The following is a 57,671-nucleotide window of genomic DNA, read 5'->3' on the forward strand; positions in this document are numbered from 1 at the left end:
CCGACTCGCTCATGGCCACGTCCAGCGCCATCTGGGTCTGTGACGGCCAGTCCAGCTCGGGTGAGGCCTTCAGGCGGCGATACACGCCAGCCGCCAGCCCGGCTCGATTGCGAAAACGCACCACCACCCCTTCAGGTGCATGGCGCAGGAACTGCTTAAGGCTGGCGAAATTGCGCACCGTCGGCAGAGACAATTGGGCGGAGCTGAACTCTACCTCGGTGTGGGGCGCATCGAACTCGATCCAAGGCCCCCACAGCAGCGGATCGGCACCATAAGACGGTTGTGGATGGCCGAACTGGGTGTGATCCAGGTTGATCCGGCGCCCCACCAGCCAGCAGGCCATGCCGATCACCATGCTCAGGTAGATTTCCTCGGCGACGCTGCGTATGGCCTGATCCTCGATGCGATTCTGCAGCACGATGGCAACATGACTGCCACGCGGCTCCAGGTGCGCGTGGATATCCCGCAGGAACAGATTGAAGCCGGACAGGCACTGGCGCAGCGCTCGCCCCAGATCCGGCTCGTGCACGATGCTGCGGCAGATGATGGCGAAGGCGCCGCGGGGCATGCCACCCGAGTCGAAGGCGAAGAACTCGTCGCCCAGCTCCGCGGTGAGCAGCAGCCATAACCGCGCGACCGCCTCGGCCGGCACCCGCTGCGACGGCACGTCGAGACAGGCGGGATCGATGCCGGCCGCGCGCAGCAGCTCATAGGCGCGTTGCGGTGCGTGGGCCAAGCGGTGCATGGCTGCCTTGACGAAATAGGCAGCCACCGAATCGCCCTTGCGCATGGCTCGCTCGTGAGCGCTGCCCGTATTAGAGGTTTTCATAACGCATGGTATGTCCAAATCCGTCATCCAAGGCTGCGCAATTCTGGCATAGGAGACGGCCGTCCTCACGCCCTAGACTCCCGGCCATTGTGCTATCGGACCAGGAGTTTCTCGGATGAGCACATCCGAAATATTCGTTGTCAGCGCGGTACCCACCGCCATTGGCAGTTACGGCGGCTCTCGGAAGAACACCCCGCCGACAAAACTCGCCACGCTGTTCAGTCTCACCGCCCTCGAACGGGCCATGCACATCGGTGGCGGCCAGGGCATCGCCGTCATCCTCGAACGCGTCTGGCGGGGCCGGTCGGGCAATGCGTCAGCACCCAACCCACGATAAGGGTTCTGCGCACCCGACCGGCTCCCTCGGCGCGTCTCGTCGTCGTTGCCGTGGCATTCCGCTCCCGAACATCGCCTTCTGAGGGATTGCAACATGAACACAGCCAAGTGCATGGAGCCGACCTCACGTCCCGCCGGAACCGGCTCGCGCTTCGAGCGCAACCGCCTCAAGGCCCTGGAACTGTTTGCCCAACGCGGTTTCGCCCAGGTCAGCCTGCGGGAGCTGGCCAGTCATCTCGAACTGACCGTCGGCTCGCTCTATAACCACTGCGCCTGCAAGGAGGAGCTGCTCCAGGAGTTCATCGAAGAGCATTACATGGCGCTGCTGTCGCTGTTCGACCGTCACCACCAACGCGAGTCGGCCAGTGCGCCCCTGCAGGAGGTGATACAGAAACTCATCGGCCCCGAACGCACCAGCGTTGCGACCCTGGAGCTGTTCGAACACATGCCGCTGCGGCTCTCACGCTACCCGCTGACCGAGCGGCAGCGCTACGAGGCCTTTGTACAGCTGTTGACGGCCACTACCCCCTTGTCGACCTAGGAGAAACGACCATGAGCAACTACCAAGCGCCCTTGCGCGACATCCACTTCATCCTCACTGAGGTCTTCGATGTCGGCCGGCAATGGGCTGCCCTGCCAGGGCTCGCCAACAGCCTGGACATGGATACCGCCCAAGCCATCCTGGATGAGGCCGGAAAGGTCACTGCGGGGATCGTCGCCCCGCTCAACCGCAGCGGCGACGAGGAAGGCTGCAGCTGGGACAACGGCGCGGTGAAGACCCCGACCGGCTTCCCCGAGGCCTACCGAACCTACGCTGAAGGCGGCTGGGTCGGCGTCGGCGGTTCGCCGGAGTTCGGCGGCATGGGCATGCCCAAGGTGATCGGCGTCCAGGTCGAGGAGATGGTCACGCCGCCAGCCTGTCCTTCGGCCTCTATCCGATGCTGACCGCCGGCGCCTGCCTGTCGATCCTCAACCACGCCAGCGAGGCACTCAAGGCGCAGTATCTACCGAACATGTACGAAGGCCGCTGGGCCGGCTCCATGTGCCTGACCGAGCCGCACGCCGGCACCGACCTGGGTATCATCAGAACCCGCGCCGAACCCCAGGCCGACGGCACCTACAAGGTCAGCGGCACCAAGATCTTCATCACCGGCGGCGAGCACGACCTGACCGAGAACATCATCCATCTGGTGCTGGCCAAGCTGCCGGACGCCCCGGCCGGGCCGAAAGGCATCTCGCTGTTTCTGGTGCCGAAGTTCCTGGTCAATGCCGACGGTTCGCTAGGCGAGCGCAACGCGGTGAGCTGCGGTTCGATCGAGCACAAGATGGGCATCAAGGCCTCGGCCACCTGCGTGATGAACTTCGACGGTGCCACCGGCTACCTGATCGGCGAGGTGAACAAGGGCCTGAACGCCATGTTCACCATGATGAACTACGAGCGTCTGGGCGTCGGCATCCAGGGCCTGGCCCTGGGCGAGCGCAGCTACCAGAGCGCCCTGGAGTACGCTCGAGATCGCATCCAAGGCCGCGCGTCGACCGGCCCGCTAGCAAAAGATAAAGTAGCCGACCCGATCATCGTGCACCCGGACGTGCGTCGCATGCTGCTGTGCATGAAGGCGCTGAATGAGGGCGGTCGCGCCTTCTCCAGCTACGTCGCCCTGCAGCTGGACATAGCCAAATACAGCGAGAACAAGGAAACCGCTAAGCGCGCCGAGAAACTGGTCGCGCTGCTCACGCCGGTGGCCAAGGCCTTCCTCACCGACATGGGCCTGGAGACCACCGTGCACGGCCAGCAGATCTTCGGCGGCCACGGCTATATCCGCGAATGGGGCCAGGAGCAGCTGATTCGCGACTGCCGCATCACCCAGATCTACGAAGGCACCAACGGCATTCAGGCGCTGGACCTACTGGGCCGCAAGGTTCTCGCCGATGGCGGCAACGCGCTGGACGAGTTCCTCGGGGAAATCCGTCTATACGCCGAAGAGCCCGGCGTCGAGCACCGCGATGCGCTGCTGGCTGCCGTACAACAGCTCGAGGAGTCCAGCGCCTGGGTACGTGACCAGGCCACGCAGGATCCTCGCCAAGTGGGCGCCGCCTCGGTGGAATACCTTCACCTGTTTGGCTACGTCGCCTATGCCTACGTCTGGTCGCGAATGGCCAGTGCGGCAAAGGCCAAACAGGCCTTGGACCCGGACTTCTATTCGGCGAAGCTGGCCACCGCATGCTTCTTCTTCAAACGCATTCTGCCGCGCATCGAAGGGTTGAACGCATGCATACGCGGCGGCGCTGACAGCCTCTACGAACTGGATGCCGATCAGTTCTAGCAGTCTCTCCACGGGGCCGGTTCGACCTGCCCCGTGACCAAGCTGAGCGTTCGCGCGGCACAAGCCGCGCTTTTTTGTCCTATTCCAATCCTGAAGTCGCTCCTTCGCCGAAGTCACGACAACGTTGAAATGTAGGTTGATCTCCATCGCTTGGTGGGTTACACGGCGCGCCAGGATGGAATGTCACGACACTAGACAGTTCTAGCGGCCAGCATTTCTTGGATCTTCTGAGTGGCCTCGCGGGTCCTGCCGGCGAGCTTCTTCACCTCGTCGGCCACCACGGCGAAGCCACGGCCCTGTTCGCCGGCGCGGGCGGCCTCGATGGCGGCATTGAGCGCGAGCAGGTTGGTCTGGTCGGCGATGCCCTTGATCACGCTCACCACCTGCGAAATCTGCTCGTAGGTGGCCTGCATGCCAGCCTGCTCGCGTACACGAATGGTCTCGGCGAGCCGTTCGTCAGAGATGTCACGCACGGCACCAATGATGCGGCAAAGCTTGCCATCGCAACCCAAGACGCCCTGCCCCCTTTCCCGGAACCACACCTCGCCCCTACTCTTGTGCCTCATCCGATACTCGACCGAATAAGGCGAGGAAATATCGCCGATGCGAAAGTACTCGGTCACCACCGCCACGACCCGATTTAAGTCATCCGGATTGACGATCGAGTAGTAGCCTTCCAGGTCGTTCTGGAAGTCCCGCTCCGAGTAGCCCAACAAATCGCGGAACTGCGGCGACCAATGCAGTTGGTTATTCGGGTGTGCCGGGTCTCCATCGAAGATGACCATCTCCCAACAGACCTCCGTCAGCACATTTCTGGTCACTTCCCAGGCCCGCTCCCGTTCTGCGCAGGCGGCCAGTCGCTCGTCTAAGGCATGCAGCTTGTGCCGGCCCTCTTCGACCTCACCCCGCAGTTGCCCCAGCTCGTAGTGAGCGCTCTGCAGGCACTCGCGCAATTCACCGACCGGGGCACTATGGTCATCGAGCGGGGTCGTCACTGCAGCGGCCTCGGCCTGACGACCAAGCCAGCGTTCCAGGCTAGCGAAGCTATGCAGCAGCTCAGGATAGCGACCGATCAGATCGTTCCGATATGATGTCTGGGCCGGCTGACCGCTTAACAGCAACGATATTCTTAGGCTGACTTCCTCAGCCAAACGCTTCGTTTTTCTTCCGGCAAACATAAGCCCTCCGGTCTAGACAGTCGTCAAAAAGGGCCGAGCGTCGAATGACGCCAAGGCCCTAAAAAAGGCTTCGGTCGATCGCGACGCGGCCTGCGCCGGCGGCGGTCGTAGCCTGCCCGTCATTGCCCCTGCGCGGCTATCACGCCACGACGGGAAAACAGGATGGGTCGATCACCCTCTGCGAGCAGGGCGGCTGTCAGCGAGACCCCATCCGTGGCGTCTTCGCGCTGGAATGAATGCCCGCCATCGCGGCTATGCAGCAGCAAGCCGTCGAGACCGGCGACAAGCACCTGGCGTCCCGCCGCGACTACGGAGGTCACCGAGCTCTTGCTCTGCAGCGGCACGCGCTGCCAGCTGCGCCCGTCTGCCGACCCGTGCAGCAGCGTGCCGCGCTGGCCACCGATCAGCAGCGAGCCATCGGCTAGCGCCGCACCCGACCACAGGGTGCCCTCATAGCCGGTATCCAGATAACGCCAGGTTTTTCCCCGATCATCGGAGCGCAATAGCTGACCACGCTCGGCGGTGGCGTACAGACCGCCCTTGGCGTCGGCGAACAGTCCCATCAGGTTGAGATCGGCCCGACCATAGCCCGGCGGCGCCTCCAGCGCCTGTTCGTGCCAGGTCTGCCCGCCATCGTCTGTGGTGAGCACCAGCGACCAGAGGCCGACGGCGACCCCTTGCCGGGCATTGAAGAAATGCACGGCGAATAACGGGCGGTCCTCTTCGCTGAACAACCGCTGGATCTGCCAGGAGTCGCCACCGTCACTGCTGGCCAGGATCGCCCCCCATTGACCGACCGCCCAGCCATGCTGCGCGTCGGCGAAGCTGACCCCGGTCAGTGGCGTGGAAACCGGTACCAAGCGGGCCTGACGAAAGCTCCTGCCCTGGTCGTCGGACAGCAACACCACGCCATGGTCGCCCACGGCCACCATACGTTCCCCGGCCCATGCGGCATCGAGCATGGTCGCCGCGGTGGCATGCTTGGTTATGGCAGCCCGTTCGGCCCGTAGCGGCTGCGCCTGCAGAGTGGCGAGTGGCAGCGCTGCCGAGAGTAGCGCGCCCATCAAGAAAAACGCGTATCGCATCCTGTCTCTCCTCAATGCGCCAGGGCGCCGATCATGCGCACCGGGCGCTTGCGCGGGAACACCCGCTCCAGCCAGACCGCGAAGGCCGGCAGCACCGTCATGGCCATGACCATGTTGACCATGAACATGAATGCGAGCAGCTTGCCCATGTCGGCCTGGAACTTGAGCTCGGAGAACGCCCAGGTGGCGACGCCGATGGCCAGGGTGATGGCGGTGAAGATGGTCGCCACGCCAACCTCGAGCAACGCCTGCTCGACGGCCTTGACGATCGGCTGGCCATTGGCCTGGTGCATCTGCAGACGGTTGTAGATGTAGAACGCGTAATCGACACCGATGCCCACCGCCAGCACCATCACCGGCAGCGTTGCGATGGTCAGGCCGATTTGCAGTTCCTTCATGAACCAGTAGCCAATAAAGGTGCCGATGGTCAGCGGCAGGCAGCACACCAGCACAGCGCGCAGGTCGCGGTAGACGACGAACACCAGCAGCGCGATAGCGGCGTAGACATACAGCAGCATCGGCGTTTCGCTCTTCTCCACCTCCTCGTTGATGGCCGCCAGCACGCCGGCATTGCCCGAGGCCAGGCGCACCGAGACGCCCGGCATGGGGAACTCGGCGCGAAACGCCTTGGCCTCCTCGAGCACGCGGTTGATGGTGGTGGCCTTGTGGTCCGCCAGGTACAGATGCACCGCGGTCATGCTGCAATCGGCGCGCATCAGTCCCGAGATGCGCGCGACCTCGGTGGCCAGCGAGGAGTAGTTCATGGTGTCGATGGGCACCGCGCTCATCTTCGGATTGCCTTCGTTGTAACCCTCGTTGAACTGGCGCATGCCGCTGGAGAAGGAGGCCACCGACAGCACCCCGGGGACGCCTTGCATGGTCCAGACGAAGCGATCCTGATACTGCCCCAGGGCCACGTTCTCGCAGGCACCGGTGACCTCGCCGGACGCGTCCGGCCGGACCTCGAAGACTACGCTGAGCCAGTCCAGGCCGATGTCGTAGTTGCTCGCGATGGACACCGCATCGCGGTTGAAACGGGCGTCCTCGCGCAGTTCCGGCGCACCGGCCTGCAGCGTGCCGACGACCCGGTCATGGCTCTGCCAGATCGCCGCGAGGAACACCAGCAGGGCGACGCCGAGCACCAGCAGCGCATTACGCCACTCGGCCAGGCGCGCCAGCCCATGTAGCCAGCGGGCACGACGCTCGCGGGAAACCTCCTCGGCGCGGGCGTAGCTGCCGTCCACGTTCAGCATCGACGCCACCAGCGGTAGCATCACCAGATTGGTGATGATCTTGTAGGCAACGCCGAGCGATGCGGTGATGGCCAGTTCGCGCACCATCGGGATCGGGATCAGCAGTAAGGTCACGAAGGACACGAAGGCCGTCACCAGCGCCAGGGTTCCCGGAATCAGCAGGCCGCTGAAGCTGGAGCGCGCCGCCTCCTCGACACTCTTGCCGCAGGCGATTTCCCGCACGATGTAGTTGATCTGCTGCACACCGTGGGACACGCCGATGGCGAACACCAGGAAGGGCACCAGCACGGCGAGCGGATCCAGGCCGTAGCCGAGCAGGCGCAGGCTGCCGAACTGCCAGATCAGCGAGGTCAGCGAGCAGCCGAGCGCCAGCAGGGTGAAGCGCACGGAATGGCAGTACCAGTAGACCGCTGCTGCAGTCAGCAGTAGCGCCAGCAGGCAGAATTCCAGCACCGCCGAGGCACCATCGGCGATGTCGCCGATCTGCTTGGCGAAACCGATGATCTGGATCTCGAACGCGTCGTCCTCGAACTGCGCGCGGATCTGCTGCTCCAAGACCCGGTTGTAGGCCACGTAATCCAGCTGCTTGCCGTTTTCGTCGAGCTCGTTGAGTTCGGCGGTGATCATCGCGCTGCTTTGATCGCGCGCCACTAAGGTGCCGACGAAGCCGCCCTGGGCCGTGGAGTTGGCGATCTTGTCGATGATCGCCTGGTCGAGGCGCTCGGGCGTCACGGTGCCGGGGATCAACGGATCGGCACGAAAGCCCTCCTCGGTGATCTCGTTGACGAAAGAGTTGGGCGTCCACAAAGACTGCACGCTGCTGCGCGAGACCCCAGGCAGGAAGGTCACCGCCTGGGTCACGTCGTACAGCCGCTTGAGCCCGGCAACGTTCCAGATCGAGCCGTCGCGAGCCTTGACCACTATGGTCAGGCGATTCGCCCCGATCAGGTCGTTGCGGTAGGTCTGGAAGGTCTCGACGTATTCGTGGCCAATCGGCAATTGCTTCTCGAAGCCGGCGTCCATACGCAGCTGTACGGCAAACCAGGCCATGCCCAGGGTAAAGAGCGCGAGCAACACCAGCACCAGCCGGCGCTGGCTGAACAGCCAGCCCTCCAGGCGTGGCAGCACGCCACGCCCTCCCTTGTCGAACTTGTCTACTACAGGAGTATTCACAACATGCCTCACATCGAGTGCGAAATCGCCAGGCCAACGTAATCGCGATCACGCAGCATCTGGTCGTAAGGGGTGTCGCCATCGTTGAACTTCGCGTAGTTCAAGCTGACCTGCCAGTTACCCGGGTTGCGCACGAAGTTCAGATACAGGTTCATCGCGCTGGCATCCCGGGTATAGGTCGAGTACACCGATGGCGTGCGACCATTGCCCAGCGACTGCTGGTAGTAAATGCCCGGGGTCACCGTCCAGCCCGGGATCAGGCTGCCGTCATAGGTCAGGCTGAAATCGAGATGAATCCCCGAGGAGGTCGCGTCGCCATGGGCCTTTGGCGGGAACTTCGACAGATCCTCGGTCCAGGTATTGGCCCCCGGGGCAACCAGCTCGCCGTCGTAGCTGTCATGCAAACCCGGGTACTTCACCAGCACCAGTTCGGTCAGCAGGGTACCGGTGCTGGCCCCGGTGAAGTCGAGGAAGTCTGGGGAGTTGGCGTTGGTCAGGCTGTAGATGCCCGTCAGGTGCCACTGGAATTTCTTGGTGTCCTTCCAGCATTCCCCTCCCCGTCCCGAGCAAGGCGCCGGACCGAATGCGAGGCCAGGCAAGGGGTTGAGTGGCACCGCCTCCTTGGGCCGATAGGACAGCTCGGTACCCACGGCCCAGTCGCCGACCGGCAGGTTGGCACTGATGCCATAGAGCATGCGGTCTTCCGGGTAGATCCAGGTGGGCGCGAAGGTGGCCTGGTCGTAGCGCGCCTGCGGCAGCTTGTCGTGATAGCGCATAACATAGAAACCGTAGTTGATATCGCTGTCCTGCGGCTGCCAGCGCACCGAGAGTCCCCACTGACCGCTGTCGCGGGCGTCCTCGTCATCGTAGCCGTACGCTTCCAGACCCTCGCCGATCACGTTGTAGGTCGACCAGTAGCTTCCTACCGGTGGCAGTTCGCTCTTGTTCCAGCCGAACTGGTAGTAGGCCTCGACGTTCACGCCGTAACCGAGCCCGGTGGCGACGCTGAGCATTGGCGCGGGCAGCACGGCTTCCTTGAGCTGAACTCCGGGGCTCGAGAGGGCCTGGAAGTCATAGGAATTGGTGGCGTTGACGCCGCCGATCGCGAACAGGCTCTCGCCCCAGTTGATCACTTGGTTACCCAAGCGCGCCCGTACCCGATGATCGGCTACATCGAAGCTTTTGCTCACCCACAGATCGAGCAAGCGCGCCTTGAACTTCAGTTCGTCACGCGCGTCATCGGTCAGCCCGTCGCTGCCGATATCCGAGCCCATGGATTGCCAGAACTGGGTTTCGGCACCCAGCGTCCCCGTGGTGTGGGTGGCGGCGAAATCACGTTTCCAGCTGCCGCGCGCCATGAAGGTGAAGTCCTCGGGGAACTTCAATACCAGTTCATGGACGCCCTTGAGGTAGTGGGTGAACAGGTCGCCCTTGTCGTAGTTCAGGTTACCCTGATCGCCAATCCCGGAGACGCTCGAGTCCAGACATCCACCTGGCGCGCCGTGCCCAGTCGCACCGGCGTTGATCAGATCGCACCCCTGAGACTGGGTGCGCACCCCCATGCCCCAGCCGATGGTGGAATCGAACGAACCGCGGATATTCTCCGTCTCGAAGGTGAAGCCCATGGCCAGAGGTGTTGTGCAGGCAATGACCAGACCCGATGCTTTAGAAATTATTCTTTTCATGTCGGCTCCCAAAATTCGCGATTAGCGTTCGCTGGTGGTTCGCAGGTTGTCGGAGGAGTAGAAGTCGCGCTTCATACGCGGGTTGCCTTCGCCCTCGGTCAGCCAGCGGTGATCCTTCTTGCCCACGCCGATGGAGGTCATGTCATAGAGGTAGCGCCCATCGATCAGGTTGTACTGGACCTGGGCCGCTACATCGCAACTGCCGGTCTCGTAAACCGGAATCAGCTGACCTTCGCGCACCTTCCAGATCTGCCCTTGCTTGTCGTAGTCGACCGCCAGCAGGCCGTTCCAGCTGTCTTCATCGATGTAGAAGACCCGCTTCGGCGCCTGGTGGCGCATGCCCTGACGCACCGTGGCCTCGACGACCCAGACACGATGCAGCTCGTAGCGGCGGTACTCGGGGGCGAAGTAGTCGGGCTGGGCAACATCCTCGATCTTGGCCGAGGTGTCATAGGCGCCGAAGGAGTTGTAGGGCACGATCAGCTCTTGCTTGCCGACCAGTTTCCAGTCGAAGCGATCCAACGGGCCGTAGAAGATGTTCGACTCGTCGATGGTGTACTGGTTGTCGAGGCCGATCTGCGGCGCGTCGTAGGAGTAGGCGGGCATCCGACGTACACGACGCTGGCCGGGGAAGTAATAGAAGGTGGTGGTCTCCTCGCCGGCCTTGGTGGTTAGCACACCGGCCTGTCCAGCCAGTGAGACCGGGTCGTAATAGCTGAAGTAGGTGGCGGTTTCCAGCCGGTCATGGGATGAGAACAACGAGCTGCCCTTCTCTCCCCATGGGGTATACATGTTCCAGTCCAGCGAGGTGCGCAGCCAGTCGCCCCCGGCCTTGCGCGGCGAGATGCCAGAGACCGTCTTGGCCATAACGAAGCCGACGCCGCGGTAATGCATCTTCATGTTCCACATCACCTCCGCCCCGGTGCTCGGCATGGGGAAGGGAATGCCCGGGACATGAGCGTCCTGCAGAGCCAGACCATCGCTGTCCAGGGTGGCGAAGCCAAGGTTCTTCTTGGTGTTCTCTGCGACGAAATCCGGTACGCCACAGCTGCGGCGGGTGGGATAGACATCCATGCGGAAGCCCGGCAGCTTTTTGAACAACTCCAGCTGGGCGGGCGCCAGCTTGCTCGCATACTGCGAGACATTGCTGGCATCGATGCTATAGAGCGGCTTGTCGTCCTTGAACTTCCAGTGCTGGCCACGCACTTCGCCGTAGCTCCAGTTCCCGCCCTGCGGGCCAGGTGCAGTCCATGCCGGAATCGCCCCATCGGCGCTTGCCGCTGCTTCTGCTCCCAGCGGAGTCAGCTGGGTACCTAGCAGTGCAGGATCCTTTTCCGCAGCCTGAACCGCACAGATGGCGGCGGATGCCGCCAATGCCACGATCAGATGCTTTGCGCCACTGAAGGTGGAGATACCGAGGCGCGAGCGCTCAATTACTTCATTCATTGGAATAGTCCTCATGGGGCTTGAACCGGCCACCCGAGCTTCCTGGCGGGGAGAATCGGGCTGTGCCACACTTCTGGTCAAATGACTTGATCATTTGACCAAGTCATTTGACCAAAGCAAACCGCATGCCATCATTACACCTTATTAATATTCCTTTTATTTCAATTAGTTATGAGATTTAAGCGCCCTCGGTGGCGATACCCAAATACCCAATACGCACCACCTTGGTCAGCACACTGCACCATTCTGAGTATTTACGAAACACTCGTTATGTTTATTGAGAAGGGGCTTGGCCGTTTGCCAATCTGCCCGCCTGTCGCGGGAAGGTTGAGCGCGGAAGTTGATACGGCTCGACCCGTTACTCGGCGAATGCCGATGCGGTAGCATCCGCCGGCGTCGAGTCCCATGAAGACAGTTGGGCAAGTAGCCAAAGGAGATCAGATAGCTATGGCCAGAGTGGGCGCTGAACTGCGCAGACAGGACTTCGTAGAGGCGACCGTTAAGGTGATCGCCGAACATGGCGTTGCCAACGCCACGACGCGGCGCATCGCGGCGGCCGCGGATTGCCCTCTGGCAACCCTGCACTACGTATTCCGCACCAAGGACGAGCTCTTCTATGCGGTCTACGAGTCACTGTTCGACCTGCCCTATCAGGCGCTGGAGCATGTGGCCGCCGGTTCGACCGCAGCCGATAGCGCGGCAGAGATGCTGCGCCACCTGATCACATGGCTGACCGAACATCCGGAACTGGCCAAGGCGCAGACCGAGCTGTTCTACTGGACGTTGCGTAACAATCCGGAGATGGCGAGCAAGATCTTCGCGGTGGCCTCCGAGGCCATCGAGCGAGAGCTCGATCGGGCCATTGGCAATCAACTAGATCCGGCGTTCCTGCAATCGACCAGTCGCTTGCTCATTCAACTGGCCGACGGCCTGATCATCGCCTGGGCCGCTCACAGGGACTCGGCACGGCTCAAGACCGAAACCGAGACGGCCTGCCAGGCGCTGAAGCTATTCGTGGCCAACCGCTGATCTCTGCGCTGACGCCCTTTTCGCCCGGGTTGGCAATCCCCGAGCGGCAGCGCAACACGTCTTACAAGCGCGACCGAGATATGACCTGCAGGGCCGCCTGCTCCAGCAGCCGGTTCATCTGGATGAACTCGGCAAAGCGCGGGTCCCGCGTCTGGCCATGGTAGAAGCGGTAGTAGATCTGCTGAACGATACCGGCCAGGCGGAACAGGCCGTAGCAGTAGTAGTAATCCAGGTTGGCGATGGCTGGCAGCCCAGCGCGCTCGGCGTAGTAGTCGGCGAACTGCTGGCGCGTCAGCATGCCCGGGGCATTGCTCGGCTGGCGGCGGATCGACTGCATGGGCTGTGGGTCGCCCGCCTCGATCCAGTAGGCCAGGGTATTGCCCAGGTCCATCAGCGGGTCGCCGAGGGTGGTCAGCTCCCAATCCAGCACTCCGATGATCTGCATCGGGTTGCTGGGGTCGAGAATCACGTTGTCGAAGCGGTAGTCGTTGTGGATGATGCCCGGCTTGGAGTGGTCGGCCGGCATCTTGTCCCTGAGCCAGGCCTTGACCGGCTCCCACAGCGGCGCGTCGGGGGTCAGGGCCTTCTCGTAACGGCTGATCCAACCGCCGATCTGACGCTGCACATAACCCTCAGGCTTGCCCAGATCGCCGAGGCCGCAGACCTGATAGTCGACCTTGTGCAGCTCGACCAGCTTGTCGATAAAGCTCCTGCACAGCGCGCTGGTCTGCTCGGGCGTGAAATTCAACTCGGCCGGCATGTCCGAGCGCAGGATGATGCCGTTGACCCGCTGCATCACATAAAACTCGGCGCCGATCACTGACTCGTCGGTGCAGTGCACGTAGGCCTTGGGGCAGTAGGGGAAGCCCGCGTTGAGCTGGTTGAGGATGCGGAATTCGCGGCCCATGTCGTGGGCCGACTTGGCCTTATGGCCGAACGGCGGACGGCGCAGGACGAACTCCTGCTGCGGGTATTCGATCAGGTAGGTCAGGTTCGAGGCGCCGCCGGGAAACTGACTGACCCTGACTTCGCCGCTCAGCCCGGGAATGTGGGTCTTGAGGTAGGCGTCGATGGTGGCGGCGTCGAGTTCTTCGCCCGTACGAATAACGGTGCTCTGGTCTGTCAGGGTCATGCTCGTCTCATCTGTTGCGGGTTGTTGAACTGGACCTATCGAATCGGCACGGCCTGCCGGCCGCCCCGAGACGGAGGCTCACGACTGGCTTATTGCGCTCGATAGATCAGCGCATAGAACACCGGCAGCACGACCATGGTGAGGACGGTCGCAAACAGCAGACCGCCGATGATGGTAATAGCCATGGACACGAAGAAGGCGTCGAAGACCAACGGGATCATGCCGAGCGCCGTCGTCAGCGCGGCCATCGCTACCGGGCGCAGGCGGCTCGCCCCGGCATCGATGATCGCCGGCAACAAGTCCTTGGCCTCGTCGCATTCCAGATCGATCTGCTCGATCAACACGATGGCGTTCTTGATGAGCATGCCAATCAGGCTCAGGAAGCCTAGCAAGGCCATGAAGCCGAAGGGCTGCCCGGTGAGCAGAAGACCCGCGGACACGCCGATCAGAGCCAGCGGCACACATAACCAGATAACCAGGGGCTGGCGCAGCGTGTTGAACATCATGATGGTGATCAGCACCATGACTGCGATAAACACCGGAATGGTCGCGGCAAGACCGGCCTGGGCCTTGCCGGCGTCCTCGTACTCCCCGCCCCACTCCAGGCTGTAGCCGGGTGGCAGCGGCAAGGTTTCGACCTGCGGGCGCAGCCGCGCGAACAGGTCGTTCGCATGGCCTTGCCTCGGGTCGGCGTAGACGGTGAGCGTGCGCTTGCGGTCGCGCCGATGGATCAGCTCGTCTTCGAAGGTGGTTTCGAATGATCGCACCACCTGCTGCAAGGGGATCATCCTCTGCGCCACCGGGCTCCAGATCTGCAGACTCGCCAGGCCATCGATGTCGTTACGCGAAGCTTCGTCTACGCGCACTATGATCGGCAGTAGCAGGTCCGCCTCGCGATGGACGCCCGCGGTCACGCCCTGGAAACCCTCCCGGATCGCCGCCGCCACCATGGCACGGGTGATGCCGTTGAGGTTGGCCTGCTCCTCGGCCAGGGTTGCTCGTACGAGCTTTACCCGTTGCCGCCAATCGGTGCGCACCGCCTTAGCGTCGGGATCACGCCGATAGATCTGCTGCACCTCGTCGCCAAGCCGGCGCAGCTCGCTTGGGTCGGGGCCGCTGAGCCGAGCCTGAATCTTACCGCTCACTCCCGTGCCGAGCTCGAACGGAGAGGCATAGGCCAGCGCATCCGGGAAGCGGGTGGCGAGCTCAACCTCGAATTTCGCCATGAGGTCGGCGATGAGGCGGTGATCGTCCACGCTGACCAGAAACTGCGCGTAAGCCGGGTTGGGCTGTTCCGGCTGGTAGGTGAGCAGGAAGCGTAGCGCGCCTTCGCCCAGGGTGGTCGTCACGTGCGTTACCCCGTCCTGCTCGAGCAGCAAGCGTTCGACCCGCTCGGCTTCAGCGCGTGTGACGTCTATGTGCGTACCCTGGGCCAGCCAGTAATCCACCATGAACTGGGGGCGTGTCGAGCTGGGGAAGAAGCTCTGCTCGACGAAGGTAAAGCCCCACAGGGAGACGGCGAACAGGCCGGCCACGCTTGCTGTGCTTAGGTAGCGGCGCCTGATACAAGCACGCAGCAAGTCTTTGTAACGACGGTAAAAACCGCCGCTGTAGGGATCCGCATCCACCTGATCGGTCGTCGGCGCTTTCAGGAACATGACGCATAGCAGCGGCGTCACCGTGACCGCCGTCACCCAGCTCAGCAGCAACGAGACCATCACCACCTGGAACAGCGAGCGACAGAACTCGCCGGTAGCGTCATTCGAGGTACCGATCGCGGCAAAGGCCAGGATCGCGATCAGGGTGGCACCGAGCAGCGGCCAGGCCGATTGCTTGACGACGGTGGAAGCCGCCCGTTCGGCACTCTCGCCCCTCTGCATGCGGATGAGCACGCCGTCGACCACCACGATGGCATTGTCGACCAGCATGCCCAGCGCGATGATCAACGCGCCCAGCGAGATACGCTCGAGCGCGACCCCCATCGGTTTGAGAAACAGGAAGGAACCGGCGATGGTCAACAACAGCACGAAGCCGATCAGCAGCCCGCTACGCAGGCCCATGAACAGCAGCAGTACTGCAACAACAATGGCAACCGCCTCCAACAGGCTCTCGACGAAGCCCGAGATGGCGGTGGTGACGGCCTCCGACTGCAGGGATACGATGCCGAACTCCATGCCGACCGGGCGCTGCCCATCGAGCTCCGCCATGCGCGCTTGCAGCGCCTCGCCCATGGTCACCACGTTGCCGCCGGAGACGGTGGAAATACCGAGGCCGATACCGGCCCGACCGTCGAAGTGGATTTCGGCGGCGGTTGGCTCCACATAGCCGCGCCGAACACTGGCGAGGTCACGTAGATGGAACTGCCGACCGTCACCGCCATGAATGAGCAACGCCTCGAAATCCCCGACCGAACTGAGCCCACCCGAGGGCGCCAGGGTGACGAAGGCCGAGCCCACCCGCGCTCGACCGGCATCCGTCGCCACACCTTTCTGGCGCAGTTCCTCGACAATGGCGGCGGGTGCAAGACCCAGCTGCGACAAGCGATCACTGTTGAACTCGACGAAAATGGCCTCGCGACGCTCGCCGAAGGTGGTGATCTTGCCGACGTCCTGCACCAGCAGCAGCTCGCGGCGCAGCCCATCCACGTAGTCCTTGAGCTCGGCATAGCCGTAACCGTCGCCGGTCACCACTAGGAACACGCTGTAGACGTCGCCGTAGTCGTCGAGCACGATCGACGGCCCGGCACCCGGTGGCAAATCGCGCTGCACATCGTCGATCTTGCGCCGCAGCTCGTCCCAAACCTGCGGCAGGCTCTCGCGGTCGTAGTTGTCCTTGACGGTCACGGTCAGCGTCGAAAGCCCACGCTCGGACTTCGAGCGCACGCGCTCCAGCTGTCCGAGCTGCTGCGCGGCTTTCTCCAGTCGGTCGCTTACCTCCTGCTCCACCTCCAGGGCCGAAGCCCCAGCATAGGGCGTGACGACCAAAGCCTCCTTGATGGTGAATTCCGGATCCTCCAGGCGGCTCATGCTGCCATAGGTCAATAGCCCGGCGACGAGCATCGTCCCGGTGAGTACCAGGGTGACTACGCGTTTGCTGATGGCGACAGCGGCGATATCCATCGCTCAATGCTCCATGGCGTGCACGGGGAAACCGTCGCTGAGCGTGTGCACCCCCGAGACCGCGATGCGCTCGCCAACCGCCAGCCCGGAAGTCACCAAGACCCGGCTGCCGTTGAGCTCTCCCAGCGTCACGGGACGTTGCTGCACCGTGCCGCTCTGCGCATCGAAGAGCCAGACGAAGGGTGCGTTGTCGGGCGCGGCGACGACGGCATCGGCGGGAATGTGCAAACCTGCCGCCGCGCTCTCCACCGGCAGGTTATAGGCAACGTGCCCAGTCATACCGGGGCTGACGCTGCTGCCGGCCGGCGGCTCGAAGCCGACAGTGACGCGGAACGTCCGAGTCACCGGGTCGGCCATGCTGGCGAAAGCGCTGATCTTTGCTGCAATCGGTTGATCGGGCAGCGAACTCAGCACCACGCGGATCTGCGAGTTGATCTCCCCGATGTCCGCGGCCGAGTTGACACGCTGCGAGCGAATCCAGAGCGCTTCGGGAACCTGGACACGCATCTCCATGGCATCGTCACTTTGCAGGATCAACACCGGCTGCTTGGCCTGCACGTTGGCGAACTCTTCCACCAGCTTGCGCGCGACCCGCCCGACGAAGGGCGCACGCAGTACCGCGTCCTCGATGGCCTTAGTGGCCTGGCGCAGGTTCGCTTCGGCCACCGCCAGGTTGCGCCGGGCACGATCCAGCTCCTGCGCCGCCACGGCTCGCGCCCTGAAGGCCGACTCGTAGCGGTTGAACTCCACCTGCGCAGCGTTGCGTTCCGCTCGCGCCCGATCCCGCTCCGCCTCGTAGTCTCTGGGGTCGAGGCGCGCCAGCACCGTACCGGCCTCGACTCTCTGCCCCTCGGTGACCGGAATATCGATGATCCGACCGGAGACCTCGAAGGCCATGTCCGATTGCTTGACCGCCGAGACGCTACCGGGAAAGCGCAACGTTCGCCCGATTTCGGTTGCACCAACCGTGATCAGCTTTACTGGTCGAGAGACAGGCTTGAGCGTTTCCTGCCCCTGCTCGCCACAACCGGAAAGCGCCAAGGCGAAGGCCAAACAGAGCGAAGCCGTCTGGATGAGTCGATAACTTTGTTTCAAATGTGTCTCCTACAACTCCACAGCCCAAGTTCAATTCAGCGAGTACGCCTCGCCAATCCTTCCCGTGGCCATGCCGGCTCAGAGACTGCCCACCAAGTGACCGCCATCGACCGCCAGGATGCTGCCGGTCATGAACGCGCCGGCGTCGCTGGCCAGCAGCAGGAACGGCCCCTCCAGCTCCTCCAGCTCTCCCAGCCGGCGCATGGGCACCATGGCGCGGATATAGCCATCGCCCTTGTCGCCCGCGAAGAAGGCCTCGTTCATCTCGGTGCTGAAGTAGCCCGGAGCGATGGCGTTTACCCGAATGCCGAAGCGCGCCAGCTCCAGCGCCAGCGATTTAGTCAGTTGCACCACGCCAGCCTTGGCCGCGCTGTAGTGGCTGTAGCCGGTGCCGACCCGCAGGCCGAGAATCGAGGCGACGTTGACGATGCTGCCGCCGCGCCCGGCCTTGACCAGGCGCTGTGCGGCAACCTGGGCCACGCGCCAGACGCCATCGAGATTGGTCGACAGCATGGCGCGCCAGTTTTCCTCACTGATCTCCAGCGGACGCTGGCCATTGCCGATGCCGGCGTTGTTGAGCACCACCTCGACCACACCGAAGTGCACCTCGGCGGCTGTGAAGGCTGCCTCCACGCTGGTCCGGTCGGTAACGTCGAGAACCACCGACAACGCCTGGCCTCCCTCCCATTCGATATCGGCAGTGAGCTGCGTTAGCCGTTCGATGCGTCGAGCCGCCAGCACCACCCGGGCGCCGGCACGAGCCGCCACCCGCGCCAAGTGCGCGCCAATGCCGCTAGAGGCACCGGTAACCAGCACAACGCGATTGGCGAGGGAGAAGTTCTGGGCGTAATCGTGATTCATCGGTAAACCTCGGACAGCAGCAAACGCACCTCGCCCCAGCAGCGCAGCGTATCGGCTGGCTGGCCAGGCTCGGCGGGTTGACGTAATAGGGAGCAGGCAAGCCCAGCCACGAAGAGCCGGATGCCGCTCATAGCGAGTGGATCTCTTAGCGCACCAGCTCAGCAATCGGCCCTCTGAGCTGAGAGTCGTTCGATTCGCTTGTGGCCCGCGGCCACCAGGCGCTCCAGCAGTGGTGCCGGGCGGAACCACATCTCGCCGTACTCGCCAAGCGCACTGCGATAGTGCTGGATGCCGCTCAGGATCTTGTCCAGCCCCAGGTGCTCGGCGTAGTGCATGGGTCCCCCGAGGTGGGCAGGAAATCCGTAGCCGTTGATCCAGACCAGGTCGATATCGCTGGCGCGCAGGGCGATCCCTTCGTCCAGCAACTGGATGCCCTCGTTGATCAGCATGAACAGACAACGGTCATGAATCTCCTGCTCATCAATACGGCGTCGCGGCACCTGCAACTCATCAGCCAAGTGCGCAGACAGTGCCACCACCTCCTCATCCTCCTGCCGGCTGCGTCCTTGGTAGAGGTAGAAGCCACGCCCGGATTTCTGCCCGTGCCGGCCCATGGCGTACAGCTCGTCACCGAGGCGACAGTAGCTCTCGTCATGAGCAGAAGCGGCACGATTGGAGCTGCGAATCAGGAAGTTCACATCGAGGCCGGCCAGATCTAACATGCTGAATACACCCATGTTCAGATCCAAGCCGGTGAGCACCGCGTCCACCTCGGCCGGGGTCGCTCCCTCCAGCACCAGGCGGTGGGCTTCGCGCGCGTAGGGTTCGAGCATGCGATTGCCGATAAAGCCGAAGCAGACGCCGGAGATCACCGGCAGCTTGCCGATACGTCTGGCAACGGCCACGGTGGTGGCTAGTACGTCCGGAGCCGTAGCCCGGGCGCGCACCACTTCCAGAACGCGCATGACGTTAGCCGGACTGAAGAAATGCAGGCCTATCACGTCTTGTGGACGAGAAACGACTGAAGCGATCGCATCGACATCCAGTGACGAGGTGCTGCTGGCCAGGATCGCACCCGGCTTGCACACCTCATCCAGCCGGCGGAATACCTGCTGCTTGACCTTCATGTTCTCGAACACCGCCTCGATCACCAGATCGGCATTGGCCAGGTCGGCATAGTCGAGGGTGCCGAAAAGCAGCTCCATGCGCTGCTGCACCTGTCCAGCAGTCCGCTTGCCGCATTTGAGACTGGTCTCATAGTTCTGGCGGATCTGCGCCAGCCCGCGGTCCAGCGCCGCCCCGTCGAGCTCGAGCAGGGCCACCGGGATGCCGGCGTTGGCGAAATTCATGGCGATGCCGCCGCCCATGGCGCCAGCGCCTATGATCGCCACCCTGTCGATGCGGCGCAGCGCAGTGTCCTCGCCAATACCCGGAATCCGGGCGGCCTCACGCTCAGCGAAGAATACGTGGCGCAGCGCCTTGGACTGACGGGAAGCCTCGGCCCTCTTGAACAGCGCCAGTTCTTGGACAAGCCCTTCCTCCAACGGCAGCAGGTAGGCGGCTTCCATGGCGGAGAGCACTAGGCGCGGTGCCAGACGACTCTTCCAGCGCGGCTCGTGCACGGCGCGGTAGCGGGCGAGAAAATCATCCGGCAGCCCTTCTGCCGGTTCCGGCCAGGCCTCGGGCGGGCGCGCCGGGGCGCCGCAGCCTATCAGCTCGTAGGCATAGGCCTTGGCCTCGTCCAGCAACTGCTCGGCGCTGGGCGCAATGCGATCGAGGATGCCAAGCAGGCGGGCGGTATGTGCAGTGACCTGTTCGCCCGAAAGGATCAGGTTCAGCGCCGATTCGATACCGATTAGCCGCGGCAGGCGCTGGGTACCGCCGGCACCAGGTAGCAAGCCCAGATTGATCTCCGCCAAGCCCAGCCGCGTTCCCGGCTCGCCTATCCGATACCCGCAGGCGAGGGCCAGTTCCAGCCCACCCCCAAGGGCCAGCTTGCCAATAGCGGCTACCATCGGCTTATGGATTCCGGCCAGGCGTACCAGGATGCTGGGCAGATCGGGCCCGGCGAAAAAGGCTTCGGTGCCGAACTCATGGATATCGGCACCGGCACTGAACAGGCCGTGCTCACCGTAGAGGACTAGGGCCTGGACGTGCGGATCGGACGCGGCGCGTTCACAAGCTTCGGAAATGGCTGCTCGCATCGACTGGTCCAGTGCGTTGACCGGTGCACGGGCAAGCCCGATCAGGGCCAAGCCGTCGTCAAGTCGGTAGTGAATCAGGTCGCTCATTCGAGATCCTTGGATAGCGCGCCCGGCTGTCCCGCCTGGCAGGTTGCATGTCAAAAAACAATCGATCACGGGCTCACGGCACGGGCGTCGAACAGGCCGGACACCGTGGCGGCACTTGCGTCGTCAAAAAACGTCGGAACACGTCGCCGAAGCTGGCAATCGGATACACCGGCTGGGGCTTGGCGGTGCTCATCCTGGCCGGGAACTCACAGGAGTAGATGGCCCCCGCCAGCAGGGCCACGCTTAGGCAGGCAACGAAGACTCGACGCATGGCGAACCTCCGTCGTTCGGCCGCAGCCAAACGCAGCGTCTTTATCGTTAGATGGCCAAATTTTGATCAGAGCCCAGGATTGTCGCTTTGCAGATCGCGCCATAAAATATTCAAATCATGTCACTGCCGCGCAGCCGTCCAAGGGTCTTGCTGAAGGATCACGACAATGCGGGTTCAGCGGTCCTGTGGTTCAACCAATCAATCGTGCGGACATCCGCGATGACGTCTTTCGTCCATGGCATCGCCCTGCTGGGCTTCGAAGACTTCGCTCTCGCCCAAGGGCTGAATCCACGCGCTACCCTGGTCGAGATCGGCCTACCTGGCGACGCCCAGGATGGGGTGATCTCCGGCGTGCAATTCAATGCCCTGCTGGAGCTGTGCGCGCAGCGCTCGGCCAACCCCTTGTTTGGTCTGCAGTTTGGCCTGCACCAGGGCGCGCAGGCATTGGGCAACCTGCTGTACGCGATCCAGAATGCCGGCTCGGTGGGCGAAGCGCTGCAAGCCCTAATGCATTACTTCCATGTCCACAGCAATGGCGCGCAGCTCCAGCTCGAGCGTCACGGCGGCTACGCGAGGCTCCTGTACGAGGTGACTGATGGGGAGGCCCAGTCGGTCCGTCAGACCGTGGAGCTAGCCATGGGGATAAGCGCCCATTTGATGCAAGGTCTGCTGCATCAAGCCTGGAAACCGCTCGGACTACTGCTCAGGCATTCGCCCAGCGCAGAGCCCGGTGCATACCGCCGCCAACTGGGAATCACGCCCCGCTTCGACAGCCCGGTTAATGCCTGGGTATTCGATGAGGCGCTGCTAAACAGCCCACTCAGCGCCGCGGACGAGAGGCTCTGCCAACTGGCACGATTTCATCTCGATGAACTGGCGCGGATCACTTTGCAGGAGCTGCCCGTCTATGTGCAGAAACTGCTGCGTATTTGGCTTCCCCATGGCCAGGTGACCATTGAGCAGGTTGCCGGACACATGAAGCTCAGCCCCCGTTCCCTACAGCGTTATCTCCGGGCGGGAAACACCAGCTTTCAGGCCTTGCTGGACGACACACGACAGGCGCTGGCCGCGCGCTACCTACGCGACTCCTCCCTCAACCTGACGCAGCTTGCCGGACTTCTGGGCTATGCGGATCTCAGCACGTTCTCCCGAGCCTTCAGGCGCTGGAACGGCATCAGCCCGCAGCAGTGGAAACGCCACCGGCAGTGCACAACAGCCGCCCCATCCGTTTGTATGACGCCAGGCCGCCTCGACGAGTAGCAGATCATGTCCTTCAACCCTTTCGTCCGCGTGCTCAGCTTAGTCGGCTTCGCCGAGTTCGCCGTCCAGCAAAGACTCAACCCGGCGGACATGCTGCGTCGCGCCGCGCTGCCGCAAAAGAGCCTGCTTCGGCATGACGGCATTATTGCCTTCCGCCGCTACTGCGCACTGCTGGATATCTGCCAGCGCCAGTCGGGCAATGCGTTATTCGGCTTGCAGCTCGGGCTCTTCCAGGGCATCAATGCGTTCGGCGAACTGCTCTATCTGATTCGCAATGCGCGGACGGTCGGCGACGCGCTTGCCGAGCTTCGGGCCAATTACTCCCTGTACAACGGTGCGGCCGACATAGGTTTCGACATCGACGGCGACACCGCCACCCTCAGCTACCGGGTGAACGAACTCGACCTACCCGGCCTGCCCCTGGCCGAGGAACTGGCTTGCGGTGTCGGTGTGCAGTTGCTGCGTGCCCTGCTGGGCGATGGTTGGCGGCCCGGGGCCATCCTGCTACGGCACCCTGCTCTGCAGGACGAGGCAGGCTATCGGCAAGCGCTCGGCTTTCTGCCCACCTTTTCGGCGCATTGCAGTGGTCTTCAGTTTGCGATCTCTGCACTCTCGTCGCCGCTGAGCGCCGCCGACACCAGGCTACACCAACTGACCGTCGAGCACATGAATAAGATGGAGCGCCTGTCGGCCGACGACCTGCCCAGCTACGTCAGGCAACTGCTCCGCCATCTGCTACCCGGCGGCCGCGCCACCGCCGAGAAGGTCGCCGACTGCATGGCTCTCAGTACCAGCACCCTGCAGCGTCGCCTGTCTCGGGAAGGCACGTCCTTCCAGCAACTGCTCGATGAAACACGCCAAGACATGGCCTGCCGCTACATGGAAGACCCGTTCATCAGCATGACGCAGATGTCAGGGCTGCTGGGATACTCGAACCAGAGTGGATTCTGTCGAGCATTCAACCGCTGGTTCCAAGTCACTCCCCTTGAATGGCAAAAGCGCCACTGCCCCAACCGGCAGCCACGCTTGCTGCGCGCCTCCCGCTTGAATGCCTTGCATAGACGAACCGAACGCGACGATCCATAGGCGCCAGGTTCCGAGGTGATGCTTCCCCGCGCGCCTGCAGCTTTGCATTGCCATGCAGCTAATGCTGCTCGTTCTGGCGGCTATTTTTGAGACTTGGCACATTCGACGCGCCATGGAGCCGATATGACTCCAAAGAGGGACGCTCCGCGGCTCGACGACGAACCAGATACGCTGTCCATTTCAGATCACTCGGCAGAATGCCCATTTCAGCAGACATCTGCCGCTCATCCCGTCTGGCGCGATGTCTGCTACTGGCCGGTTAGCGACGGCCTGGCCTCGACCGTCGCGCTGCATTGCATTGTCAAACTTCAGTCTGTTCCGCCATTTCCAAGGCGTCATCGACCTCAATCCCCAGATATCGTACGGTGCTCTCCAGCTTCGTATGGCCGAGCAGCAGTTGAACCGCCCGCAGGTTTTTCGTCCTGCGATAGATCAGTGATGCCTTCGTACGTCTCATTGTGCGAGTGCCATACATGGCTGGATCAAGGCCAATGGCTTTCACCCAGCCTTTGACGATACGGGCGTATTGACGAGTGGATAGATGGTCTGAGGTATGCAGCCGGCTAGGGAAAAGGCAGTCCTCGCTGCGGAGCTGGCTTGATGTATCCAGGCCGCAAGAGCAGACCATGTTTGCTCAGTTATCTCGAACTGCACCGGCCGCTGCGTTTTCTGCTGCATAACCATGGCCCGTGATGACACTTGCTCGCCATGTGCAACGTCGCACACACGGAGCTTGGTTAAGTCGCAGGCCCGAAGCTTGCTGTCGATGGCCAGATCGAAGAGAGCGAGATCCCGGGTTCTTTCTGCAATTTGAAGCCTTACTCGGATGGCCCAGATATCTCTGAGTCGGAGCGGAGTTTTCTGTCCGACCAATTTTCCTTTGTGCAGGGTTGTCGGCAGCAGGTAGCGATGATGTTCATGGCAAGTCCTCCACGTTTGGGAAGACCAGGATGGCTAGCCAGAGCAGTGGTCGCTAACCGACAGAAAACTGCCCCACCGCGAAGCGGATCTGCCGAGGTTAAGCTTGCCATACTGGGCCCACTGCTTGAGGAGCAAATCTATGACTACATCTGGAAGCTGGCGTGTTGTATGCCAAGACCCCGGGGATTGCAGCGGCGACGTCATCGTTGAGCTCCCATCCGAGCTACTTGAGCAGCTCGGATGGAGTCTGGGTGATGAACTGTCAGTTGAGGCGGGAGAGGACAACATCTGCTTGAAACTTAAGCAGCGAGCTGAGGACGCTTAGTCATAGACCCAGACAATGTCTGAATGCGGTTGACTGCGGCGTTTGAAGAGCGGTGCTACCGGCCAAGAGCTGCCGATGGCCTAGACGCGTCGTACGTTCCAAAGCAAAACACGCCATCCCGTACCCATGAAGTCGAGCGACGGCAGCTATGCAAAGATGTGGCCCTTCATGATTACTGGCGGGAATTGAGCATAGATCGGCTGCAGACAGTGCGGATCTACGTTCAGGTAGTGGATAGCGGTAGCTTCACGCAAGCCGCCGAGGTTCTGCAATTACATCGCCCGACTATCACCAAGGCCGTACAGCAGCTTGAGCGGGAGTTGGGAGTGCGGTTGCTGCACCGGACTACGCGCAAGGTTAGCGTGACCACAGAGGGCGGCGAATTCTATCAACGCTGCACACGGCTCCTGGAAGAGGTGAATGACACATTCAGTTCGTTTACCAGCCATGCTGTTGTCCCCACAGGCCGGTTGCGCCTGGACCTGCCCGTCACACTGGCAAAGTCCGTAATCATTCCGGCCTTGCCTGATTTCCAGAAACGCTACCCGCTGATCGAACTGATCCTGGGCGCGACGGATCAGCCCGTGAACTTGTTCGACGACGGCATCGACTGCGTTGTCAGACTGGGTGAGCTTAAGGACTCCGGCCTGGTAGCGAGGCGGATCGGTGCGATACCGATGGTGACCTGCGCTTCTCCGCAGTACCTGGAGCGGTATGGCATGCCTATAAATCTGGAAGACCTTGATCAGTACCGGGCGGTCAACTTCTTCACCGGGCGCGAGCGCAAGGTGGTGGACTGGGCCTTTCGTGTCGAGAACACCATCGTCACGCTGAAGCTGCGCAGCGGCATCATGACCAACGAATCCGAGGCGCTGCTGGCATGCGGACTGGCAGGGCTCGGCTTGCTGCAGGGCGTAAGGCCGGCCCTGCAGCCCTATCTCGATAAAGGCCTGTTAATTCAGGTACTGGCGGTCACCGACGGCAAAGGCGCCCGCATGGCCTTCGACCCCGTCGGCGGTGCGTACGCCGGCCAGATCTTCAAGGTGCTGGGCATGCAGGGCATCTTCTTCCAGTACGGTGCGCTGGATGCCCAGGATATCCCCGTGCCCGTCATGGATGTGCTCGGTAAGCATCTGACGCTGCGGGGTTATGAACTCTTCGAGATCACCGGCAACCCGGAAAAGCTGGAGCAGGCCAAGTCCTTCGTCAACGCTGGACTGGCCAGCGGCAAGCTGCACCCGGTGATCGACCGAACCTTTGCGTTCGAGGAGATCGCCGAAGCGCATCGCCACATGGAAGCCAATGCCCGGGTCGGCAAGATTCTCGTGACGCTGTAAAGCCATTTGAAGCAGCCCAAAAAATCGACGGGATGGGCTGCTTCGCGAATGATGACTTTGGGTCGACTCTGTTGAAAACAGCCGGTGCTCCGCATCTCGATGAGACCGGAAGCAGGTGCTCGCTAATGCCCGCACCTGGCCGGTTAGCGACGGCCTGGCGCTAGCCATCGCTAGATCAAGGCCAATGGCATCCACCCATGCTTTGACGATACGGGCGTACAGATGGCCGCTTCTGGCCCAGGCTGTGTAAAAACGCGTTGCCGGTTCGACGTCTGCGCTCCTACGTAAAATCTGACAGGGCTTGGTTATCCCGGCAGACCTGAATCTTTCGTAGCGACACGCTTTTGGACACGATTCGCTGGACACTTCCCAGGCAAAAACGTTTTTACACAGCCTCGGCCGAAAGCAGTCGCTGGGTTCCACTTAGCGGGCCACGGGCACCCAGGCAGGCAAGTAGCCTGACTGAGGCGGAGATTACACGGGAATGATCAGGGAGGCGTCGTTGCGCACGTTTCCTACTTCGTGGCTAACGGGTACCAAACGAATTCATCTGCTGGTAAGGCCTGCTCGTCCAGTAAGTTACTGGCGTACTCCAGGGCTATGTCAGACAACCACTCTCGGGCGACCTCCTTCGCGAAAACGATTGGACGGCGATCGTGAACATCGACCAGGCCACCTTCCGCATCCGCAGTCACAATCCGAAATTGGTCCGTATCTTTAGGCTCCTCATCTGGCGCTGAAAACTGCCCTACCGCCGCCATGAAAAGCGGTTCATTCGTAGCACGCCGAATGTAGTAAGGCTGTTTGCGCTTTGCGCCAGGAGCTTCGCGCCATTCATACCAGCCGTCCACAGCAACGATCGCCCGGTTCGGCCATATAGCCCGGTAGTACGCGCTAGTCGCTACCTTCTCGCGTGCTGCATTGATTATGTTGCGAACCCTGCGTGATGCCCAGGAAGGCTCCCATCCCCGACGTTCTGCTTTCCAAATCAACCCGTTTTCACTCGGCCTGATTAAATCAACGCGTGTGGTTGGAGCAACATTGAAACGATGGATCTCCTCTCCCCCGTTGCGACCAATCAGCATGGCCTGCTGCAAATCAAGAGATGCCAGGTACTTTTCCGCCGCTCGGTGTTGGGCAAGCCTTCCACACATACGTTTTTTCCTCTTGTCGCCAGGTGATTGACCAGATCAACGAGCTAGCTGACACTGTATGTTCGTACAGTATAGCTATCTTATGCCGTGACTTCCTCTCCTTCCGACCAGCCTCGCTATGCCGAGCTTCACTGCCTAAGCAATTTCAGCTTTCAGCGTGGTGCGTCCAGCTCTGACGAGCTATTCAAACGTGCAGCAGAGCTAGGGTATGAGGCGCTTGCGGTGACCGATGAGGCATCGTTGGCCGGCATCGTCCGCGCCTGGCAATCGTCGAAGAAAACAGGCGTACGCCTGATTGTCGGCACCGAAATTCGGCTGGCGGATGGCCCGACTTTGGTTTTGCTTGCGAAAAACCTGGCCGGGTATCAGCACATATGTCAGTTGATCACTAAGGCAAGAAGGCGTGTCAAAAAAGGAACATATGAGCTTCGCAAGGATGATCTAAACAGCGAGATTCCCGGCGTGGTAGTGCTGTGGATTCCTGGAAGGTCGTCATTTGACTCCGAGGCTCAGTGGGTAGCGGAGACCTTCCTATCCCAAGCGTGGATAGCGGTCGAGCTTCATCATGAATCCGACGATCATCTAAAGCATCAACGCCTTGTTGAATTGGCTGCGAAGTTTGGCATCCCTCTATTAGCAAGCGGCGACGTACACATGCACGTACGCGGGCGCAGGGCACTTCAGGACACGATTACTGCCATCAAGCATAAGTGCACACTGGCTGATGCGGGCTTCAGACTTTTCCAGAATGGAGAGCGCCATTTAAGGACGATTAAGGCACTCATACGTATCTATCCTCGCGAGCTTTTGGACGAGTCAGTGAGAGTCGCGTCCCTCTGCCAGTTCAAACTCGAGGAGCTCAGATATGAGTACCCACGTGAAGTGGTGCCTCCTGGCAAAAACCCATCAGGCTGGCTCCGTGAATTGACTTACGAAGGAGTGAAATGGCGTTGGCCTGAAGGTGCCTCGGACAAGGCCATTTCGCAGATTGAAGCCGAACTCGGCCTCATCGAAGAGCTCCAGTACGAAAGCTACTTTCTCACCGTTCACGACATCGTCCAGTTTGCACATCGTCAAAGCATTCTCTGCCAAGGCCGTGGCTCGGCGGCTAACTCAGCCGTCTGCTTTGCGCTTGGAATTACTGAACTGGATCCTTCGCGGATGAGCATGCTGTTCGAGCGTTTCATCTCAAAAGAGAGGAACGAGCCCCCGGACATCGATGTTGATTTCGAGCACGAGCGCCGTGAGGAGGTCATTCAGTACATCTTCACTCGCTACGGACGGGAGCGTGCAGCGCTGACTTGCGTAGCCTCAACATATCATTTTGCTGGCGCCATCCGGGATGTATCCAAAGCCGTTGGGCTTCCGCCTGCCCAAGTTGATGCTCTTGCTAAATGCTGTGGTGCCTGGAGCGACCGCATGCCGCCGCCGGAGAGGCTTCGAGAAGCGGGCTTCGATCCAGACAATCAGGCCATCCGGATGGTGCTCATCCTGACTGACCTCCTTGTTGGGTTTCCTCGTCATCTGTCTCAGCACCCTGGGGGGTTCGTTATTTCGGAGCATCCGTTGTCCACACTGGTACCGGTAGAAAATGCTGCCATGGCGGATCGCACGGTAATCCAGTGGGACAAGGATGATATCGATGCTTTGGGCTTGATGAAGGTAGATGTACTGGCTCTCGGTATGCTCAGCGCGATCCGACGATGCCTAGATTTGCTACGCCGCCATGAGCGAAGAGATCTAACGCTGGCTACGATCCCCCCAGAGGATCCCGATACCTACGCCATGATCAGTCGTGCCGATACTCTTGGTGTATTCCAAATCGAATCACGTGCGCAGATGGCTATGCTGCCACGCCTGAAGCCGAAGACGTTCTACGATTTAGTGATAGAGGTCGCGATCGTGCGGCCAGGCCCAATTGTCGGCGACATGGTTCACCCCTATCTCAGGCGCCGCAATGGCGAAGAGAAAGTGTTTTATCCATCAGATGAGCTGCGTGATGTCTTCGAGCGCACACTTGGCGTGCCACTGTTTCAGGAGCAAGTCATGCGACTAGCCATCGTGGCTGCTGGCTACTCCCCCGGTGAGGCAGATCAGCTACGGCGCTCTATGGCGGCCTGGAAACGCCATGGAGGTCTGGAGCCTCACCAAGTGCGCCTGCGACAAGGCATGCTTGAAAGGGGCTACTCCGAAGAATTTGCCGAGCGGATCTTCGAGCAGATCAAAGGCTTTGGAAGCTACGGTTTCCCTGAGTCACATGCCGCGAGCTTCGCGCTGCTGACCTATGCCAGTTGCTGGCTCAAATGTCATGAGCCGGCGGCATACGCATGTGCGCTCATCAATAGTTGGCCGATGGGTTTTTACAGCCCAGATCAGGTATTGCAAGACGCCCGACGCCACAAGATTGAAGTACGTGCAGTCGACGTCATGAAGAGTGATTGGGATTGCTCGTTAGAAGCATCGGATGGGCCTCAACCTGCCATACGATTGGGCTTTCGTATGATTCGTGGCCTAGCGGAAAACGTCGGAAGGCGGATCGAGGTTGTTCGAGCTGAAAAGGCGTTCAGTAACATTGCGGATTTGTGCAAACGCGCTGAGCTAGATCGTAAAGCACAAGATCTGTTGGCCGATGCTAATGCACTGGCCCACCTTGCAGGAGATAGGCATTCAGCACGATGGGAAGTCGCCGGCGTGCAGAAATCACTGCCCCTCTTTGATGAGATCGCTGTCGCAGACGGGGAAGTCGAGCTCCCTACCCCAACAATTGTCGAGAACATGAAGGCCGACTATGCGCTTACTGGCACCACGCTCGGTGCACACCCTATGTCTCTGCTACGTCCAGAACTCATGGCGATTTGCGCAAAAAGCTCGCGCGACTTTGCAGACCTACGCCATGGACAACACATTAATGTAATTGGAATCGTAACCGGCAGGCAGCGTCCCTCAACGGCTGCAGGAGTCACCTTCGTCACTCTCGAAGACGAGCATGGAATGATCAACGTGATCGTCTGGCGCGACCTCGCAGATCGGCAACGTTCAGCGCTTATGTATTCCCGACTCCTGCAGGTTAAGGGAACGTTTGAGGAAAAAGCTGGCGTACGGCACTTGATCGCGGGGCATCTCCAAGATGTAAGCGAGATGCTAGATGGGCTTGATGTCAGAAGCCGGGATTTCCACTAGGGATTAACAGAACAAACGCGCCCAGGCATTCTTTCCGCTAGTGGTGCATCTTGCTCCTGAACTGAGTCAGCGCGGTGAGCTGACGCCAGATCTGTTTGCACCCAAACCGCGCAGTGGTGCAGAGCGACTGATGGCGGTTATTGACGAGATCAACCGGAGAGAAGGAAGAGACACTGTGAGTATTGGTCGGCTGCCTGCGACACCGGTTTGGGCGATGCGTCGGGGATGCTGAGCCAGCGGTACACCACACGCTGGGATGAAATTATTGGTGTGCGAGGATAGGCTTGGATGAACTGTCAGCTTGCGGCCCAAGAGCGGCCAGTCAATGAGGCGGTAGCCCGTGACCTAGATCAATCATGAGTCAAGGCGGCTAAGGCAATTGAATAGCCAGCTCGAGTAGCACCATAGCGAACGATCGAAGCATTGATAAATCGTCGGAGTTCGGCAGGATAATCTAAACGCCGTCAGGACTGCTTGTAGTACCGGTGGCCGATAGTGGTAGAGGCGTAACCGCCGTTTGCTACTCGACTAAGGCCTCGGCCTGAATAGGCTCTCTGCCGAATCGAATATCCATTCTGCTGACGGGTCGCTACTGGGGTACCCCGGCGAGCAGTGGCAATCTGGGTGGGGGCAGTCCATCACGCCTGCGGCACACTGCGGATGCCGTGGAAGGGCGATCGCAACTCGCCGTTCAATTTCCGGTCTGTAGTTGACGAGAACCTGAAAGTCCATGGCACCACCGGACTCTACGTTTGCGACATGTCCGTGCTCCTGTTATCACTGCCGCGAACCCTGTGCGAGCCCCAGCCGGTCTGGCGCTACGGCTCTCACAACATCGGAGTTAGACGCTACTGCGAAGGTCGGTAGGGTAGCGAGCGCCCTGGTTTGCGTGTCTACGGTCAAGAAGATGACAATGGATACCTTTGCCTCTGACGTGTGCACAAGGCGACGCCAAACGCCTCCTTTCAGAAGGGTGAGCGGAACCGACGTGGAGGTTGAGCGGCATGGATGCCGCGAGAGACGCGATGGGCCAAGACGGCCCTTCGCGGCGTGCCCCTGGAGCGGCGATGGAGCGAACAAACCTGGAGCGAAGCGCAGAGTCGGATGTAGGGGCAAGACCTGTTGATTCCTTTTGGGGCGACTGCCAAAAGGAACCGGCCCAGCAGGGCGGAACCATTGCTGCAATCAGCACGTAAAACGGCTGCGGCACGAACAAAAACTAAGCAAGGATTTAAAGGAAAGTTTTTCAACGCAGGATGGGATTAGAATGCGGGAACACTTAACACAAGGTAGGCATTCATGGACGAACAAGCTCACGTAGAAAACATCTCGCCACGCGCTAGCAAGGTGCTTTGGCTAGTATTTACACCTGTACTTGGCGCCCTAGCCTATTCTTTCTTTTATTTGACAGGCGCGGTTCATAGCGAAACTTTTCTCCATCACTACGGCGTAACTAAGGCCTATTCCCCCAAAGCCCAACTGATCACATGTTCACCGCTTATGGCGCCCTGCTTCAAACAGGGTTGAATTGGATAAATGTTGTCAAAAATCCCACAATTATTCTTTCCACATTTGCGTTGTCGGTTCTATTCGTTGCTGAGATAGCGCTGCTCAACTGGCTCCCTAAAACAAGACTTGCTAAGAAAGCAAGCTCCTTCGTAGAGGCGAAACGGCTGCTCAAGACTCCTGCCTTAATAATACTTATATCTGGATCAATCGTAATCGGGCTTTTTGCTCTTCCCTTTGCAGCAAATATACTGCTTCTAGCGCCAGCCCTGGCAGGATTAAATTCTGCAGAACTAACATATAAAAGAACGGATCGCTTATATGAGCAGGGCTGCGCCAGCGAAAAAAAATTGAGCGAAAGCTGCGTAGCTGTGTACAACAATGCTGAGAAGATTGCGGAGGGTTTTTTGATTACCTCATCCCAAACGCATATAGCATTGTACTTGGATGGCAAAACGACGATATTGCCAACTAAGGACTATCGCATCGAAACAGTCCGATCAAGCGAACTCGCTGCGAAACCGTGAGACGGGTCAAGATCGCAAGTCATTCGAGAAACAGCCGAAAAGGGGCCTAGCGAAGTACTAGCCTGGACGTCTCGGGATACGTAACTCGCGCTTATCAGCCCGTCACATCACACAACCCACCCGGCACCCCCATCACCCAATCCCTCACCGCCAATACAGTCGGATCATCCCGCCGCCCCTCCGGATATACGAGATGAAACGGCTTCCCCTCCATCACCGGACCAAACGGCTGCACCAGCCGCCCTTCCCTCAGTTCATCCTCAATCAGCTGACGGCTCATCAAGGCCACGCCTTGCGCGCCGATGGCGGCTGAGATGGCGTGGGTCTCGTCGGAGAAGACCAAGCCGGCGCTGACGTCCAGCCCCGGCACGTTGGCCAGTTTCTGCCAGGCAGCCCAATGAATCGGGGCGGATAAGGCGCGCTGGGCTTGGAAGTGGATCAACGAGTGTTTGGGCAGCTCGGCCACATCATGCAAGCCAAGCAGCGGGCTGCAGGCCGGGACGAAGGTGTTATCGAACAGCTTCTCCGCCACCAGCCCCGGCCAGCGACCGTCGCCGTAGCGGATGGCGACATCCGCCGTGACGCCATCCAGCGCGACTGGCTCGTGGGAAGTGTGGAAGCGCAGATCAATATCGGGATGCGAATCGCGCAGCATGCACACCCAAGGCACCAGCCAGCGCACCGCTATTGCCGGTGTGGTGCTGAGGGTGATCGCCTGACGGCATGGCCCCGTACTGAGGCGTTCGACCGTTGTGCTGATGGTGTCGAACGCCGTTTCCAGCACCTGTTGCAGCTCACGCCCTGGGTCGGTCAGCTCCAGCTTTCGGGGCTTGCGCAGAAACAGCGCAACGCCGAGCGATTCTTCCAGCGAGCGAATCTGGTGACTGATCGCCGTAGCGGTGACAGACAACTCCTCGGCGGCCTGCTTGGCGCTCTCGTGGCGGGCGGCGGCTTCGAAGGCGCGCAGGGCGGAAAGCGAGGGTAACCGGCGATACGCCATAACTGAGTTTTCCTCATCTGTACCTGGAAATATTGATCGTTTGCCGCCCATAGAGCCTAGACCTAGCCTGGGTCTACCGCGAATGACAGATGAATTCAGTCACAGAGGAGACTCACCATGACGCACCTTCTGCACCTCGACGCCAGCGCCCGCCCCGGCCTTGCCGGCAAGGACGCACACGGCTCCCACAGCCGCAATCTCACCCAGCGTTTCGTCAGCAAGTGGCTGGCCCGCCGCGCACAGGACAGCATCACCTATCGGGATATCGGCCAGAACCCGCCCTCTTTCCTCGACCATGACTGGATCGCTTCGGCGTTTACGCCGCCAGAACGGCAGGAACCCTGGATGAAGGACGCGCTGGCCGAAAGCGACCAATTGGTCGACGAGTTGATCGCAGCCGATGTGCTGGTCATCGGCACGCCGCTGTACAACTTCGGCATGCCCGCGGCGCTCAAGGCATGGATCGATCAGGTGGTGCGCCTGGGCCGCACGGTTGGCATCGATGAAAGCCGACTTCCCGACGATCCCTACCTGCCCATGCTGGAAGATCGGCCACGGCACGCGGTCATCCTCACCGCCAGGGGCGGCATTGGCTTTGGCCCTGGCGGGGAGATGGCTCACATGAACCATCTGGAGCCGAACCTGGTGACGGCGCTCACTTTCATCGGCATCACTCGCATTCATCAGATCGCAATCGAGGGTCAGGAAACGGGTGGCGATGTGTTGGCGGCCTCGGTGGCTGAGGCGCTACGTCAGGTTGATGCCTTGGTGGCAGAGCTTCAGGCAGCGTTTGAGGCGAGTACTCCGTCTTTTGTCACCCACACCTTTAGTGCTGCTCGGGCTCAAGCTTCGTGAACAGGCGCTAATTGGCCGACGCTTTGAACAGATAAACTGCGGCCCGATTCAGTAAACAGGGAGATTCTCATGGGAACGGACAACCTTAAAGACGCGGCCTACCCGCTCGATCAGGGCTGGAACTTGGACAACGGTTGGAAGGCGGACAGCACCGGCAGCCGCGACTCAAGCTGGATGCCTGATCGTGGCTGGGGCCGTCAGGCCGAGTTGCGGAAGACCAAGCCAGGTAATGGCGGCGCCTCTTTTGCGGCCTGGGAGCAGGAAGTCGAAATCACCCCTGAGCTGTCGGATTGGCCACCTCCCGACATGCTCCGGCTCCCCGAGCCCCAGCCGCCCGGCTTCTACATCGTGCCGCGTAGCATGTCCGGCGAGCAGGTGCTCGCCGGGTTGTTCGCCGATGCGCCACACAATCATCTAGTCAGCCGCATCAAGGCGCTGAACCCCACCTTCGCGAAGGGCTTCAAGGCTGGTGAAATGGTCGTTTTGGGCAACCTGATCAATCCGACCGCTTGCTCACGCGAAGAGGCAGAGCTGATGGCGGCCGCCGCAAAGGTTCGCACTGCTTTAGAACCGTTGAGCGAGGGCGAAGCCAATTTCATGGCCGAGCATCAGGCCGAGATCGCAATGATGGTCGGTGGCGCCAGCGCGTCGCTGGGGCTTGGCACCGACATGCTCGGGAACGGTTTGAAGCAGATTGACGGCACGCTGCGCGATATCGAATACCTGCATCAGCGCGAGTTCGCCACGCATGGCCACCTGCGCAGTACGCAGTTCTTCACCTCACGCCAGCAGTTGTATCGCCAACTCGATAACCAACTAAAGGCAACCTTCCTCGGCAAACAGCTGGGCCTGGGCAGCTATACAACGCTGCGCCAGGATCTCGGCATCTCCACCCGCAGCCTCGTGCACCACTGGAGCAAAGGCGGCGCACCGGGCCAGGTCTCCGGATACGCCACCCATATGGATCAGGTTGCTAAGGCAGCTAAGTACCTGAGAAATGGAAGCTATATCGGAATCGCCCTGGGCGGTGCCGCCTCTGCATTGAAAGTCCAAGAGGTTTGTCAGGCAGGCGAAACTCAGGCATGTCAGAAGATTCGATTTACCGAGACGGGAAGTTTTGCTGGGGCGTTAGGTGGTGGAGCGCTAGCCGTAGCTCTAGCTAGCCCTGCCGCAGGCTCGATTTGTATCGCTCTGGGAGTAGCAACAGGCGGATTAGGCGGCGTTGTCTGCGGTCTGGTTGTGGTTGGCGGAGCTTCGGTTGCTGGTGGTGCTGGCGGTGGGTGGGCTGGCGAACTGGCGGGTGAGAAAATTTATGAGAGGAGCCAACCTTGAACTTCGGCACGTGGTTTGAAACCTGGTCCCTAGACCTTCAAATTACCTTTCTATTGGCCCCCTTTGTGATTGGCTTCTCAGGCATGCTCATGATTCTTGTCATGGCATACCGAAATCTCGATCTGATTCTCCACACATTCCCCAACAGCCAGTATGTGCTAAGACAGAAAATTCTTTGGGGTAAGAAAGGTCTTTACTCCCGTTTTATTCTAACCAGCAGTTTGGCAGCTGTAGCATTGTTCCCCAAAGGTCACATAAAACGCGGGGACCTTTTGGAGAGCGAAGTTCGAAGCCTGCCCCATTTCATTAAACACCGCATGGTCATTGCTTGGTGGCTATGCTTCGCCGGTATGGCTTGGCTGCTTCTGGCAGTCGGCCTGCTCAAGCTAACGGGAGATTGAATGCGGCACGCCAGGACCGCCAGTGTACTCAATTGGTCGTTCCGCAACTGGGCTTACCAAAGCTGCGCTTATTCTCGCTTGTTAATTTACTAATGCTATACAAGGACGTTCTCATGACATCAGAAAATGAAGTATCAATCATTAAATATGTAGGATTGTTTGCCTTACTTTACGCAATACTAATGGCCTTCTTTAATTATATTGCGCACGGCCTCGACATTGACCTCGGCTCCGGTGCAAACATAGCGATGCTAATGGGAGCATCCGTGATTACGTCCAATCAATTTGTAACAATCAATAAGAGAGCGCCAGAAAAGACAGAAAAAAACAAGATGATATTAGGTTGCCTATTATCGTCTTTAGCCATATCAATTGTTGGCACTCTAATATTAATCTCAGTTGCGCTAGGCACTCAAGGGCTTGCTGAAATAACGAGCATTCTTCCCAGGCTCTCTAGCCTGACGTGGCTAATCATCATGACAGCAGTAACTTTGTTCCATTATTTAATGCTAAACCTATCATTTGGATGGCATGCGAATAGATACGCCACGAAGATCCAATTAAAAGCGTAGCTTAATAGTCGCCGTGATGGCCTATGCACGTCCCCACGCTACGAGCGTTTGGAAGTCGGTCTACTCAGCTCATAACAGTTGAACCCATCAATGCTACCGGGCTGGCGGCTGTGGGGTTGGGTTAGCAGGGCTTGGCCGTGCCTGGCGGTTGACCTGCTAAAACTCATTGGGAACTGAACACCTGTAAGCGAGGTAGCCGGAAAAACGCGTGGAAAGGCGTTGCCGTTTTCCACCTACGTCCTGATTGGAGCGGAGCAGTAAGTAATCGGTCGGGCGCGTTGAAAACGATTAGATCGGCCATCGTCGGCGGCGCCCTAAGGCGCCGCCGCGAGCCTTACGCCGAAAGCTTCTGGCTGAAGATATCTTCCGGCTTACCGATATCCATCCTGTCCGCGTTCATCACTTTGTCCCAGGCTTTGACGAAGTCGTGGACGAACTTCTCGTTGCCGTCGACCATGCCGTACACCTCGGCTTGCGCACGTAGCTCCGATTGCGAGCCGAAGATCAGGTCCACTCGAGTGGCGGTCCAAGTTGGCTGACGGGTGTTGCGGTCGAGTCCCTGGAAGCGGTTCTTGTGCTCGGTCGCGGTCCACTCGTTCTTCATGTCCAGCAGGTTGACGAAGAAGTCGTTCGACAGCGTGCCCACACGGTTGGTGAAGACGCCCTCTTTGCCGCCATCCGCGTTGGTGCCCAGCACCCGCATGCCACCGACCAGCACGGTCATCTCCGGCGCGCTGAGGCGTAGCAGGTGGGCCTTGTCTACAAGCGCTTCCTCGGGCGCCATGAAGTGGGCCTCGTAGTAATGATTACGGAAGCCGTCCGCGACCGGGCGCAGCGCTTCGAATGACTGCGCATCGGTCCACTCCTCCAGAGCGTCCATGCGCCCTGGGGTGAAGGGCACCTTGACGCTGACCCCTCCGTCCTGCGCCGCTTTCTCGATCGCCGCGCAGCCGGCCAGCACGATCAGGTCGGCCATGGAGACCTTCTTGCCGCCGCTGGCCGAGCCGTTGAACTCGGCCTGGATCTCGGTGAGCTTATCGAGCACACGAGCCAAGAGTGCCGGGTTGTTCTCCTGCCAGTCCTTTTGCGGTGCGAAGCGAATGCGCGCGCCGTTGGCGCCGCCGCGCTTGTCCGAGCCGCGATAGGTCGATGCCGAAGCCCAGGCGACCGACACCAAGTCAGAGACCGAGAAGCCCATGCCCAGCAGTTTCTGCTTGAGCGAGGCGATGTCCGCGTCGTCGATCTTCGGGTGATCGCATTCGGGGATCGGGTCCTGCCAGATCAGCGTTTCCTTCGGCACCAGCGGCCCGAGGTAACGGGCAATCGGGCCCATATCGCGGTGGGTCAGCTTGAACCAGGCGCGGGCGAAGGCATCGGCGAATTCGTCCGGGTTTTCGAGAAAATGACGCGAGATCGGTTCGTAGATCGGATCGAAGCGCAGTGCCAGGTCCGAGGTGAGCATGGTCGGCTTGCGCTTCTTGTTGGGGTCGAACGGGTCGGGAATGATCTCCCCGACGTCTTTGGCTTCCCACTGATGCGCTCCGGCAGGGCTCTTGGTCAGTTCCCACTCGAAGTTGAAGAGGTTTTCGAAAAAGTAGTTGGACCATTTCGTCGGGGTCTGGCTCCAGATGACTTCGAGGCCGGACGTGATCGCATCGGCACCTACACCGGTCTGGAACTTGCTGCGCCAACCCAGGCCCTGGTCTTCGATAACTGCGCCTTCCGGCTCCGGCCCCATCAATGAGGGATCGCCCGCGCCATGGGTCTTGCCAAAGGTATGACCGCCGGCGATCAGCGCCACGGTTTCATAATCGTTCATCGCCATGCGGGCAAAGGTCTCGCGGATGTCGATGGCCGAGGCTTTCGGGTCCGGGTTGGCGTTCGGGCCTTCCGGGTTTACGTAGATCAGGCCCATCTGCACGGCGCCGAGCCCTGGGTGCAACTGGCGCTCGCCGCTGTAGCGCTCGTCGCCCAGCCAGGTGCCCTCGGGGCCCCAATACAGCTCTTCCGGCTCCCAGGTATCGGCGCGGCCGCCGCCGAAGCCGAACGTCTTGAAACCCATGGATTCGAGCGCAACGTTTCCGGTAAGGACGAACAGATCGGCCCACGACAGTTTGCGTCCGTACTTCTGTTTGATCGGCCACAGCAGACGCCGCGCCTTATCCAGCGCGGCATTGTCCGGCCAGCTGTTCAGTGGTGCGAAGCGTTGCTGGCCACCACCGGCGCCGCCGCGACCGTCAGTGATGCGGTAAGTACCGGCGCTGTGCCAGGCCATGCGAATGAACAGGCCGCCGTAGTGACCGAAATCCGCTGGCCACCAATCCTGCGAATCCGTCATCACGGCGTGCAGGTCGGCGATCACCGCGTCGAGATCTAGCGAGTTGAATTCGGCTGCATAATCGAAATCGCCGCCGTATGGATTGGAGCGCGGCGAGTGCTGGTTGAGTGAGGTGAGGCTCAATGCTTCCGGCCACCAGTCACGATTGCCCGGGCGTTTGCGGGGTGCACCGGCGCCATGACCGAACGGGCATCCACCGCCAGTATTTTCTCCAGACTCAGCGCTCATGTTCTGTTCCTCTCGTGGTTGTGGTTATCGCGGTCAGGCGCCGCTTTAGAACCGTAGCACTCAGTTCATGGCAGAACAAAAACGCGCAATCCGCCTATCGAAACGGCGCGAGCCCCCAGGATGAGCCTCAAACACAGCATTCATGCGGTCTGGATCGCTTCGCGCATGCCTGAAGAAGGCAAATAAACGGGGGATCAAATTTCGCTATTGCCTCGATAGGCATTACCTAAACCTGAGTCACAACCAACAGCAAGTCACTGTGCCAGCGCGGCTGCGTTGGGCGCCTCTTCAGGAATCGTTGCCGCTTCACATCGTCTCGCTCTGCCCGATGCAGATCTGATAAGGAAGCAGAAACCAAGCGAATTCAATTGCCGCAACGGCTGCAACGTGCCGTTACTATTCGCCTGCTCTGTCTCTTTCCAGCGATGAGCACGCCCTTCCCGCTCCCCAAGCCTATCGCCCAGTACAATGCCCGCTTTGCGCATTGATCCGGAGTCTCATCGCCTATGTTCACGCTTGCCCATCTGGACACCCCGCCGCCGGAATCGATGAAAAGCCAGGTGCTGCAGATGGTCGTGGACTACCTCGGCGACATCAGCCCGGTATCGCTCACGCCTACCAACCCGCTGTATCAGCTGTATCAGTACGTGGTGGGGTTCGAGGTGCATCGTTATCTGGACAGCATGGATGGCGCGCAGGCGGGCAAACCTGAACTGGTCATGGCGCTGGACGTCGATGACCCGTCGCTCCTGCTCGGATTTGCCCTGTACCTACCCTATATGGACGACCCTGAAGCCTGTGCGTTGGTTTATCTGGCAGTGCAAACCGACCATCGCCGTCAGGGCATCGGTCGGGCCATGGTCAACGCGATGGTGGCGCGTTATCCCCATGCGGAAGTGGCGTGCGTGGCGGGCAAGGTTCCCTACTTCGAAGCGCTGGGCTTTCAGCCTCTGGCGGCTCGCGGTCCGCAAGTGGTGATGAATACCCGGAGCCAGGCGTCGAACGGAGTGGTCGCAGTGCAGGATTTGCAGCCGATTTTCCAGTCCCAGGAAGTCCGTCAGATTCACAGCTATCTCGTGAAACAGCACGGTGGGCAAGCCATGAGCGACGCGGAGAAAGAACGCGATCATCTGCTCGATAAACTGGCCCAACAAGCCCTTCACCTCACTCAGAGCTACTCGGCAGCCAATCGCTTGCATTAATCGTTTGAAGAAGCACGCCCCATGGAACAGGTGCCGCCGCCTTCCAGCTGCGTAGCTACCGATGCGTCGGCGAGCGAGTGAAAGCCGGGCTTTGAACTTCGTAGATCAAACTTTCACACAAGCAAATATCGCGTTCCCGGTCGTCTTGTTCCAGGGAATGATCCTTTCGTAATCATGTTCAAGCACGTGCACTTCGAAGTACGGCCGTAACAGCTCGATCAATTCGCCAAAACTCACCGCCACCATGCGGTGTTCGTCGTGCCATACCTGGCGTGCGCCTGCGGTCGTTTTCTCGATGCGGAGTTTTAGAGACTGCTGCTCACCGTTGCCGGAATAGCTCCAACCAGAGCTAAAGCTGAACAGGCCGTCCGCATGTTTGGCGGTGTGCGAGACGAACGAATCATTGTCGATTCTTTCCTTGTCAACGGCGTTGAAGCAAAAGAGCCCACCCGCCGCCAGTGCGCCATGCACGCTGGCGATACAGGCCTTCAACCGCTCAAGTCCTGCGCTGTAGTGAATGGAATACAAGAAACAGGTGATCAGATCGACCGGCTGATCAACCTTGAAGCCGCACATATCCTGAAGGGAAAACCGGGCTTCGGGGCAGCGGGTGGCCGCTCTATCTAGCATGGGCTGGTTGATGTCGAGCCCGCAGCTTTCAAAACCGGCATCGATGAAATGTCGCACATGCGGCCCGGTGCCACAGGCGAGATCCAGATGCCTGATCCCAGCGTTACCAAATAGCTGCTGCAGCCTTTGAATACAGTGGCTTTGCGCTGTGTAGTCGATATCGGCACACATGAGGTCGTAGTATCCCGACAGGTCGGTATAGAGAGCATTGCCGGGCATGATGACCTGATGTTTTGGGCGTGGAGCGTTGGCGGGCGCGCATCATAATCTCAACCCCGCTACGAGGGAATTGCCATGGTGGCGGCTATCGGATGTCGGGGCATACCGGGGGAAAATGTCCCCCAGTGCCTGATATAACGGAGCAGCTTTAATGGAGATAGAGAGAAAAAGGTGGCGGATCACTTCGCCGTACAGCACCTGAAGCTTTGCCACCCATCCTCATCCCTGGCGATCAATCATTCATCCGGAATCTCTACCTCGACCAGCTTCGCCAGTAGCGTCAGCGACTCCTGCCAGCCGAGGTAGCAGGAATCGGCTGGGATCGCGTCCGGGACGCCGTCCTGGGTGATGTTCAGCTCGGTGCCGCAGGAAAAGGGGGTGAGCGTCACCGTCACCTCCATGGTGCCCGGTAAGCCCGGATCATCGAATGTGTCTTCGTAGCGGATTCGCTGGTTTTCCAGCAGCTCGAGGTATTGGCCACCGAAGCTGTGGATCTCACCCGTAGAGAAATTGGTAAAGGACATCCTGTAGCGGCCACCCACACGCGCATCGATCTCGTGCACCTTGCCGGTAAAGCCATTCGGCGGCAGCCATTTGGCCTTAGCGTCTGGATCCAGGAACGCGCGGTAGAGGCGATCGGGCGTAGTTCGCAAGACGCGGTGAAGGCGGATCGTGCTGGGCATACTTTTCTCCTTTGGTTGCGGGTTTGCCTTGATGGCTCTGATAGTCGAACGAAGGAGAACGAATTCGACGCCACGCTTACTTTTTTACGCGCACCCGTTTTGTGAGCAGCCCATCCTGAGCACCAAGCGATATGCCCGCATCGCCTGGCGCCCTTCGATGCTCTACACAGGCACCGGATACGACCGCGCCGAGGGTTCGTCACCGATAACGATGAGGTCCGTCAGGTATTTCCCTAACCAACATCGATCAACTGCGGTCAAGCCGTCTCGCTCGAGCCGGCGAGTGTGTGCAAGCACAAATATTCCATACTGGCGGCCCAGGCTTGCATGCGATCCGCTTCGAGCTGCACCAGCATGGCGTAGCGACGTCCGCCCCATACCGAAAGATGAAGTGCTTCCAGGGTCGCAGCAGTCGGGCGCACCGGCAGATCAGTCGCCACGTCGATAACTCTTTGCCAGGCGCCCAACAGGTCCTCATAGGCCCGACGCTGGTGTTTGGGCTCGGCCACCAGTGTTTCCAGTTCGAGCATATCCGGGTGGAACCACGGCAGCTGCGGCTCGACCCCGGCAAGCGTGCGTACCAGTCGCCGAATGCGTTCAGGCCAGGCCAGCGCCGTTGGCTTTACCGCTTGCGCGTCGATGGCTTCCAGCATTTGCTCAACGCAATAGCGCACGTAGCCCGAGTGCAGCGCGTGTTTGCTGGGGAAGTAGTCGTACAGGGTGCCGATGGCCACGCCGGCTTCCAGGGCGACCGCACGGGTCGTCAATCGAGACCAGCCGTCGCGCTGCCATATCCGAACATAACTATCGAAAATCGCTTGAACAGTGACCTTGGCGCGCTGCTGGGTAGGCCGTTTGAGCGGCTTGGCGCTCGGCAATCGTGTGCTCATGAAATCCGAACCCGGCGATGAAACGAAAGGATTACAGTCAATGCCATCCATTTACGAACCCCAAGGTGCCATCGATGAGCGTCATTCGCCAGTTGCAGAACAACAAGAAGAACATGGAGCAGACCCGCATTCAGAACCGGTCGATCCCGGAGCTGAAACCCGGCGAAGCCCTGCTGCGGATCAGCCGATTGGCACTGACCACGAACAATGTCACCTACGCAGCATTCGGCGAGACCCCTCACCTGCGCTATTGGGACTTCTACCCGACCGGTGATACCGAGTGGTTCCACATGCCAGCGTGGGGGTTCGCCGAAGTCGTGGAGAGCACAGTCGATGGTCTGGCGAAAGGCGAACGCTTCTATGGCTTCTGGCCGATCGCCAGCCATGTCGTCATGCAACCGGTGCGAGTTACCGAGCGTGGCTTTTACGATGGTGCGGAACATCGGCTCGCGCTGACATCGGCTTACAACCAATACCAGCGCATCAGCAGCGACGACGCCTATCGCGCCGGGAGCGAAAACTACCAGATGCTGTTGCGCCCGTTGTTCATCACCTCGTTCATGCTGGCCGATTTCCTCGACGACACCGCCTTCTTCGGTGCCCGGCAGATCCTGATGTCCAGCGCCTCAAGCAAGACGGCATACGGCACGGCGTTCTGCCTGCAGGACAATCCGGCCGTGCAATTGATCGGCCTGACTTCGTCCGGCAATACCGAGTTCGTGCAAAGCCTGGGCTGTTATCGCCAAGCGCTCGGCTACGACCAGCTCGGCTCGCTCGACCCGAGCGTACCCACCCTGTACGTGGACTTCTCCGGCAGCACCAGCCTTCGACGTCAGGTCCATGCGCATTTCAAGGATGCGCTGGTCTATGACTGCTATGCCGGTTCGGCGCAGAACCAGGACTATGCCGAGCCCGACCAAGCGTTGTCCGGCCCGCAGCCACAACCCTATTTCGCCCCCTACCAGATCAAGAAACGCAACACCGACTGGGGCCCCGCCGAGGTAACCCGTCGCTTCAACGAGGCGCAACTGGCCTTTATCGCTCGGGTAAGCGATACGCAGCAGCCTTGGATGCAGGTGAACGAGCACGCCGGACTTGAAGCGGCACAGTCGCTGGCCGAATCATTGATCAAAGGTGATATCAACCCGCTGGAGGGCCACGCGGTGGTGCTCGACTGAAAACGTATCGGCGCCGCTCAGGTAACACCAGCCAAACGCGCCTGGCCGTTGCGGCTGGCGTATATCGAGCAAGTCGCTAGTCTGACTATCTGACTCACTCTGGAAGACGATGATGACTGGCGATGAGATCACAGATTGCTACCGAGGCTACATCGCCTGCTTGAACAACCGGAACTGGCCGGAGCTGAAGCGCTTCGTTCATGACGAGGTGCACTACAACGGCAAACTCGTCGGGCTGGATGGCTATCGTCAGATGCTCGAACGAGACGTTCGAGCGATTCCCGATTTGCAGTTCAATATCGGGCTGCTCATCGCCGAACCGCCCCATGTCGCGGCGCAGCTGCGGTTCGACTGCACACCCATCGGGGACTTGTTCGGCTATGCGGTGAACGGTAAGCGAGTGGCCTTCACCGAAAACGTGTTCTACGAGTACGGCGAGGGAAAGATCCGGAACGTCTGGTCAGTGATCGACAAGGCCGCGGTTGGCGATCAGCTCTGAGCGCGCGATGGCCGGCAAAAAACCAAACTCATCGCCTGATCGGAGCCTGGCGCCTCGATCCAACTAACGGCAGGGCTGTCCCGTATACTCGCGCGTTTTCCGCGCGAGTCCTCCCTTGTGAGCAACAAACGATACGCCTGCATCGGCTTGAGCAACCCGAAATCGCCTTCGAATGTAGGCGCAATCATGCGTGCGGCTGGGTGCTACGGCGCTGCTTCGGTGTTTTACACCGGCACCCGCTACGACCGCGCCAAGGATTTCATCACCGATACCAAGAAGGTCCATCAGGGCATTCCGCTGATCAATATCGATGACCTGCGCAAGATCTTGCCGCTCGGTTGCGTGCCCGTCGCTGTAGAGCTGGTTGAAGGTGCCCGTGCGTTGCCCCAATACACTCACCCGGATCGCGCCCTGTACATCTTCGGCGCAGAGGACGGCTCGCTGAGCAAGGAGATCCGCGATTGGTGCGAGGATGTGGTCTACATCCCCACCAATGGTTGCATGAACCTGGCAGCCACCGTGAACGTGGTGCTCTATGACCGTCTGGCCAAGGGCAATAACACCCGCTCCGGCCCGCTGTTCTGAACATGGCTGCCATCACCGCGATGGCTACTCGCTACAACCAACCATTCAATGGTTTCAAACAGGCCTATAGACATGGCACTCGACCCTTTAACCATGTTGACGCTCACCGTCGCCCTCGCGCTGGCTGCTGCGCTGTATCTGGCTTTTGAGTGGCAAACCGTTCGCGAGCCCTCGTTGCTGCTTTGGAGCGCGGGCTTTGCCTTGATCAGTGTGGGCTCGTCGCTGGCCTTGCTTCGCGTAAGCGGCCTGCTGCTGATCGGCATCTGGTTTGCCAACGGCCTGCTGGTAACGGCGCACTGGTTTTTTCTGCTAGGTGTCACACGCTTCACGGAAACGCGCTTGTCTCGCGCCTGGTACTTGATCTTCGCCGCCTGGTTCGCGCTGCTGCTACTGCCGGGCGAGCAGCCCTGGTCGAAGGTCATTCTCCTGCTCAATTCATTTTTGGTTGCGCTGTTGGCGCTCAAGGCCAGTTTGCTGTTGCGCCCGCATGCCAAATCTCTGGGAGCTGGAGCGGCGCAGCTGCGCTATGTGCTGCTGGGGCACAGCCTGTTCTACTTCGCCAAGATGATACCGGCGCTCGTTCCGGGCACGCTGATCGACCTGGCCGCCTTTCGGGGCAGGATCATTCAGATTTCGCTGGTCGAAGGGGTTATGGCGACCATGCTGATTGCGCTATCGATGACCGGTACCGTCCGCTACCGCCGCGAAAAACGGATAGAGCGGCTGGCCGCGCGGGACCCGCTGACCGCCATGTATAACCGGCGCGCCCTGGAGGCTCGAGCGCCACGTCTGCTAAACGAGGCTTCCCCTACGCGCCCGGGCGCTCTGCTGCTGATAGATATCGATAATTTCAAGCTGGTCAACGATCTGCACGGGCATACGGCAGGCGACCGATTGCTCGTCGCCTTGGGCGAGATGATTCGTCTGGTACTGCCAGGAGGCGCGGTAGCAGCCCGGCTGGGCGGCGATGAATTCGTGATTTTGTTGAGCGACGCCTCCAATGAACGAATCTTGAATCTAGGCGACGTGCTGCGCAGGCAGTTCCATGACACAGCAGCCCAGAATTTCAACACGCCCGAGCCGGTCACCCTGAGCATCGGCGTTAGTGTTTTCGATCAGCCTCCTGCCAGCCTGGCGGCGCTGATCGAGCAAGGCGACGTCGCGCTCTACGAATCCAAGCGTGGCGGGCGAAACAGTATCCGCCTAGTTGATCGAACCCTGACAAGCCAAGCCGCGCCAGGATCCTAATCTGCAATAACAGCTCGGCGGCGCACGACTGAACATGCTGTCGTTGGTGCGAAGTAGCGAAGTAGCTTGGGAGCAACGCGTGGAAAAGGCTTCGCCATTTTCCATCCTACAAGCGCTGCGGACCGGCCATCGCGCAGATCACTCAGGAAATATCAATCTGATACCGGAACCCCTCGGCCGCAGCGCGGGACATGCGGTATTCCAGCGGGCATCGGTCATAGCCCAAGGCCGTGCGCTCGATCATCACCATCGGTGCGCCCTCCTTGATCGACAGGACTTTCGCCATGGTGCTATCGGCTGCCCCAACGGTGAGGGTTTCCTTGGCCGAGGCGATGCACTGGCCGCACTGTTTTTCGTAGAACGGATAGAGCAGCTCGCCAAAGCTTTCGGACTCGATCTCCAGTAACGCGCCGAAGCGTGTGGCGGGCAGCCAGATCTCCTCGTGAAACAGCGTGCGGCCTTCGACCATGCGCAGGCGTTCCATGCGGACGATCTGCTCGCCGTCGTTCAGCTCCAGCGCCGTGGCGACCGTCTGCGATGGCTTTTGCAGCGCCTTGGAGAGAATGCGGCTGGTGGGGATTTCACGTCCGCCGCTGGCGTTCACCTGGCGAAAGAAACGCGCCAGCGAGGCATCGAAGTTGGGCCGGCGAACGAAGGTACCGCGGCCTTGGCTACGCAACAGCAACCCTTCATTGACCAGCGTGTCCACCGCCTTGCGCACCGTACCGATGGCCACGCCATACAGTCGGGTCAGTTCCGCTTCGGTGGGAATGGGCGCGCCGGGCGTCCACTCGCCAGCGGCGATCTTGGCCAGCATTTCTTCTCGTAGACGCTGATAGAGCGGTAGGCGCTCATCGTATCCGAGGGTCGGGGCGTTCATGTTTGATCAGTCCATTTCCGAGACGGGAGCCACTTTAGCACTGACACGTCGATTGACAGATATCTACCGCTGAATATATGGTCATCTATTCATATATATGACTACATGTCAGTAACAAATGTGACCGCGAGCTTTGGTTCGCCCGTGATCTGGCGGCGAATACGCCAGGCCGTTCGCCACTACAACAATCGACCAGGGTTATCCGCTTATGACTGGCTTTTATCCGCCCGCTCTCACTGGCGTAGACACGCATGCCCATATCTTCCGTCAGGATCTGCCGATGGCGCCCGGCCGTCGATACAGCCCGCATTACGATGCGCTGGTTGAGCAATACCTCGAGCATCTTGATCGCAACGGCCTGTCGCATGGTGTGCTGATTCAGCCGAGCTTTCTGGGGACCGACAACCACTTCATGCTCGAAGCGCTACGCCGCTATCCGCAGCGCCTGCGTGCCGTCGCGGTGGTCGATGCCGACATCAGCGAGACTCAACTGGACGAACTGGCCGAAGCCGGTGTGGTGGGCATCCGTCTGAACCTCATCGGTAAGACACTGAACGACTACAGCGGCCCCGCCTGGACAGCCCTGTTCGAGCGGCTCGCGCCGCGCGGCTGGCAGGTCGAGATTCAGCGCAGCATTGATGATGTGGCGTTGATCGTGCCGGCCATTCTGGCCTGCGGCGTCGACGTGGTGATCGACCATTTCGGGCTGCCGACTGGCGGCATCGACGCTGACAAGCCCAACCACAAGGCGTTTCTCGCGTTGCTGAGAGACAAGCGCGTATGGCTGAAGCTGTCCGCCGCCTACCGCAGCCAGTCCGATCTCGCCCAGGCAGCCACAGTGCTGGCTCAGGTGCGTGAAGCGAGCGACGGCATCGAGCGTTTCCTCTGGGGCAGCGACTGGCCCAACACCCAGTTCGAAGACCAGACCGATTATGACCGGCAGGTCGCTTTCATCGAGGCGCTGCTGCCGGACGCGGGCGAGCGCGCCCAAGTACTGATGAATAATCCGGCGGAGCTGTTCGGCTTCAACCTTTCCCGCTAAACGCTTCATAACAACAACAGGACACTTACATCATGATGAGCATGCTCGTCGTCGCGGCCATCGTTGTCGCCGTCGCACTTGGCTACAAGACCAAGATCAACATCGGTCTGTTCGCAATCGCCTTCGCTTACCTGATCGGCTGTTTCGGTATGGGCCTCAGCCCGTCCGAGGTCATCAGCATGTGGCCGTTGAAGATCTTCTTCATCATCTTCTCGGTCTGCCTGTTCTACAGTTTCGCCACGGTCAACGGCACCTTGGAGAAACTGGCCGAGCACCTGATCTATCACTGTCGCTCGGTGCCGCAACTGTTGCCGTTCGCGGTCTTCTTCACTGCGACGGTCATCTCCGCAATGGGCGCGGGTTACTACACGGTGCTGGCGTTCATGGCACCGATCACTCTGCTGCTCTGTGAGCGCACTGGCATGAGCCTGATTGCCGGTGGCATGGCAGTGAACTACGGCGCCTTGAGCGGCGCCAACTTCGTGTCCAGCCAGAGCGGCATCATTTTCCGTGGCTTGATGGTCAACGCAGGCATCCCGGAGAACGACGCCTTCATCAACGCGGCGGGGATTTTCGTCAGCACGCTGGTAATTCCGCTGCTGGTGATTTCCGTACTGGTATTCCTGACCGGGCATGGCAAAGCGATGAAGGCATCCGCCTATATAGCAACCGAGCCGACGCCGCTGAACCGCGAGCAGAAGATTACGCTGTGGCTGACGTTGGCGATGATGGCAATCGTGCTGGCGGCACCAATCGCGCACATCGCCTTGCCGGACAACGCGACGGTCAGCTTCATCAATTCGAAGATGGACATCGGCCTGATCGCCAGCATCTTCTCGGTCATCGCACTGCTGTTGAAGCTGGGAGACGAACGCAAAGCCATGGCCTCGGTGCCCTGGGCCACGTTGATCATGATCTGCGGCGTGGGCATGCTCATTTCCGTCGCCATCAAGGCGGGCACCATCGACGCCCTGGCGTCGTGGATGGGCAACAGCATCCCGCCGATCATGGTCCCGATCGTCTTTGGCGTGGTGGCGGCGTTCATGTCGCTGTTTTCCAGCACATTGGGGGTCGTCACGCCGGCGCTGTTCCCGATGGTGCCGCCAATTGCCTCGGCGCTAGGGCTTGATCCGATGCTCCTGTTCATCGCCATCGTTGTCGGTTCCCAGGCCACCTCGATCTCGCCGTTCTCATCAGGCGGCAGCTTGATCCTCGGCTCGTGCACCACGGAGCAAAGCCGTACCTCGCTCTTTCCGCAGTTGCTGTTCCGCGCCGCGCCCCTGGGCTTTGTCGCGGCACTGATCTTCAACGCGCTGCTGACGTTCGTTTATTGAACTATCGCTATAGCCCGAGGCCGTGGCACCGGGCTATAGCAATCAGCGCATGCGGCATGCAACACGGCCTTAATTTCTGTCACCCCCTCGGCAGCGGCATTGGCATTACCTACCCCACGATGTCACCTGGCAGTCGCAGCGTCAGCGGTTGTCAGGCGTCTCGGCACCACAGCCGAATCTGGTCAGGAGAAAATTGTATGAAGAACTGGTTTGCCGATATCAGCATGACCAAGAAGCTGGCGACCGGATTCGGCTCGGTGCTTTTGCTTACCGCCGGGTTGGCCGTCTCCGGCTGGCTCAGCCTGGGTAGCGTCACACACCGCAGCGCCTTGATGGAGCAGATCGCTTCGCTAAACGAATCGCTGGCCGATCTGCGAGTTGCGCGCCTGCAGTACATGCTCGACAACGGAGATGCGAAATCGGCCGAGGCCGTGAACGGGGCCCTGGACCGGTTTGAGACTCGTCTCAACGAGATTTCGCCGAACTTCTCCAACCCCAAAAATCTGATGCTTCTGCGAAAGCAAGGCGAGCAGATCCAGCTCTACCGCGCCTCGTTGAAAGCGATGCGTGACGCCTACACCGCCGGCGGCGCTGCCCGAGCGGACATGGGCAAGCATGCAACGCTCGCCAGCGCGCCAATCGACGCCATGGGCAAGGCGGTGGAGCAATTGCCGGGCCATGCAGACAATCGCTACGCAGGCCTGAAGGCGATCTCCGACCTGCGCATGAATTGGCAATTGGTGCGCTACCAGATGCGTGGTTACAACACCACGCCTACGGCCGAAGTCGCTGCCAAGGTTGAACAGCAAATTGGGAAGGCTCGGCAATCCGCCGCGCGCTTGAAGGCGGTGCTTGGGGACGACTTCTCCGCTCAGGTGGCCGTCACCGAGCAGGCACTCGACGGGTATCTCGTAGCGCTCAAAGCAGTCGCCGCCCAAACCGAAGCGATTGCAGCGGCACGCCAGGAAATGGCAAGCGAGACGGATGAGATCAACCGTCTCGGCATGGCCCTGACCCAGGCCCAGAACGCTAGCCGCGATCACGAGACCGCTCAGGCTGGAATCACCCAGATCTCGGTTACCGTGCTGGCATTGCTCATCGGCCTGCTGGCTGCCTGGTTGATCACACGTCAGATCACTCAGCCGCTGGCGGATACGCTTGCGGTCGTCAGGAATATCGCTGCCGGTGATTTGACCGACCAACGCCACATCGCGCGCAAGGATGAAATCGGTGCGTTGCAGCAAGGCGTGATGGGCATGGCGGCGACCCTACGCGAGCTCATCAGCGGTATTCGTGACAGCGTTACGCAAATGGCCGGTGCCGCAGAGCAATTGTCGGCCATTACCGAGCAGACCAGCGTCGGCATGAACGGTCAGAAAATCGAGACCGATCAGGTCGCAACGGCGATGCACGAGATGTCCGCCACGGTGCAGGAAGTGGCGCGCAATGCCGAGGATGCTTCGCGAGCCGCCAGCGACGCGGATCGGGAAGCGCGTGCGGGCGACGCGGTAGTGTCCGAGGCGGTAACCCAGATCGAACGGCTATCCCACGAGATGCTTCGCTCTACCGCAGCCATGACCAAGCTGGAGTCTGAAAGCAACCGAATCGGCAGCGTCATGGACGTGATCAAAGCGGTCGCCGAGCAGACCAATCTGCTGGCCCTCAATGCGGCTATCGAAGCCGCACGTGCCGGTGAAGCGGGACGCGGTTTCGCAGTGGTCGCTGACGAGGTACGCGGCCTGGCTCAGCGGACCCAGAAATCGACCGAGGAAATCGAACAATTGGTTGCCGGTCTGCAGCAAGGTACGCAACAGGTTGCGGTCGCGATGCAGAACAGCCACAACCTGACCGAAAGCAGCGTCGAGCTCACACGCAAGGCCGGGTTGGCGCTCAACGATATCACCGCGAAGGTCTCGAACATCCAGGCGATGAATCAGCAAATCGCTGCCGCTGCCGAAGAGCAAGGCGCCGTGGCCGAGGAGATCAGCCGCAGCGTGGTTAACGTGCGCGACATCTCCGAGCAGACCGCAACGGCCAGCGATGAGACCGCCGCATCGAGTATCGAACTGGCTCGCCTTGGCAATGAGCTGCAGGCGATGGTCAGCCGCTTCCGCGTGTAGCACGACGCATGTCGCTCACCAGGCACCGCCATGGTGAGCGACCGTCGAGCGCTTGCGCTAAGACGCCGGAAACTCCTGGCTGTTGGACGCATGGATGGGGCGCTCGCTCGACCTGACTGGCAAACACCTCGCCGCTCAATCGCCAGTTCACCTCAGAACCCGAACATCAACACCCGATGCGCGGCCACGCCGGCCATCGCGCCGTCCCCCACCGCCAAAGGCACCGAGCCGGCCGCTCGCGCCGCATCGCCGCAGGCGAATACACCAAGGATCGAAGTGGCTTTGGTGGGATCGGTCTTGATGAAGGGACCGAGCGGGCCTTCCTCCGTTTCGCACCCCAGTTGCCTTACCAATGCCGAGACGCGCATACGTGGCGCGACGAAGAGGCCGGCGAACGGCAGCTGGCGACCATCTGCCAACGCCACGTTCAGCGGTTCGCCGTTCAATAGCCGAGTGACCTTGGTGCGCTCCAGCGCTGTCCCGCGCGCGTCGAGCTGGGCCAGCTCCTCGGCTGACGGCTCGAAGACATTGTTCAACAGCAGTGTTGTAGGCCCCCAATCCGGCAGCATCAGCGCCTGGTGCATCGATAGTGGAGATGTCGCCAGCACTCCGATGCGACCCTGTTCAAGTTCATAACCGTGGCAATACGGACAATGAAATACCTGCGTGCCCCACCGCTCGGCCAGGCCCGGAATGGCCGGCAGCTCGTCGACGACTCCGTTAGCCAAGATCAATAGGCGCGACCTGTGCTGCTTTCCGTTCCGGTCGGTGACGCTGAAGCCTTGGTCGTCACGCTCGGCCTGGGCTACCTCAGCATGGAGCCAGTCGACAGTGTCGTAGTTCATCAACTGGGCGCGACCTTCAGCGGCGATCTCGTCTGGCGGTACACCGTCCTGCGTCAGGAATCCATGCGAGGCCGCGGCAAAGCGGTTGCGTCGCAGACCTGCATCGATCACCAGAACCCGCCGACGAGCCCGCGCCAAGGGTAGTCCCGCTGATAATCCGGCGTAGCTTCCGCCAATAATGATCACGTCGTAGAACATGAGCCAATCCTTCCTGCTAATTTATGTATCTTTTGAAGTTACACTAATAAGCAAGTTCCATGAAAGAGCTTTAATGATCTGAAAAGATTGAGACGCTCAGTGCGAGCGATGAATGGCGGCTTTAGATGGGCACGTGCCGTACAGCGTATTAAATTCGCTGGACATGTCAGCCAGCGTCAGCGAGCCCAGTCGCTGCAACAGCAGGGCTTCGGCTTGTTGCAGGGCGTCTTCGAGCGCGGCGTTGACCACTCGCTCGACCAGGCAATCCGGATTGTCGCGGTCCGCGCCGATAGCAAAGATTCGCGGGCCGCCGACCGCGTGGAAGATGTCCAGCAAGGTGACCTGTTGTAGATCGACCGAAAGGCTCCAGCCGCCGTTGTAGCCTTTGTCGGCGCGGACGTAACCGGCTTTTCTCAGTCCCGTCATGGTGCGACGCACTACTGCCGCGTTGGTCCCGAGCATCTGTGCGATCTGCTCCGAAGTGACCGGGCGTTCGGCGCGCGCCATGTGCAGCAGGACGTGGAGCATGCGGGAAAGGCGGCTATCGGTTCTCATGCGGGCTTTTCGATCGGTGACCAGGTTCGGCTCGCACCATACATCGCAACCTATACAAAGGCCACGCGGCGAGACCGTTCAGGCGCTGGGCAGATAAGGTTCGATATTGGCCAGCGCCCGCTCGACGTACTCCACCTTCTCCCCTACCGGCGCGACGTAATGCAGCGCCTCGGCTGCGGCCTCTCGCCCAACCAGGCGGGCCAGCGTCCAGGCTGCAAGATAGATGGAGGCCAGGCAGCCGCCGGCGGTGGCGAGATTACCGCGAGCGAAGAACGGCTGTTCCAGCACGTCGATGCCGGCTTCCTGCACCCAGGGTTTGGTGGTGAGATCGGTGCAGCCTGGGATGCCCTTCAGCAGCCCCAATTTGGCTAGCAGCAAAGTGCCGGAGCACTGCGCGCCGATCAGCTGGCGCGCAGGATCGAGCCGCGCCAGCGTCCGCATTACGGCAGCATCCTCAGCAATTTCGCGAGTTTTAATGCCGCTACCAACGAGCACGGCATCGAACGAGTCGATCTCTTCCAGCGCGGCCTGGCGGTATAGCCGCACGCCGTTCATCGAGGTAACCGTTTCACTCGGTGACACCAGGGAGACGCGCCAGTCCGGCTGCTTGATGCGATTCAAGATGCCCAGCGCGATAAGCGAATCCAGTTCATTGAAGCCGTCAAAGGTAAGAATGGCGATGTGCATGGCTGGGCTCGGCACTGTGGGGACGGCTCATTCTCCGAGCGGGTTGGCACCTGGGATAGATACAGTGGGCTGCGGCTGTAGCGGTACAGGCTGATCGAACCGCTTAAGCCGCGCTTAAAAACCGAAAAGACTTATAGCCCCGGCTTCATCATTACCAGCACAAACCCAACAACAATCCCCGCCAGCGCAATTAACCAGCCAATCCGATGCGCACGGTTCTTTTCCGCCTGCCGGACGGGGTCAACGGGCTTTTTCTTTCTCACAATCCACCTGCCTTTCGATTAAAACAAACGCATGCACAGCGCCTGGCACTGGCTGAGCCGGCAGCATCCTCCTTCACCGAAGCAAAAAGGGAAAGACCTTGATCGCCAGCAGCTACGTCGAACAACGATTGGGTGCACTGAAAGAAACGCTTTGTACCTAGCACCGGGCAGTGGCCAGGCACGCTGACGAAACTGTACGCTTCAATCCCCTTTCGGCTGTCGCCCGTGATGAACACCAACCAATCATTTCTGCTTCGCTATCCGTCTGCCAGCCTTTTGCTCATTCAATTGCTGGGTATCGTGCTGTACCCGTTTCTGGAAGACCTGTCCCATGCGCGGGCCATCATCGGCACATTTGGCATCGTTGTATTGGTGGCGGCCCTGCGCATGGTGCGTCGTAGCCCACTGACTCAGTGGGTCGCCCTTACGCTGGCCGCATGCATTCTGGCGCTGACGATCATCGGCGAGGTTCGCGGCGGCCCCGTGCTGAGCCTGTCGCTGGCAGCGCTCGAATCCGCCTTCTATTTCTATGCCGCAGCCAGCCTGATCGCTTACATGATGGAAGATCAGCGCGCCACCACCGATGAGCTGTTTGCGGTCGGTGCCACTTTTACGCTGCTTGCCTGGGCATTCGCCTACAGTTTCATGGTCTGCCAGTTGTTATTTCCGGGCAGTTTTACCGCATTGCTCGATTCCGAAGCGCCGCGCAGCTGGCTCGAACTGCTCTTCTTGAGTTTCACCATCCTTTCCGGTGTGGGCATCGGCGACATTCTGCCGATCACGCCGATGGCGCGTGCGTTGGTGATGCTCGAGCAATTCGCCGGGGTGATGTATATCGCCCTGGTCGTTTCGCGCCTGATCGGACTGACGATCCGGCGCTAACGCCTCGGCGGGAAATCGCTTTCGCGATACGCCACTATTGGCCTTCCGACTTGACGCGCGTCTTGAGCAGCGACAGCAGTACACCACCAGCCAGCACACCGAGCGTCACGCTGAGCGACAACAATGCCGGCACCTTGACGAAGCCATGCAGGAAAATCTTGCCGCCGATGAAGATCAGCACGATTGCGAGCGCGTACTTCAGATACACGAAACGGTGCATCAGAGCCGCGAGCGCGAAATAGAGCGAGCGCAACCCGAGAATGGCGAAGATGTTCGAGGTGTAGACGATGAACGGATCCTGGGTGATGGCGAACACGGCCGGTACGCTGTCCACGGCGAACACCAGATCCGCCAGTTCGATCAGCACGAGCGCCAGCAGCAGCGGCGTGGCGTAGAGCAGCGTCTTGCCGCTGGCGGCGTCGTGCTGGCGCACCAGGAAGCGCCCCTCGTGGAGGTCGTCGGTAACGCGGATATGCCGGCGCAGGAACGCCAGCAGGCGGTTCTGCGAAAGATCTGGGTGCTCTTCGTGGTCCTTGCTCAGCAGCATCTTGACGCCGGTGAACAGCAGGAACGCACCGAACACGTAGAGAATCCAGTCGAACTGCTGCACCAGGGCCGTGCCCAGACCGATCATGATTGCGCGCAACATGATCACCCCGAGGATGCCCCAGAACAGGACGCGGTGCTGGTACTTGCGGGGGATGCCAAAGAAACCGAGGATCATCGCCATGACGAACACGTTGTCCATCGACAGCGATTGCTCGACCAGAAAGCCGGTGTAGAACTCCAGCGCCTTGGTCGCGCCGAGCTGCCACCAGACCCAGCCACCGAACGCCATGCCGACGCTGAAATAGCCGCTGTACAGCAGCAGGCTTTCACGCATTTCGATTTCGTGCTGGTCGCGGTGCAGCACGCCGAGGTCGAAAACCAGCAGCGCAAAAACGATGATCAGGAATGCCAGCCAGAACCAGTAAGGTGTACCGAGGAACGGAGTCGCCAAAAACGCGTGCAGAGCTGTCATGAGCCCTCCCTGTATGTCTGCCTAAGTCAAGAATCAACTTAGTGACTCCGACATCACGGTGAGGATTGTTCACCGCCAGAGGGGCCCGGCGCCACGTGCGAGAAAGGTTAGTTGAAAAGAATATCCGCTGTCATTAGCGATGCCTGGTGACGCGTTCAGGTCAGCGGGCCTCTTGCCGTCCTTGCCCAACGACGACACATCGGTGCGTTGAGCTTATTAATGGCCTCGCTGACCTTCCTCAGCCGACGCCATAAACCATAGCTATGGCCAGCGGCGCCGCTAAAGATACGCCTGAATCCCCCGCCAGCCGCACTAGACCGTATGTCGGCGGCTGAGCCCAATATTGAGAACCAGTACCGCGGGCGAGAATCAGCGCACTTGCCTGATGGCAATATGCCGCTAAACTCCGCCGCGCCCAAGGATGGCTAAAAGATCTCCACAGAGAGCGCCAACGACCATCCACGGCAAGCCAGCACTTTCTGCAAGTACCTTCAAGGATGTTCCATGATCAAGTTGAAATACCTAGCCGCTGCGCTGATGGGGCTGGCGCTGACCGGCTGCGTCTCCTTTACCCCTTCAGGACCTATCGGTCCGCCTTCGCAAATTGTCGAACACTCGATACCCGCCGGCGCAATGCTCAAGGATGTGGAGATTTCCGACACGCGCCTGAATGAGACCCAGCGCAGGAACATCAGCAACACACTGACGGCGCAAATCGCCCAGCACGTCGACCGCGGCGAGTACTTCGAGCGAGTCATCAGCTTTCCAGCCAAGCTGGACGAGAAGGATGTTCAGCTGCAATTCAACTTCAGCTCGCTAAAGGGCAAGCGCACGCCGCATCCCGGTTATTTTCCCGGCGCGCTGCTGACCCTGACCGTGTGGATCTGGGTAAACGGCCCCATCTACGTAGACAAATACGACCTCGCCGCCGAGCTGCAGGTTACCGATGCCGCCGGCAAGCAACTGGCGATTTCACGCAAAACGCTGGTGTTGAATCAGAACACAGGTCTTTGGGACTACGACTACTTCAACACATCTCTCGGTTCGCGCCAGCTCACGCAGCTCGTCGAACAGCTCCTGCAAGACAGTACCCAGCAACTCGCAAACTGACACGGAAGCCAAAAATGAAAAAGCTGATAGCCCTCCTGGCCGTAGCCGCGTCCCTGAGTCTTCAGGGCTGCATGACTTACTCCCACCACTCGCTGCCGGAGGTCGAGCAATGGCCGCTGGCCGAATCTGCGCAGGACAAACCAACCGCTTACCTGAAGGTGCAGACCGAATATTCGGTGAACGGTACGCCGACGGCCAGCAGTCCCGACATTGCCAGGATTGAAGGGCTGCTCAGGCAGGCATTCATGGACAGTGGACGCTTTGCCCGGGTCAGCACGGAGCAGGAAGAATCGGACCTCTATGTGACGGTGACGCTGCAAAATCAGGAAACGGGCAGTATGGGCTTGGCGTTCGTTACTGGTGCCACCTTCTTCCTGGTGCCCGGTACCTTCGATAACACCCTGACCATGAACATGATGTTCCGCGACGGGGAAGGTAAGAAGTTGGGACGGGTGCAGAAGCAAGAGAAAC

Annotated in this window: 47 protein-coding genes and 3 pseudogenes (2 of these 50 only partly in view); 27 read left to right on the forward strand and 23 right to left on the reverse strand. The window is 60.3% G+C overall.

Annotation, left to right across the window (positions count from 1 at the left end; all coding sequences use genetic code 11):
• On the reverse strand, window positions 1–790 hold the 5' portion of the coding sequence (locus tag NAV33_RS12960) for an AraC family transcriptional regulator (RefSeq protein WP_255980639.1). It extends 227 nt beyond the left edge of the window; 790 of the gene's 1,017 nt are visible here — the first part of the coding sequence; it begins with the start codon at window positions 788–790; its stop codon lies off the left edge, out of view.
• Window positions 791–944: 154 nt separating this feature from the next.
• On the opposite strand from NAV33_RS12960, the gene NAV33_RS12965 reads away from it, so the two are divergent.
• The 3 genes and pseudogenes from NAV33_RS12965 to NAV33_RS12975 all read left to right on the forward strand — a co-directional run bounded on the left by NAV33_RS12965 (window position 945) and on the right by NAV33_RS12975 (window position 3,489).
• The gene (locus NAV33_RS12965; protein ID WP_255980641.1) at window positions 945–1,166 is read left to right on the forward strand and encodes a hypothetical protein; all 222 of its coding nucleotides are present in this window, start codon (window positions 945–947) and stop codon (window positions 1,164–1,166) included.
• Window positions 1,167–1,259: 93 nt separating this feature from the next.
• Complete coding sequence (locus tag NAV33_RS12970) at window positions 1,260–1,706, forward strand: TetR/AcrR family transcriptional regulator (protein WP_255980643.1); 447 nt, start codon at window positions 1,260–1,262, stop codon at window positions 1,704–1,706.
• 11 nt (window positions 1,707–1,717) lie between these two features.
• Window positions 1,718–3,489, forward strand: a pseudogene (locus NAV33_RS12975) (acyl-CoA dehydrogenase C-terminal domain-containing protein).
• A gap of 191 nt (window positions 3,490–3,680) precedes the next feature.
• Here NAV33_RS12975 and NAV33_RS21430 read toward each other — a convergent pair.
• From NAV33_RS21430 to NAV33_RS13005, 5 genes are all read right to left on the reverse strand, one after another.
• On the reverse strand, window positions 3,681–4,667 hold the full coding sequence (locus tag NAV33_RS21430) for a methyl-accepting chemotaxis protein (protein WP_272887343.1): 987 nt from the start codon (window positions 4,665–4,667) through the stop codon (window positions 3,681–3,683).
• A gap of 119 nt (window positions 4,668–4,786) precedes the next feature.
• Window positions 4,787–5,752, reverse strand: a complete 966-nt coding sequence (locus tag NAV33_RS12990; protein WP_255980645.1) for a WD40/YVTN/BNR-like repeat-containing protein — start codon at window positions 5,750–5,752, stop codon at window positions 4,787–4,789.
• A gap of 11 nt (window positions 5,753–5,763) precedes the next feature.
• Complete coding sequence (locus NAV33_RS12995) at window positions 5,764–8,178, reverse strand: efflux RND transporter permease subunit (protein ID WP_255980647.1); 2,415 nt, start codon at window positions 8,176–8,178, stop codon at window positions 5,764–5,766.
• Window positions 8,179–8,186: 8 nt separating this feature from the next.
• On the reverse strand, window positions 8,187–9,863 hold the full coding sequence (locus tag NAV33_RS13000) for a DUF1302 domain-containing protein (RefSeq protein WP_336605379.1): 1,677 nt from the start codon (window positions 9,861–9,863) through the stop codon (window positions 8,187–8,189).
• A 21-nt stretch (window positions 9,864–9,884) separates the two neighbouring features.
• Window positions 9,885–11,309 carry a DUF1329 domain-containing protein gene (locus NAV33_RS13005; RefSeq protein WP_255980649.1) on the reverse strand — a complete coding sequence of 475 codons (1,425 nt, stop codon included), beginning with the start codon at window positions 11,307–11,309 and terminating at the stop codon, window positions 9,885–9,887.
• Window positions 11,310–11,756: 447 nt separating this feature from the next.
• Here NAV33_RS13005 and NAV33_RS13010 point away from each other — a divergent pair, with 447 nt between their 5' ends.
• On the forward strand, window positions 11,757–12,338 hold the full coding sequence (locus NAV33_RS13010; protein WP_255980651.1) for a TetR/AcrR family transcriptional regulator: 582 nt from the start codon (window positions 11,757–11,759) through the stop codon (window positions 12,336–12,338).
• Window positions 12,339–12,399: 61 nt separating this feature from the next.
• On the opposite strand, the gene NAV33_RS13015 is transcribed toward NAV33_RS13010, so the two are convergent.
• The 5 genes from NAV33_RS13015 to NAV33_RS13035 form a co-directional block, all read right to left on the reverse strand.
• Window positions 12,400–13,470 carry a phosphotransferase family protein gene (locus tag NAV33_RS13015; RefSeq protein ID WP_255980653.1) on the reverse strand — a complete coding sequence of 357 codons (1,071 nt, stop codon included), beginning with the start codon at window positions 13,468–13,470 and terminating at the stop codon, window positions 12,400–12,402.
• Window positions 13,471–13,559: 89 nt separating this feature from the next.
• On the reverse strand, window positions 13,560–16,589 hold the full coding sequence (locus tag NAV33_RS13020) for an efflux RND transporter permease subunit (protein ID WP_255980655.1): 3,030 nt from the start codon (window positions 16,587–16,589) through the stop codon (window positions 13,560–13,562).
• Between the two features lie 3 nt (window positions 16,590–16,592).
• The gene (locus tag NAV33_RS13025) at window positions 16,593–17,684 is read right to left on the reverse strand and encodes an efflux RND transporter periplasmic adaptor subunit (RefSeq protein ID WP_255980657.1); all 1,092 of its coding nucleotides are present in this window, start codon (window positions 17,682–17,684) and stop codon (window positions 16,593–16,595) included.
• A 78-nt stretch (window positions 17,685–17,762) separates the two neighbouring features.
• On the reverse strand, window positions 17,763–18,545 hold the full coding sequence (locus tag NAV33_RS13030; protein ID WP_255980659.1) for an SDR family NAD(P)-dependent oxidoreductase: 783 nt from the start codon (window positions 18,543–18,545) through the stop codon (window positions 17,763–17,765).
• A gap of 158 nt (window positions 18,546–18,703) precedes the next feature.
• The gene (locus NAV33_RS13035; RefSeq protein WP_255980661.1) at window positions 18,704–20,836 is read right to left on the reverse strand and encodes a 3-hydroxyacyl-CoA dehydrogenase NAD-binding domain-containing protein; all 2,133 of its coding nucleotides are present in this window, start codon (window positions 20,834–20,836) and stop codon (window positions 18,704–18,706) included.
• Window positions 20,837–21,326: 490 nt separating this feature from the next.
• Here NAV33_RS13035 and qhpR point away from each other — a divergent pair, with 490 nt between their 5' ends.
• Both qhpR and NAV33_RS13045 read left to right on the forward strand, forming a co-directional pair.
• On the forward strand, window positions 21,327–22,367 hold the full coding sequence (gene qhpR / locus NAV33_RS13040; protein WP_255980663.1) for an AraC-like transcriptional regulator QhpR: 1,041 nt from the start codon (window positions 21,327–21,329) through the stop codon (window positions 22,365–22,367).
• 6 nt (window positions 22,368–22,373) lie between these two features.
• On the forward strand, window positions 22,374–23,453 hold the full coding sequence (locus tag NAV33_RS13045) for an AraC family transcriptional regulator (protein ID WP_255980665.1): 1,080 nt from the start codon (window positions 22,374–22,376) through the stop codon (window positions 23,451–23,453).
• A 301-nt stretch (window positions 23,454–23,754) separates the two neighbouring features.
• Here NAV33_RS13045 and NAV33_RS13050 read toward each other — a convergent pair.
• Window positions 23,755–24,373: pseudogene (locus NAV33_RS13050) on the reverse strand (tyrosine-type recombinase/integrase).
• A 140-nt stretch (window positions 24,374–24,513) separates the two neighbouring features.
• On the opposite strand from NAV33_RS13050, the gene NAV33_RS13055 reads away from it, so the two are divergent.
• Both NAV33_RS13055 and NAV33_RS13060 read left to right on the forward strand, forming a co-directional pair.
• A complete protein-coding gene (locus NAV33_RS13055) occupies window positions 24,514–24,699 on the forward strand; it encodes an AbrB/MazE/SpoVT family DNA-binding domain-containing protein (protein WP_255980667.1) in 186 nt (61 codons plus the stop codon).
• A 209-nt stretch (window positions 24,700–24,908) separates the two neighbouring features.
• On the forward strand, window positions 24,909–26,036 hold the full coding sequence (locus tag NAV33_RS13060; RefSeq protein ID WP_255980669.1) for a LysR substrate-binding domain-containing protein: 1,128 nt from the start codon (window positions 24,909–24,911) through the stop codon (window positions 26,034–26,036).
• Between the two features lie 515 nt (window positions 26,037–26,551).
• Here the strand turns inward: NAV33_RS13060 and NAV33_RS13065 are convergent.
• A complete protein-coding gene (locus NAV33_RS13065) occupies window positions 26,552–27,190 on the reverse strand; it encodes an SOS response-associated peptidase family protein (protein WP_255980671.1) in 639 nt (212 codons plus the stop codon).
• Window positions 27,191–27,277: 87 nt separating this feature from the next.
• Between NAV33_RS13065 and NAV33_RS13070 the strand changes: the two genes are divergently transcribed.
• The 4 genes and pseudogenes from NAV33_RS13070 to NAV33_RS13080 all read left to right on the forward strand — a co-directional run bounded on the left by NAV33_RS13070 (window position 27,278) and on the right by NAV33_RS13080 (window position 32,403).
• On the forward strand, window positions 27,278–30,370 hold the full coding sequence (locus NAV33_RS13070) for an error-prone DNA polymerase (RefSeq protein ID WP_255980673.1): 3,093 nt from the start codon (window positions 27,278–27,280) through the stop codon (window positions 30,368–30,370).
• Between the two features lie 130 nt (window positions 30,371–30,500).
• A pseudogene (locus tag NAV33_RS13075) lies at window positions 30,501–30,652 on the forward strand (DUF4113 domain-containing protein).
• A gap of 342 nt (window positions 30,653–30,994) precedes the next feature.
• Window positions 30,995–31,237: a GMC oxidoreductase gene (locus NAV33_RS21525; RefSeq protein ID WP_423836667.1), complete on the forward strand. Its 243-nt coding sequence runs from the start codon at window positions 30,995–30,997 to the stop codon at window positions 31,235–31,237.
• 620 nt (window positions 31,238–31,857) lie between these two features.
• Window positions 31,858–32,403 carry a hypothetical protein gene (locus NAV33_RS13080; protein WP_255980675.1) on the forward strand — a complete coding sequence of 182 codons (546 nt, stop codon included), beginning with the start codon at window positions 31,858–31,860 and terminating at the stop codon, window positions 32,401–32,403.
• A gap of 94 nt (window positions 32,404–32,497) precedes the next feature.
• Here NAV33_RS13080 and NAV33_RS13085 read toward each other — a convergent pair whose 3' ends face one another.
• Window positions 32,498–33,403 carry a LysR substrate-binding domain-containing protein gene (locus NAV33_RS13085; RefSeq protein WP_255980677.1) on the reverse strand — a complete coding sequence of 302 codons (906 nt, stop codon included), beginning with the start codon at window positions 33,401–33,403 and terminating at the stop codon, window positions 32,498–32,500.
• 117 nt (window positions 33,404–33,520) lie between these two features.
• On the opposite strand from NAV33_RS13085, the gene NAV33_RS13090 reads away from it, so the two are divergent.
• The 4 genes from NAV33_RS13090 to NAV33_RS13105 all read left to right on the forward strand — a co-directional run bounded on the left by NAV33_RS13090 (window position 33,521) and on the right by NAV33_RS13105 (window position 36,563).
• Complete coding sequence (locus NAV33_RS13090) at window positions 33,521–34,258, forward strand: FMN-dependent NADH-azoreductase (protein ID WP_255980679.1); 738 nt, start codon at window positions 33,521–33,523, stop codon at window positions 34,256–34,258.
• 69 nt (window positions 34,259–34,327) lie between these two features.
• Window positions 34,328–35,590, forward strand: coding sequence for a hypothetical protein (locus NAV33_RS13095; protein WP_255980681.1), 1,263 nt, complete (start codon window positions 34,328–34,330; stop codon window positions 35,588–35,590).
• Entirely contained in the window at window positions 35,587–35,991 is a 405-nt protein-coding gene (locus NAV33_RS13100; RefSeq protein WP_255980683.1) for a hypothetical protein, read from the forward strand. The genes NAV33_RS13095 and NAV33_RS13100 overlap by 4 nt, the downstream gene beginning before the upstream one ends.
• 113 nt (window positions 35,992–36,104) lie before the next feature.
• The gene (locus tag NAV33_RS13105; RefSeq protein ID WP_255980685.1) at window positions 36,105–36,563 is read left to right on the forward strand and encodes an ABZJ_00895 family protein; all 459 of its coding nucleotides are present in this window, start codon (window positions 36,105–36,107) and stop codon (window positions 36,561–36,563) included.
• 334 nt (window positions 36,564–36,897) lie between these two features.
• Here the strand turns inward: NAV33_RS13105 and katG are convergent, their stop codons facing one another.
• The gene (gene katG / locus NAV33_RS13110) at window positions 36,898–39,129 is read right to left on the reverse strand and encodes a catalase/peroxidase HPI (RefSeq protein WP_255980687.1); all 2,232 of its coding nucleotides are present in this window, start codon (window positions 39,127–39,129) and stop codon (window positions 36,898–36,900) included.
• Window positions 39,130–39,635: 506 nt separating this feature from the next.
• Between katG and NAV33_RS13115 the strand changes: the two genes are divergently transcribed.
• A complete protein-coding gene (locus tag NAV33_RS13115) occupies window positions 39,636–40,331 on the forward strand; it encodes a GNAT family N-acetyltransferase (protein ID WP_255980689.1) in 696 nt (231 codons plus the stop codon).
• A 105-nt stretch (window positions 40,332–40,436) separates the two neighbouring features.
• On the opposite strand, the gene NAV33_RS13120 is transcribed toward NAV33_RS13115, so the two are convergent.
• The 3 genes from NAV33_RS13120 to NAV33_RS13130 all read right to left on the reverse strand — a co-directional run bounded on the left by NAV33_RS13120 (window position 40,437) and on the right by NAV33_RS13130 (window position 42,753).
• Complete coding sequence (locus NAV33_RS13120; protein ID WP_255980691.1) at window positions 40,437–41,180, reverse strand: class I SAM-dependent DNA methyltransferase; 744 nt, start codon at window positions 41,178–41,180, stop codon at window positions 40,437–40,439.
• A 236-nt stretch (window positions 41,181–41,416) separates the two neighbouring features.
• On the reverse strand, window positions 41,417–41,863 hold the full coding sequence (locus tag NAV33_RS13125) for an SRPBCC family protein (RefSeq protein WP_255980693.1): 447 nt from the start codon (window positions 41,861–41,863) through the stop codon (window positions 41,417–41,419).
• Window positions 41,864–42,120: 257 nt separating this feature from the next.
• Window positions 42,121–42,753 carry a TetR/AcrR family transcriptional regulator gene (locus NAV33_RS13130; RefSeq protein ID WP_255980695.1) on the reverse strand — a complete coding sequence of 211 codons (633 nt, stop codon included), beginning with the start codon at window positions 42,751–42,753 and terminating at the stop codon, window positions 42,121–42,123.
• A 74-nt stretch (window positions 42,754–42,827) separates the two neighbouring features.
• On the opposite strand from NAV33_RS13130, the gene NAV33_RS13135 reads away from it, so the two are divergent.
• From NAV33_RS13135 to NAV33_RS13150, 4 genes are all read left to right on the forward strand, one after another.
• Window positions 42,828–43,931 carry a DUF2855 family protein gene (locus NAV33_RS13135; RefSeq protein ID WP_255980697.1) on the forward strand — a complete coding sequence of 368 codons (1,104 nt, stop codon included), beginning with the start codon at window positions 42,828–42,830 and terminating at the stop codon, window positions 43,929–43,931.
• Window positions 43,932–44,043: 112 nt separating this feature from the next.
• Entirely contained in the window at window positions 44,044–44,430 is a 387-nt protein-coding gene (locus NAV33_RS13140) for an ester cyclase (RefSeq protein ID WP_255980699.1), read from the forward strand.
• A gap of 117 nt (window positions 44,431–44,547) precedes the next feature.
• Window positions 44,548–45,015: an RNA methyltransferase gene (locus NAV33_RS13145; RefSeq protein ID WP_255980701.1), complete on the forward strand. Its 468-nt coding sequence runs from the start codon at window positions 44,548–44,550 to the stop codon at window positions 45,013–45,015.
• A gap of 72 nt (window positions 45,016–45,087) precedes the next feature.
• On the forward strand, window positions 45,088–46,263 hold the full coding sequence (locus NAV33_RS13150; RefSeq protein WP_255980703.1) for a GGDEF domain-containing protein: 1,176 nt from the start codon (window positions 45,088–45,090) through the stop codon (window positions 46,261–46,263).
• Window positions 46,264–46,405: 142 nt separating this feature from the next.
• Here NAV33_RS13150 and NAV33_RS13155 read toward each other — a convergent pair whose 3' ends face one another.
• On the reverse strand, window positions 46,406–47,143 hold the full coding sequence (locus NAV33_RS13155) for a GntR family transcriptional regulator (RefSeq protein ID WP_255980705.1): 738 nt from the start codon (window positions 47,141–47,143) through the stop codon (window positions 46,406–46,408).
• Window positions 47,144–47,351: 208 nt separating this feature from the next.
• Between NAV33_RS13155 and NAV33_RS13160 the strand changes: the two genes are divergently transcribed.
• The 3 genes from NAV33_RS13160 to NAV33_RS13170 all read left to right on the forward strand — a co-directional run bounded on the left by NAV33_RS13160 (window position 47,352) and on the right by NAV33_RS13170 (window position 51,639).
• Entirely contained in the window at window positions 47,352–48,185 is an 834-nt protein-coding gene (locus NAV33_RS13160) for an amidohydrolase family protein (protein ID WP_255980707.1), read from the forward strand.
• A gap of 32 nt (window positions 48,186–48,217) precedes the next feature.
• Window positions 48,218–49,519: an SLC13 family permease gene (locus NAV33_RS13165; protein WP_255980709.1), complete on the forward strand. Its 1,302-nt coding sequence runs from the start codon at window positions 48,218–48,220 to the stop codon at window positions 49,517–49,519.
• 197 nt (window positions 49,520–49,716) lie between these two features.
• The gene (locus NAV33_RS13170) at window positions 49,717–51,639 is read left to right on the forward strand and encodes a methyl-accepting chemotaxis protein (protein WP_255980710.1); all 1,923 of its coding nucleotides are present in this window, start codon (window positions 49,717–49,719) and stop codon (window positions 51,637–51,639) included.
• A 152-nt stretch (window positions 51,640–51,791) separates the two neighbouring features.
• On the opposite strand, the gene NAV33_RS13175 is transcribed toward NAV33_RS13170, so the two are convergent.
• The 3 genes from NAV33_RS13175 to NAV33_RS13185 all read right to left on the reverse strand — a co-directional run bounded on the left by NAV33_RS13175 (window position 51,792) and on the right by NAV33_RS13185 (window position 53,924).
• Complete coding sequence (locus tag NAV33_RS13175) at window positions 51,792–52,682, reverse strand: NAD(P)/FAD-dependent oxidoreductase (protein ID WP_255980712.1); 891 nt, start codon at window positions 52,680–52,682, stop codon at window positions 51,792–51,794.
• Between the two features lie 96 nt (window positions 52,683–52,778).
• A complete protein-coding gene (locus NAV33_RS13180) occupies window positions 52,779–53,237 on the reverse strand; it encodes an Rrf2 family transcriptional regulator (protein WP_255980714.1) in 459 nt (152 codons plus the stop codon).
• A 78-nt stretch (window positions 53,238–53,315) separates the two neighbouring features.
• The gene (locus NAV33_RS13185) at window positions 53,316–53,924 is read right to left on the reverse strand and encodes a DJ-1/PfpI family protein (RefSeq protein WP_255980716.1); all 609 of its coding nucleotides are present in this window, start codon (window positions 53,922–53,924) and stop codon (window positions 53,316–53,318) included.
• Between the two features lie 491 nt (window positions 53,925–54,415).
• Here NAV33_RS13185 and NAV33_RS13190 point away from each other — a divergent pair, with 491 nt between their 5' ends.
• Complete coding sequence (locus NAV33_RS13190) at window positions 54,416–55,069, forward strand: ion channel (protein ID WP_255980718.1); 654 nt, start codon at window positions 54,416–54,418, stop codon at window positions 55,067–55,069.
• A 34-nt stretch (window positions 55,070–55,103) separates the two neighbouring features.
• Here NAV33_RS13190 and NAV33_RS13195 read toward each other — a convergent pair whose 3' ends face one another.
• Complete coding sequence (locus NAV33_RS13195; protein WP_255980720.1) at window positions 55,104–56,090, reverse strand: TerC family protein; 987 nt, start codon at window positions 56,088–56,090, stop codon at window positions 55,104–55,106.
• Window positions 56,091–56,594: 504 nt separating this feature from the next.
• On the opposite strand from NAV33_RS13195, the gene NAV33_RS13200 reads away from it, so the two are divergent.
• Together NAV33_RS13200 and NAV33_RS13205 are read left to right on the forward strand one after the other, a co-directional pair.
• Window positions 56,595–57,200 carry a hypothetical protein gene (locus tag NAV33_RS13200; RefSeq protein WP_255980722.1) on the forward strand — a complete coding sequence of 202 codons (606 nt, stop codon included), beginning with the start codon at window positions 56,595–56,597 and terminating at the stop codon, window positions 57,198–57,200.
• A gap of 14 nt (window positions 57,201–57,214) precedes the next feature.
• Window positions 57,215–57,671, forward strand: partial view of a hypothetical protein gene (locus NAV33_RS13205; RefSeq protein ID WP_255980724.1) — the 5' portion only. The gene runs 122 nt beyond the window's last position; 457 of the gene's 579 nt are visible here — the first part of the coding sequence; the start codon lies at window positions 57,215–57,217; its stop codon lies off the right edge, out of view.

The sequence above is a fragment of the Stutzerimonas stutzeri genome (genome assembly GCF_024448715.1).
Lineage (GTDB): Bacteria > Pseudomonadota > Gammaproteobacteria > Pseudomonadales > Pseudomonadaceae > Stutzerimonas > Stutzerimonas stutzeri_AR.

Bases quoted from the DNA above. Each gene is read 5' to 3' on its own strand.
- NAV33_RS13065 (WP_255980671.1), bottom strand. From the start codon at position 27,190: ATGTGTGGAAGGCTTGCCCAACACCGAGCGGCGGAAAAGTACCTGGCA.
- NAV33_RS13140 (WP_255980699.1), top strand. From the start codon at position 44,044: ATGACTGGCGATGAGATCACAGATTGCTACCGAGGCTACATCGCCTGC.
- NAV33_RS13130 (WP_255980695.1), bottom strand. From the start codon at position 42,753: ATGAGCACACGATTGCCGAGCGCCAAGCCGCTCAAACGGCCTACCCAG.
- NAV33_RS13160 (WP_255980707.1), top strand. From the start codon at position 47,352: ATGACTGGCTTTTATCCGCCCGCTCTCACTGGCGTAGACACGCATGCC.
- NAV33_RS13135 (WP_255980697.1), top strand. From the start codon at position 42,828: ATGAGCGTCATTCGCCAGTTGCAGAACAACAAGAAGAACATGGAGCAG.
- NAV33_RS21430 (WP_272887343.1), bottom strand. From the start codon at position 4,667: ATGTTTGCCGGAAGAAAAACGAAGCGTTTGGCTGAGGAAGTCAGCCTA.
- NAV33_RS13195 (WP_255980720.1), bottom strand. From the start codon at position 56,090: ATGACAGCTCTGCACGCGTTTTTGGCGACTCCGTTCCTCGGTACACCT.
- NAV33_RS13180 (WP_255980714.1), bottom strand. From the start codon at position 53,237: ATGAGAACCGATAGCCGCCTTTCCCGCATGCTCCACGTCCTGCTGCAC.
- NAV33_RS13165 (WP_255980709.1), top strand. From the start codon at position 48,218: ATGATGAGCATGCTCGTCGTCGCGGCCATCGTTGTCGCCGTCGCACTT.
- NAV33_RS13030 (WP_255980659.1), bottom strand. From the start codon at position 18,545: ATGAATCACGATTACGCCCAGAACTTCTCCCTCGCCAATCGCGTTGTG.
- NAV33_RS13045 (WP_255980665.1), top strand. From the start codon at position 22,374: ATGTCCTTCAACCCTTTCGTCCGCGTGCTCAGCTTAGTCGGCTTCGCC.
- NAV33_RS12990 (WP_255980645.1), bottom strand. From the start codon at position 5,752: ATGCGATACGCGTTTTTCTTGATGGGCGCGCTACTCTCGGCAGCGCTG.
- NAV33_RS13010 (WP_255980651.1), top strand. From the start codon at position 11,757: ATGGCCAGAGTGGGCGCTGAACTGCGCAGACAGGACTTCGTAGAGGCG.
- NAV33_RS13055 (WP_255980667.1), top strand. From the start codon at position 24,514: ATGACTACATCTGGAAGCTGGCGTGTTGTATGCCAAGACCCCGGGGAT.
- NAV33_RS13170 (WP_255980710.1), top strand. From the start codon at position 49,717: ATGAAGAACTGGTTTGCCGATATCAGCATGACCAAGAAGCTGGCGACC.
- NAV33_RS13090 (WP_255980679.1), top strand. From the start codon at position 33,521: ATGACGCACCTTCTGCACCTCGACGCCAGCGCCCGCCCCGGCCTTGCC.
- NAV33_RS13020 (WP_255980655.1), bottom strand. From the start codon at position 16,589: ATGGATATCGCCGCTGTCGCCATCAGCAAACGCGTAGTCACCCTGGTA.
- katG (WP_255980687.1), bottom strand. From the start codon at position 39,129: ATGAGCGCTGAGTCTGGAGAAAATACTGGCGGTGGATGCCCGTTCGGT.
- NAV33_RS13005 (WP_255980649.1), bottom strand. From the start codon at position 11,309: ATGAATGAAGTAATTGAGCGCTCGCGCCTCGGTATCTCCACCTTCAGT.
- NAV33_RS13125 (WP_255980693.1), bottom strand. From the start codon at position 41,863: ATGCCCAGCACGATCCGCCTTCACCGCGTCTTGCGAACTACGCCCGAT.
- NAV33_RS12965 (WP_255980641.1), top strand. From the start codon at position 945: ATGAGCACATCCGAAATATTCGTTGTCAGCGCGGTACCCACCGCCATT.
- NAV33_RS13105 (WP_255980685.1), top strand. From the start codon at position 36,105: ATGACATCAGAAAATGAAGTATCAATCATTAAATATGTAGGATTGTTT.
- qhpR (WP_255980663.1), top strand. From the start codon at position 21,327: ATGACGTCTTTCGTCCATGGCATCGCCCTGCTGGGCTTCGAAGACTTC.
- NAV33_RS13175 (WP_255980712.1), bottom strand. From the start codon at position 52,682: ATGTTCTACGACGTGATCATTATTGGCGGAAGCTACGCCGGATTATCA.
- NAV33_RS13155 (WP_255980705.1), bottom strand. From the start codon at position 47,143: ATGAACGCCCCGACCCTCGGATACGATGAGCGCCTACCGCTCTATCAG.
- NAV33_RS13185 (WP_255980716.1), bottom strand. From the start codon at position 53,924: ATGCACATCGCCATTCTTACCTTTGACGGCTTCAATGAACTGGATTCG.
- NAV33_RS13115 (WP_255980689.1), top strand. From the start codon at position 39,636: ATGTTCACGCTTGCCCATCTGGACACCCCGCCGCCGGAATCGATGAAA.
- NAV33_RS13000 (WP_336605379.1), bottom strand. From the start codon at position 9,863: ATGAAAAGAATAATTTCTAAAGCATCGGGTCTGGTCATTGCCTGCACA.
- NAV33_RS13200 (WP_255980722.1), top strand. From the start codon at position 56,595: ATGATCAAGTTGAAATACCTAGCCGCTGCGCTGATGGGGCTGGCGCTG.
- NAV33_RS13150 (WP_255980703.1), top strand. From the start codon at position 45,088: ATGGCACTCGACCCTTTAACCATGTTGACGCTCACCGTCGCCCTCGCG.
- NAV33_RS13085 (WP_255980677.1), bottom strand. From the start codon at position 33,403: ATGGCGTATCGCCGGTTACCCTCGCTTTCCGCCCTGCGCGCCTTCGAA.
- NAV33_RS13190 (WP_255980718.1), top strand. From the start codon at position 54,416: ATGAACACCAACCAATCATTTCTGCTTCGCTATCCGTCTGCCAGCCTT.
- NAV33_RS12970 (WP_255980643.1), top strand. From the start codon at position 1,260: ATGAACACAGCCAAGTGCATGGAGCCGACCTCACGTCCCGCCGGAACC.
- NAV33_RS13015 (WP_255980653.1), bottom strand. From the start codon at position 13,470: ATGACCCTGACAGACCAGAGCACCGTTATTCGTACGGGCGAAGAACTC.
- NAV33_RS13035 (WP_255980661.1), bottom strand. From the start codon at position 20,836: ATGAGCGACCTGATTCACTACCGACTTGACGACGGCTTGGCCCTGATC.
- NAV33_RS13120 (WP_255980691.1), bottom strand. From the start codon at position 41,180: ATGCCCGGCAATGCTCTCTATACCGACCTGTCGGGATACTACGACCTC.
- NAV33_RS13095 (WP_255980681.1), top strand. From the start codon at position 34,328: ATGGGAACGGACAACCTTAAAGACGCGGCCTACCCGCTCGATCAGGGC.
- NAV33_RS13080 (WP_255980675.1), top strand. From the start codon at position 31,858: ATGTTCACCGCTTATGGCGCCCTGCTTCAAACAGGGTTGAATTGGATA.